Source organism: Breznakia sp. PFB1-19, from assembly GCF_029893935.1.
GTDB lineage: Bacteria > Bacillota_I > Bacilli_A > Erysipelotrichales > Erysipelotrichaceae > Breznakia > Breznakia blatticola.
The window spans coordinates 113314-170984 of the sequence record NZ_JARXXJ010000002.1 but is presented as its reverse complement, the minus strand read 5'-3'; the positions used below and the strand labels follow the sequence as shown (position 1 = coordinate 170984).

Genomic DNA, 57671 nt, shown 5'->3' with positions numbered 1-57671 from the left:
CTTTTGTATTGATAATAAGTGAACCTTCAATCGCTAGCAAAGGTGTACGATACTTCGGTGTTTGCTCCAAAGGTGAAATACTTTCATCTAAATTTACGAACATTTTATTTTCACTTTGTGCTGAATCTATATAATAACTAGACATCGTTACGATATCTGCTTCTACATCAATACCTTCTCCTAGCAGTTTTCCGCCTAGTTCATTTGTTCCATAGGCTTGAAGGATGTATTTGTTTTCAAAGCCATTTTCATCAAGTACTTGCTTGATTACTTCTTGTGCTTCTTCATCTGCATTGGAATAAATAATCACTTTGCTTGATTCTTTTTTTGCACACCCACTTAACGTACAAGCAAGTAGAATGATGACAACGATGATTTTATTTAGCTTCGACATAATACCGTTTCTCGCTTTCTTTTTTTGTTAAATGGTTCATCAGTGTTTTCATGATGATATTTGTAATAAAAATAAGTAATGATAATACAAAGATGTCAGCAAACTTCGCAAAGTGTTGCAACTCCTTAATCTTTGTTGTTATGACTCCTGTTTCTGCACCAACCAAGAAAATAATCGCACTAATGGTTACCATAGAGTTTATAAAATAGTATGAGAACATTTCAAAAACTGTTGAAATTGAACATGGAATCATGACTTTACGTAATGTTCCAAACCAACTATCACCAAGTAATCTTCCTGTTGTTTCAAATGATAAATTCATTTTCATAAAGGCATTTTTAATCATGACATATGGTGTTGAGAAAAAGTGTACAACATTACAAATAATAAGAATGATATATGTGTTTTGGATATTGGTTCCTTTAAATGCAAACATAAAGCCAATCCCAACAACCATCCCTGGCAAAGCATTTGTTAGTGTAGATACAAAATCAATACTTCCACGAATCAGTTTTGGCATTTTTCCACGTGCACTAATAATCGCTGCAACATAGGATACGATTGTTCCACAAACTGCAGTAGCAATTGCCACAATAAATGAGTTTTTCACAACATCAAGTAAATTTGCACTTTGGAATGTTTCAACTACATGAACTAACGAGAAACTTATGTCATATGGCCACTCTTTAACAAATGGCAATATAAAAATAACGGCAAATACAGATATAACCCCTAACATGATGCAAGCTGATACGATTCCACAAAACCAGTTCTTCTTTTTCACTTCAGGTAGCATAACAGCAGATATATTTTCATAGCGAACATTCATTTTTTCGATTTTACGTACAACGAGTACAGCTACAATTGATGGTATCAACATCACTAAAGAAATAACTGCCCCATTATGGAAGTTAGGAATGGATCCTAACATTTGGTTATATAGTGTACTTGCAATAACTTCAAACTGTCCACCTATCGCTGCTGGAATTCCAAAATCCGTAAAACTTAAGAAAAACGTTTGAATAAATGCAATAACAAGTGTATATGCTAATGGTCGAAATACGGTATGGAAAAAGCGTCGCAATGGCGAGTCACCCATTAGTATCGAAACCAAAAACTGTTTCTTATCGATGTAGGTCATAGTATTTTTTATTAACACAAAAGCAATTGGTAAGGTATAAATTAAATATCCAATTAGTAATCCATTAAACCCATACAGATTGAATGGTTGAAAACCAAATAGTTTAGTGAATACACCTTGTTTACCAAATGTATAAATAATTGCAAACCCATAGGTAATCGTTGGCATAAGCATCGGCATTGTTGCTACTAGATTAATTAGTTTCTTAAACCATTTTGGTACACTTGTAAAATGAATGGTATATGCTAAAAAGAATGCAATACCCGTAGATAACAATGCTGTAATACTCGCAATTAAAAAACTATTACTAAGTGAAGTAACAAATCGTTCTTTACTAATGACCTTTACAATATTATCCAAACTTATGACACCATTTGTTTGAATAGCACGCATAAGTACTAGTACCAATGGATAAAATAGAAATATTGCAAATAATGCAAAGATAAAGATATATATAAGTTTTAATTCATGATTACGCTTAAACATGTTGGTCTCCAAATAGTTTAAGAATATTATCACGTTTGATATGTAATTGATGCAAAATAAAGTTCTCTACGAACTTCGTTGCTGGTTTCTCAATAATCTCTTGTGGTGTTCCATATTGTGCAATCTTTCCACCATCCAGTATAAGAACCTTATCCGAGAGCGTCAGCGCTTCTTCTGGATCATGAGTAACAATTATCGTAGTAAGTTTAAACTCTTCTGAGATTTGCTTAATCGTGTCTTTAATCGATTCTTTGATTACTCCATCAAGTGCACTCAACGGTTCATCTAACAATAATACCTTTGGTTTTAATGTTAGCGTTCTTGCTAGTGCCACTCTTTGCTTTTGGCCACCAGACAGTTCACTAATCTCCTTATTTAGATGCTCACGTAAATCAAGTAGATCAATTAAGTCATCTACTTCTTCTTGTGTTGATACACTAGGGTTATTACGCCATCCGTAAACGATATTACGTCCAGCACTTAAATGTGGAAATAAAGCATAATCTTGAAACACAATATTTAAACCACGTTTCTCAATCGGTAGATGTGTAATATCTTTTTCATCTAGTTCAATAGTTCCTGCATCGATTTCTACAAGACCAAGCAAACAATTAAGTAATGTGGTCTTACCACTTCCACTTGATCCTAGTATTGAAACAATTTCGCCATTATTTATTGATAAACTTATATCTTCAAGTACAGTATTGTCACCATACGATTTCTTAATGTTTTTTAATGTTAACATAGAGACTCTCCATTTTTCATATGCTACACATTTTACTAGATATATGAACACATAACAATAGATTTAGTGATATTTATGTACATTTTTGTATAAAAAATCATTTTTTTGAACAAAATAAAAGGAAGTTCCGATTATATTGGAACCTCCACTCTTTGTTCTCGTACTAACGCTACCTTGAATTTTTCTCTCTTGGGTATAGCAGGATAAAATGGAAGAACAAAGAGAGTCTATCCTGCTACATATATTAAGAGACACAATTGTACATGAAACTTCAAAAAAAATAAAAAAATCTCAGGTTTCCCTAAGATTGATGTATTTTGGTTAATATTCCATTTGCAATAGCTTCAGCAATTTGTTGTCTTCCTGTTTCTGTTTGAATAAATACATTATCATCTTCATGATCTAAATATCCAATTTCAACTAGCGTTGTTGGCACTTCAGCAAAAATCACTAAATGCAGTAATTCAGTTGCATCAACAATACCATTGTTATCTGTATAATTTACTTCCTCCAATTTCTCTTCAATGATTTTTGATAATGAAAATGCCTCTGCATCATTTGGATCTGTATACACTTCAAAACCTTTTCGTGTACCATACTCACTTGCATTACAATGAATTGAAACAAATAGATCTGCTTTAGCGACAACGGATAAATCAATTCGACTTTGTAAGTCATCCACATTTGAAGTAGAAAGTTGTACATCGCTCGTACGTGAATAAGCAACGTTCACTCCATTTTCTTTTAGTATCTCTCCAATACGAAGTGCAATGTCTAAATTAATATCTTTTTCATACATACCTGATAATGGTATCATTCCAGAATCTACGTCACCGTGTCCTGCATCAATAAATACGGTTGCTTGTTGTTTTGGTAACACTAGCTGTTTTGATGGAAGCATGCGTACATGTTGAATAGCAGCAGTTGGTCCTTGATCATTTGATGTAACTCCCACAAGTAACATCAATACAGCAATCACGATGATTCCTAATCTTTTCAATGTTTTCATGGTAGAAGTATAACAAAATCATATATAACAGACTACACTTTTTCTAACATCACATAACTTCACAAAAAAAGCTCACAAATCATGTGAACTTTTTGTATACTTCGTTTAAATAACAATGTAGAAATTTGGTCTATAACTTCCTTGACTACCATATGTAACACCCGTTGCAGGCGTTCCAGCATGCACGTAACTTCCATTTCCTAATGAAATTGCTACGTGGTAAGGTGAACTATCTCCACCCCAGAATAATAATGCTCCTGCTGGTGCGTTTTGAACATCATAATAATGTTGACCTAAAGCAGCTTGTGCTCCCGTAGTTCTTGCACCTAACCCAAATGAATATTGGACAAATCCCGAACAATCAAAACCTGCAGGTGAAGTTCCACCATATACATATGGAGAACCAACAAGTGAGATTGCAGTTGCAATTCCACCACCTCTAGCAGCATTAGCCGCAGGTGTTGGAGCTTGTACTACATTTTGCTCGTTAGCTGTCTCTGCACTTTGGTTTGCTTGCCGTTCTTCTTCTAATTCTGCTTCACGTCTTTCTTTGGCAGCTTCTTCATCTTCACTTACAGTTACAACTAATTGTGCTTCTGCTTTGTTTCCATTAGCATCAACTGCTGTATATGTGAATGTATAATCTCCGTCGATGTATAATCCATCTTCGTTTTCTTCGATTTCTCCACTTACTGTGTAGTTTACTACTTCATCATAGTTATCAAATACACCTGTCACATATGCTTGAGGATCAAAATCTCCTGTATCAAGTACATCTACATGTGTTTCTGATAAAGCAATCACTGGTGCTTGTGTATCTACATATTTCACATTTACTAAGTATGAGTTAACTGCAAATACATCATCAGCGATTACAGGTTTGTCGTTGTTTAGTTCTACTTTATTTACACTGTCACTTGCATAAGCTTCTTTTGATTGAATCTTAATTGCTACAGTATCTTCTCTTAATTCTTTTGTTGGGATACGATCCAATTTCACTACGTAGTTACCAATTTCATATCCTTGGCTTCCATCGTTAAGTGTAATTGCTTTTGCATCGTATACATTACTTTCATTTCTTGAAATGATTTCTTTAGCAACATCAATGATTGCACTATCATCACCATAGTTCACTTTGATTGCTTTTTCATTTAATGGAGTAGCAACTTCTACTTTACGAAGAACAGTTGCTGCATCAACTTGTGAGCGTCCTAGTCCAGTAAATGTAAATGTTACTGCAAATACTAAAGCAGCAGTAGTTGTTGTTAAGACAAAGTGTTGAAAGTTGAAGTGTATTTTACCAAAACGGTTTTCAATTGTAGATAAAGCAACACTTGCTTTATTTGCAATTGAAGTACACGTAGTTTTCGTTTGTTTGATAACTACTGGATAGATTTCTGTAAATGCTGCATCTGCTTTATGTAAAGCTTGTTTGCATCTAATCAAAGATGCACCAAGTAATTCATTAGCTACAACGCTTGCTTTTACTTTACAAGTAACTGCCCATGAACTGGCTTCGCGTAAACCGTATTTAAAATTACATACTAAAGTCGCATTAAGCTTCTTTATGTTTTCTACTATTTTATTCATTGAACTCATATTTGAACCCCTCAGAATGTTTCATCATTTTCTAGTTAAAATCAAAATAATTTTACTCACTGATAATACCATTATGAAAGCCCTTACACAACGATATCCCAAACTTTCACACAGTTGAAATCAGACTTTTTTGGGTGTCAAAACATTCATTTTTCAAGCACTGTATGATGGTTTTCATACATTAAAAGTATCGATGTTTTGTATTGTTTTGTCATTTTTTGAAGGTAAATAGTCTCATTTGCATACTTTAAAATTCATTTTTTTTGTAGAAAAAAAGTGACTCATTTTTCAACGAATCACTTCCACAAACAATTTTTTAGTTAATTAATCGTTTTTGCTTCCACCTAGAATTCTTAAAATAAATAAGAAAATATTAATGAAGTCTAAGTATAGTTCTAGTGCCATGTAAATTGATGCACGATTTACCATTTCTGAATCATTTTGATAACGTGCATAAATCGTCTTCATTTTTTGAGCATCCCATGCAGTTAAACCTGCGAATACGATAAGTCCAATAAATGAGTAGACAAATGAGTCTCTACTCCATCCAAATAGCATAGAGATAAAACTATAGATAATCATTGCAAACAATCCAGCCATTGCAATTGATCCAATTTTTGTTAAGTCTTTTTTCGTTGTTAATCCAATCACCATCAAACAAGCAAAGTAAACTGCTGCCATTGCAAATGCTTGTGCAATTGTTGCAACATTATAAATAATTGGTAAAACAGAGAATGTAACCCCTGTAATTGCCGCATACCCCATAAACAGAGCTAATGCAACTGCAGGCCTTACCTTGAATACAAGTGAGCTAAAAGCAATAACAATTGCAAATTGTGCAATTACAATTGCAATCACTCCAAAGCGACTGCTAAAAATTGAATACATCATCTCAGGAGTATTATATAAATAAAATGCTACTCCAAAAGTGACTGCTAATCCTAGAAACATCCAACCGAATGTTTTCGTTAATTGTTTACGTAATGAATTCTCATTGTTAATGGATAATTCAGGTCCATTTTTCCCTTCATAAGTTTCCATGAGTAATTTCCTCCTTTGGTATAACTTATCATATCACACCTATATATAGTTTCAAGTGAGTTCACCATAAATTCATATAGCTATACTCATGTTTTTCATTATAAATAATTGTTATTATTCGCAATTCATTCTATAATTTATATATATGATTCAGGGGGGGACCATTCATGTTACAAAAAGTAAAGGGAACTTTTAAGAAGGTAAGAAATGTGTGTGTTACATTATTTATATTATGTTGTTTTATCATAAGTGGCTGTGGCGTTGATGCAACTGATGATACATCGAAAAAATCATCTGGTGCTACACTCTCATCAACTCTTTCGACTTATGAAGGACGATTGATTCCTTTAAAAAGTAAAAATGCAGAGGCTAAACAAAAAGCCGCTGATGAAGAAGCTAAGAAAAAGGAAGAGGAAGAAAAAAAGAAGAAAGCGGAAGAAGATGCAAAACGAGAAGCGGAAGCAAAAGCGTACTTAGAAGCGCAAACTGCCAAAGAACAAGAACGTTACCGAATTGAACAGGAACGGCAAAAAGCTGCAGAAGAAGCAGAAAAGAAGGGACAGTACAACCCATCATATTATGATTTACCACGTACATTACAGTACTATTCACAACGTGATCCACGTTGGGCAAGTCACGCATTCAATCCTGCTTGGAATATGGCAAACTCAGGTTGTGTTCCTACTTCATTAGCAATGGCATTAACTGCTGCTGGTATACCTGTATCACCAGTAACTGTAGCCGACTATTTATACTACAATACCAATGAGTTCAACAAACAATACATTGGTACAACCGGCGTTGGTATACGTATTGCAGTTGAACATTATGGAGCAACATCCACAAACTTAATGAGCCAACAACAGCTTGTTGAAGCACTTGCCAAAGGACAAACGGTCGTCGCTGCAGTTGGTCCAGGTAACTGGGCACCTGCTGGAGCATCTCATGCTATTGTCTTAAACGGATATAGCAATGGATATACCTATGTGTATGATGTATATAGTGATACACGTAGTGGTGCATTCTTAGTTAGTTCCATTTGGAATCAACGAAGTAGCGATCCAGTTGATGCAAATGATGGTGGTGCATTATTCCATGCAATTACAAAAGCAAAGGTTGTAAAAACAGAAGACACCATTTGGGTAGATGAAGCAGGTAGTATTTTGCGTGCTAAAGAAAATGGAACAAAACTAGATAATGATGGTATTTCAGATATTCCTGGATATTCTGTTGTGTCTGCTATAACCACTACAGATGAAAATGGAAATATGCATACGGTGAATACATATCACAGAATTGTGACAACTACTGTATGGCAAGATGAACAAGGTACAATCCTCAAAGCAAAAATCGAAGGAAATTTACCAGACAACGATGATGTATCTGATATTGGTGGTTACATTTTATTAGAAATCAAAACAATTAAAGATCCAAATGGTGATACACGTATTATCAACATTTATCGAAAAGCAGAAGTAAATGAGTAACCAAAAGGAGTAAGCAATTGCATGTAGCAGTTACTTACTCCCTTTTTCTATTTCATAATATGTTGTTTATAGTATGTAGATTGTTTACGTAGTTCTTTATCCACATATGTAAATCCATACGTTTCAACTAGTGTTTTCTTATCTGAGAATAGATTTGTTCCTAGGTTCAAACGATCCCCTTCGATTGTAACCCCCATACTCGCTAATACAGTTGGAAACATATCTAGTGTTACAAATTCGCGATTGTATGGTTGTAATGGCTGTACCGCGCTATTTAAAAAGCAATTAAAGGTTGTTCGTTCATACGACTTATCATACGTCGAATGAATATACCCTGCTGCCATACTCAAGTGATCTCCACTAATAACAACCGTTGTATCTTCATAGAAATCTTGTTGTTTCAACCAATCTAAGAACTCTGAAAGTTCCTTAATATCACAAGCAATAACATTACTTAATCGCTCACTATATTGTTCTTTACATTGCGCATCAACATACCCATATGGATGGTGTGTATCGACTGTTAACATCGCAAAGTAAAATGGATCCTCACTTTTTGTAAGTTCAAGCAACTCCGATTTAGCAAAATCAAATAGTTTACGATCTTCATAACCCCAAAATTCTTTATAGTCCTTTGCAAGAAATCCGTGTTCTTTTGCATAACGCAAATCAAAGATTTTAAAATCTCCATGATCTTTAAAATACGATTGTCTTCCACCAAAAGCAGCATCACTACCAATAAGATATTCCAGTTGATATCCTTTGGCTTTTAAAATATCACCAAGTGCAGTTAATCCTGGAAAGAATGGTTGTGATTCACTAAATCGTTTACAGTTCAAAGGCACAAGCAATGGTATTCCAGCGCTTTGTCCAACAAGACCTCCTGTTGTCCATCCTGTCCCTGATAATTCTTTAGCACCACCTAAATTCTCCTTATGCGAGAAATGCACGTTTTCTAAAGCATAATCACTAATTGGGTATAGTAAATCATCTTTATAGTTTCCACCCTTCTCAACACTACTATATGTGTTCTCAAGTGATTCTACATAAATGTGAATCAAATTACGTTTTCTCTCAGGGAAAGTCAGTTTTACTTTACTAGCATCGACATAGTTTTCTTCATAGAAATTCGTTTTTCTAAACAAGTTGATAATCCACCCAAAAATACCAACTTCTTGCATCGCAAGTATAAGCAGTACAACAAGTGCTCCATAACTTAAAATAGCTGCAATGTCATAAAATACAAAACAAATCACTCCTGCAGCAACTAGCGCAATTACTAATGCTTTAATAAAGCAAAGTTTTACCCAGTCAATTAAGAACTGTGGATTGGCTCCTTCTAAAGGTACTTTTAAATGAAATACGATTTGTTCGAAACAGGATAATCCAAAGTATTGTATCGCCCACCGTGCACTAATATATGCTAATAAACCGATAAATAGGATGAATAAAATTACATAATAACTCATTTTCGTATTATACCACTACATCAAGAAATGATGCATGTAAAATTGATTCAAATGCATCTTTACTTGTCTCTATTTGTTGTCCAATTTTTCCTGCACTTACAATTATCGTATCAAGTGATAATGCACTTGCATCAATAACTGTTGGGAATAATTTCTTCATTCCAAACGGTGAACAACCTCCACGTACATATCCAGTTAGTGGAAGTAATTCTTTGACATGAATTAATTCGACCGATTTTTCTTTTACTGCTTTTGCGGCTTTCTTTAAATCTAATTCATGTAGTACAGGAATCACAAATACATAGTGTTGTTTACTTTTAGCTACACATACAAGTGTTTTGTATATCATCTCTGCTGGCTTTCCAATTTGCAAAGCACTTTCTCCAGGCTTACCATCTTCACTTGGCACATAACTATATGTATGATATTCAAATTTCTTTTGTTCAAGAATACGCATTGCATTAGTTTTTTGTAGTTTCTTCATATGACACTTCCTTTTTTTCTTTACAACATATTATAATATGTTTTAGTTTCATGCAATGAATAGGTGATAAGCAATGTAAAGCTAATCTTTAATTTGCTTTTATTACGAAACTATAATTCTAATATGCCTTACCCCTAATCACAAACATCAAAATACTTTTGATTTAAATTGTATTAATCAATTAAATAGAAAAGATATAATGCTGTTTAGATAAGCATTCAAAAAAGACACTTCGTAACAATACGAAATGTCAATAATCTACTCAAGTACAATCACATAATTCTATGCGTTTATTATCATCTAATAATCCTTAATATTCTTTGAGTTTTTTAGGTTTAATGCTTTACTTAAATCTGTTGGTGAGAATTTCATTTGAAATCCATCATTATCAGTAACCATTAGTGTTTCAGGATGTTGTTTATATTTGAAATGTAAATAGTATGACCACGTGTCTGATCCATCATGCCAAGTGATTATCATAGTGTCATTTAATGTGCCTGATTCAATTCTCACTCTTTCTCCATCATCTCCATTACCATCGGTAAAAAAGTACACATAGCCCTCGTCAAAGTCTATTATATAATATTTATCATAATAGGATCCAGACTCCCTGTAAGCGAATTTTCCAGAATTTCCATTGCAAGCTTGCTCTTTAGTATTCGTAGAGTAATACAATTTAGAATTATCAGTCGTTTGGTTTGATTCTATATCTTCGCTTAACGAATTACTGGTTTCTTTTGTTTCTACACTAACTCCATTACGACTACAGGATATTTTATATTTAAGACTTTGTGAATTATTCATCTTAAATTTAATTTTCCCATTCAATGATTCATCAGAAGCACTTATAAATTTTAATGTGTGTTCACCTTTAGTAACAAGTAAATTATAAGTTTTCTTATCTCCATGTTTTATTTTTTCAACATATTCATCATCTATGAATATTTCTACGTCATATGTACTAAAGATTAAATTTTCCTTACAATCTACTTCCAACTCTAATTCAAATTTTGTCTCTGTAACTGATATATGTATCAATTTATTACCGACATATTCTACTTCAAGTGTATTTCCGTTACTATTCTTAGCTGAGAAAGTTTTTGAAGTGTTCTCCACTGATTCCGAGTAACCCATACCTTTACAGTTCTCAATATATTGAATATAATCATCTTTCGACATATTACCGACATATAAGCTGTAATTTTTCTCATCATCATTTTCGATTACACCTAATAACGAATTTGTAGTTGGGATCATTTTAGCAAGTTCACTAGTTGACCAAGTGATTTCATGCAAATCCATTGGTTTCTCCAAATTTATATTCATTATTTCATCTTCTAGACTATACTTTAAAAACAATAAATATCCATCAGCATTATATACATGTGTTCCTTCTTCATCTTTTTCTAGCTCAATTGCAAACCCTTTTTCTTCACAGGCAGTAACATAATTATCATAATCTATTGAATTAATTTCGTGCACTTCTAATTTAAGAGATTCTTGAGAATTAGCTATAACACTACCATATATTGATTTTGGTTTTGGAAGTTTTTTTGATAATTCAATTTCACTCCATTCAAACTTCTCTCTTGTATCAACTTCCTCTTCGTTTTTCTCTTCTTTATTACTTGTACTGACATATGAATACTGTTTATTTACTGATTTTTCATAACCAAACATTTGCTTATACGGAATCATCAATACAAAAGAAACAGCGATTACTATTATATACATGTACGTTTTGTCTGACTTTATTTTTCCTTCCTTAATTAAGAAAGATACTACTACCAGTACAATTTGAATAACTGAAATGGCAAAAGAATATTTACTCCCAAATAGATACGCGATAATACCTAACAATGAAAATATAACAATGCTAACTGTCATTACTCTCCCAAACAATGTTAATTGACTCCAAAACAGTATAGCTTCTTTTTTTATAGTATCAATTACTTTATTTTCATTCGTATTTACTTTTACTTCATTTCCACAATTTGAACAAAATTTATCTTTCCTATTTATATTCGTCCCACACTTTTCACACTTCATGTAATATCCCCCTCAAATAATTGTAATTATGTAGCTTCAATACAAAACATATCATCGCAAAAATAATATTTGTACTTAATATTAGTATAAATGTTGAGCAGTATTCACGCAATCGAATTAATAAGACTCGCTTTTTGCTAAACTCACTACTTTTGACCGCGAATGTTTTTTAATTCAACACTATAATTCAATGCTGCCAATCGCTTTTTAACATGTTTTAGAGTCACTTTGCTGAAAAAAGGTATTCTAGGTAAATCATTCAAATCATTTGTAACAATACCAAAAATAATTTTATTGCTTTTCGTACTTGTTAACTTAAATTCATTATCATTAGATATTTCTGCAATTTTGGAATTGGCTAGCTCTAGAAAACTGCGATCTTCACGAATAAGCTCTCCTGATACCAATCCTTGATTGAATAAATGACTCAATGTCGCTGAACCATTATAGCGCTTAACATGTATCAATTCACCATTCTTTGATAAGACGTCACATACTTCAATACTACTGTGTCCTCCTCCGTAATAAATCACTTTTGCATCCATACAAATTAACTCATCGTTCCGTGAGTTAGTAAGTTTTTGATTATAATCATTCTCACTTGTCGATTCGCCATACTCTATAAATTCTTCTTTACTCACATTTGTGCTGTCATAGTCTTCTTCTACTTGCTCAACTAGATCTTTACTGATTTGATACCACTTATTTTTATTTATTGTATATACTTCATTATTGTACTTTACTTCGCCAAATACACAATCACTTAATCTAAATATTTTTTGCTTTTCATTAGTTTCATTATTAATTAAATAAACATATTTATTTTTTAACTGATCATATTCTTCAAGCGGATTCCTAAAACTTTCTACGATATCTTTAACTATAAAATCATCAAACATGTCCATATTTGATATCCAGAACCCTTGATAGTTTTCCCATTGTATAATATCAGGTGGAGCAAACCAAAAAGCGCTATTATCTCTATTAAGTGATTCAATAACTTTTTTGTTTAACTCATCTTTTAATTCTTTGTTCTTTACCTCTTTAATTTGATCTATCCATGGAAATTTGTTTTTATAATCATCTGTACTATACTTTTCAAAAACCTTTTCTAGAAACTCTTTTATATTTCTAATATCCACTTCCGCCGTAATTGAAAGAGCATCACTACCACTTATAATTCCTTCCGAAAAATTTGAATCAGTACCTTTTCCAGCAACACTGGCAACAAGATCTCGATTTACATCAACACCAAAATCATCTACACCAGATTTTTTTGGTAATTGCTCGTTGCTTATTTTAAGATTTCCACCAATATTTATTTTGCTTATTCTCCTCAAACTGTCTGTATCAATTGAATTTAGTGTAACCTTTAATCCAAAACGCTCTTCAACAACATCATCATTAAGTAAAGATTTGCCATAACCCATCACTACAGCAAATGTTCTTTCAATATAATTATGTGAAACTGTAACTAACAGAACTGAACGAGCATTTGATGTCTTAAGTTCATCATTATTAATTTCATTCAAAAGAAATTCACTTAACCATCTTGGTTTATTTTGATATGACTTCTTGTAAAAAACTACTCCTACACCGTTCACTTCGTGTCTTTTAATATTTTCATCATCCTTAATTATATCCTTTTCAGTAAGATCTTTTTCTATTAGATAGACAGAAATTCGATTTTTATTGTGTGTCATATTTCCTCCTTATAAAAACTTTTATATAAATATAATACATCTATTTTTATAATAATTCACTATAGATTCTTTCTATGATTTTCAGTTAATGGTACATATTTGCTATAAAAACAAAATCCTCCTTAAGTTTCATCGCGTTTGTAATTTATACACGCAATTCTCTTAAAGAGGATTATTTTAGTATTGATAAATACCCTTCATTATCCTTCTTGGATGAATTTTAATAATTCTTGAGCAGCTACGTTAATACCATCACGGTCACCACGGTCAAGACCTAAGTGTGTGAAGATTTCTCCAACGTAGATGTTGTTTGCTTTCAATGTATCAAAGACTTCGTCAATGATTGGATCACAAACTTCTTGTTTTTGCATTGGTCCAAATGGGTTTGCAAAGTACGTAGTTGATAAACCAACTTCTTGCGTTGTTCCTTTAGCCATACGTTTACCTTCAACGAAGATTGGTTTTGCTTCATCCATGTCTTCAATTTGACGCATGCCTAAATCTGTATCGTAGTTATTTGCATAACAGAATAAATCGATTTTATGGTTACGTGCAATTACGCTATATGGTGCAGCAGGTGTGATAACACGTGCATTCAATACATCTGGGTTGATGAAGATTGAACGGTCCATATCACGATATGGAGTTCCAGGATCTAAGTCATCAAGACGAATGAAGGCACCAATTTCTGTACCTTGTCCATAAGGAACACCATCTTCGATATGAATCGTTCCCATGTCGTCAAAGACAACTTCGATATCTTTAATTACATCATTACCTAATGCTTTTAAGGCTTCAATCGATTCTGATTTACCAGCTCCACTATCACCCATTAACATAATACCTTTACGTTTTCCATCGTAAAGTGTGATATTTACAAAGGCACCGTGAATTGGTAACCAACCACGTCTCATCATAACAAGGTTGTGTAATGTAAGTACCATTTTCTTCATGTATCCAAAGTATTCTGCTTGTTGCATGTAAGAAACACTACCTACATAAATATCGTTTTCTTCATCATAGAAGAATTTCGTTTCATCTTTACCATCTTGATTTGCAAATTGGACAATTGCATCTGGTTTTTGTTGTGCTTCTTCTGGGTTTGCTAATTCAAATAAGTTAGCCAGTGATACTCCACTACAAGTGAAATCGCGGTGGAAGTAAATATGTACTAATAAATCCCCAACTTTTGCAGGGTAGCAAAACCAAGTACTCTTATCTCCAGTAAAGTATTCTACAGGGTTTCTATCCGTTTCTTCAAACATACCCGTACGTTTGTTTGATCTTGTTGTTAAGATCATTGGTGTACGCAACATTACTGCTTCAATCATAGGGATATCCGCAAATGCTTTATATGTTTCAGGGAACGTTAACTTACGTGCACGATATGTTGACATCGCTGAGTTTGTTCCTGCTTGTAACTGACGGTACACACCACTTTTTCTTCCCTGAAGTTTTTGTTCAAGGAAACGGTATGAACTACGAAGTAATGAATTGAAGTTAGAATCTGAAAGCACGAAGCTTGACGCATTTCTACCAGTGTAACGTTGTCTTGTATAAGAGAAACGTTGGTGAGATTTCCAGTAGTTATATAGCCCTTCGACAAATTCAAGTAATTTCGCTTTATCTGTTAAGTAGTAATCATCAATTTCATCTGGATTCATTACGATAAGTTGACGGAACACGCGTGATAATGCACGTGTAGCTTGATCCATTGTAAATCCATTAGTTACCCAAGCATGTAAGTCTGGATCACGTTTTTCCAAATGTTTTAAGTATTTTTTCGCAAATAAACCTAACGATCTAGAACCAAGTAGTTCAGACATTGATGTAGGGTATGCTAAGTCGAAATTAATAATCGCCACATTGTCATGTAAATATAGTTTTTCTTTCATTAAATTACCTCCACTCCATTAAACATTAGTACCATTGTACACTAAAACAACACTAAAAAAAAGCATTTTTGAAAAAAGTTTCTTTCCTATAATGTAAATTGTTTCATAAATGTAAGTATATTCATTACGTAGTATTCATCGACGATTCGTTCATAAAAAATAAAGACTTGTACTTTTTTACGAATTTATTTTCCTGTATACTAATACTATAAAGAGTATAAAGAGGGCCTTATGCAAGATACGATTTCGAAACTACAGAACACACAAGACCATCAAATTAAAATTTTTCTTATACTTTTCGCACTTATCTTTATTGGTAGTGCTTTTTTATTGGATTCCGTAAGTACTATTATAGATGGAATGTCCACAATCATTATGGAAGGAGATCGCCTAATTACAGACTATGTAGAGATTGCTGGATTTGGTGCGACCTTTTTAAATGCAGGATTGTTGATGCTTTTATCTCTTGGCTTATTGCAACTATCCAAGGCAAAACTTAGTGGTATGGCAATCGCTGCTGTATTTCTCATGGGAGGATTTGGGATGTTTGGTAAAAACATTGTCAATATATGGGGAATCATCACTGGCGTATACATCTTTGCAAAACTTCAAAAGCATCCATTTAGACAGTACATCTATATTGCTTTCTTTGGGACAAGTTTAGCACCACTTACTAGTGAACTCGCCTTATGGCACAACAACACCATTATGGCACTACTTGTGGCATTTCTAGTCACTGTGGCGGTCGGTTTCTTTTTAGCACCTGTCTCTAATGCTTGTTTAGCTGTACACCAAGGATATAATTTATATAATGTTGGTTTTGGTGCTGGACTTGCCGGCACGATTATTTATGCAATCATCTCACAAATCGGTTATGAAAGCACACCAGTATTACATTGGTATGATTCACACCATCTTGGTGTTATCCTTTTATTATATGGTGTGTTCATTTGCTTTATCATTTGTGCGTTTATTTTAGATAAACAAGTACTTAGTAAGTATCGTCAACTGATGAAACGTTCTGGACGACTTGTTAGTGATTTTATTCGTTCGGATAATTGCGGTCCCGTTTTATTCAACATGGGAATTTTAGGCATTACCTACACAAGTTATGTATTACTTGTTGGTGGACATATTAATGGACCCACGATTGGTGGAATCTTGACGATTGTCGGTTTTGGTGGATTTGGTAAACACTTACGAAATACTATTCCTTTAGTCCTAGGTGTAGTCATTGCTGGATATGTAGGAATGGGACACTTAGATGAACCAGTGATCTTACTTGCTGCCTTATTTGCAACTGGACTTGCACCAATTGCTGGACAGTTTGGCTGGATTGCTGGAATTGTGACAGGAATGCTACATTTAGCTTTAGTACAAAGTATCGGAGCATATCACGGAGGAATCAATTTATATAACAATGGATTCTCTGCTGGACTAGTCGCATTATTTGTTTTACCAATCATTGATGTATTTGCTAAACAAAGACGTCGACAACAAGAAGCGAGGTTCTCAAAACGTGTAGAAAATGATACACTAGAGGAAGAGATTATTAGGAGATAACTATGACACATCAACAATTTGAAGTACTTGTTACATTTACACAAAAGAAAGAAAAATACGCACAACGCGATATTGCTAAACAACTAGATGTATCGCTTGGTGTTGTAAACAAAGCTATCCAAGAATTACAAGAACTTGGATACATTGACGTACTAGGAAAATCGAAATATGAGGTTACTGCAGCTGGATACAAGGCATTAGAACCATATAAGGTAAAACGTGCAATCTTTATGGCAGCAGGATTTGGTAGCCGCATGGTTCCTGTTACCTTAAATACACCAAAGCCATTAATCAAAGTGAAAGGCGAACGTATCATTGATACCTTAATTGATGCAGTTCTTGCAGCTGGAATTGAAGATATTACAATTGTTCGTGGATACTTGAAAGAACAATTCGATACCCTACTAACAAAATATCCAATGATTACATTCATTGATAATGATTTCTACAACGAAGCAAACAATATTTCAAGTGCATATATTGCGAAAGATTTACTTGAAAATGCTTATGTACTAGAATCAGATTTAGTCTTATATAACCCAGAGATTATTCGCGCTTACGAATACAACAGCAACTACTTAGGTAAAAAAGTAGATGTCACTGATGACTGGTGTTTCTATTCAAAGAAAGGTGTTATTACAGAACTTGCAGTTGGTGGTAAAAACTGTCACCATATGTATGGAATTTCTTATTGGAGTGCAGAAGATGGTAAGAAACTAGCAACCGATATTGAAACTGTATACCAAAGTCCAGGTGGTAAAGAAAAATACTGGGATGAAGTTGCATTACGTGAATGCATTGATCACTATAGCGTGCATATTAAACCCGTTCATGAAGGTGATATTATTGAAATTGATACCTTTAAAGAACTTTGCGATATTGACCCAGCATATAAAGTCGTATCATGAGACACACCAAACGTATTATAAGTAAGATATCTGAGGAACTTACGACGTATGCGTATGCCATAGGGGCAAACGATATCCAAATTCACATCAAAGAGGAAATTGATGCACACATCATTTCCTTAACTTGTGATTATAAAGACATCTATCAATCGATGGTAGATGATCTTGAAGTTAAACTATTTGGTAACCGTCTAGAAGCAGTAGAAGAAATGTATTGGAATTTAACTGGGACAAGTGATCTTAGTAATGAGTTCGAATTTGACTTGCTAAACTCATTAATCGATGAAGCAAACGTCACACATGCAACCAATCATTTAGAAATTCAACTTATTCGGTACCGACACGACTAGTTCGCTATAACATACTTATCAAATATATGGTAAGATTGTTATAGCTTTTTTATGAGGGGGAGTATCATGAAACACAAAGAGTATGGAAGGATTGATTCCTTTCGTATACTAGCTGCATTATTTGTAATCGCAGCACACTATCCAGTTTTTTTATCGTTTAATACCACACTGGATTATACATACACAAGAATTATTGCTCGAATTGCTGTGCCTTTTTTCTTTGTCAGTTCCGCATTCTTTTTATTCAACAACAATCTAAAGAGTACACAAACCAAAGATAAAGTATTCGCATTTATGAAGCGAAATTTAAAGTATTACATTTTATGTATCATTATATACTTACCATTTAATTTTATTGGTGGTAGTTATAAACATTGGAGTGATATTCATCTACTGCTCCAACAATTCTTATGGAATGGTACATTTTATCACTTGTGGTTCTTTATGGGTTCTTTAGTTGGTGCCTATGTTGCTTGGTTACTACTTAAAACCTTCAATTTGAAGTCATCCATCTTCTTTGCAGGTGTATTATATGTCATTGGTTTGTTTGGAGATTCATATTATGGGTTTATTTTCCAAACACCGATTGTCTCTACATTCTATGATGGGATTTTCTTCGTATTTGAAAGTACGCGAAATGGAATCTTTATGGCTCCGATTTTCTTTGTCTTAGGTGCATATATCGCACGCAAAATACAGCGCAATAAATTGGTATTCCATATGAGTGATCTAATTATCAGTTCAATTGCATTACTTTTAGAAGGTATCATTTTATATCAATTTCATATCGTACGTTCTGATATCCACAATACGATGTATATCTCACTTATTCCATTTACATATTCACTATTTACATTCTTTGTTTCCAAAGAAAAACCAAGAAATATTGTATGGCGAAACACATCACTGTATATGTATATCTTACATCCAATGATTATTATCATTATGCAAAAAATTCCACTAAATTTTTTAGGAAATACGATGGTATTCTACATTATATTATGCGTGCTTAGTTTTGGAATATCCTATGGCTTAGCACAGATTGAGAAATTCAATCAACTCATCAATAAGATTACTGCATAACACAAAAAAACTCGAGCAATATCGCCCGAGTTTTTTTGCGTCTAACATGTGTGTTTTATTTATGTTGTCTATATTTTCGTGTTCCAAAAAGGGCTACACCAGCAAGTGCTAGTACGAGTAAACCATATAGTGCTGTTGTATCTGTAGTGTCACCAGAGTTTACACCAGCTCCATTATTTTTGATTTGTGTGTTGTTTGGTTTATTTTGTTCAGGGGATGTACTAGGAGCTTGTTTTACCAAGTTCTTCATTGCTTGTGTTAATTCACTATATACTGCATCAATTTCTGCTTGTGTAACTTCTCCATTATCAAGTAATGTACGTACTTTAGAAATTGCTTTTTCTAAAGCTGCTACACTTTCAACAGTGTATAGACGTGTGTCCAAATCATCTGTTTTCGAAAGGAGGTTTTCTAAACGTTCTGTATCTGGTTTCAAGCGTGCTTTTAAACGAACGCTCATCAATGCTTTAGTAGCAGCATCAATATCTGCTTGACTTGTTGCATTAGCTAGCGCTTGTTTAGCAGTTGCCACTGCTGTAGCTAAGTTTTTAATAGAATTAGCTACATATTTATCACTATTCACAAGAATAATTTCTGCAGTTGCAATTTCTTTTTGTAAATTGTCTTTTACAAATACTTTTACTTTTTCTAGACCGTTAAGAGCTGCATATAGAGATTCTTGTGTTAGACGTACTTCTTCAGTTGTCGCATCATCATTTGCCACAACTGCTTTTGCATTTGTGATTGCTGTTTGTAGTGTTTTCCAAGATTCTTTTGTGTATACACTTTCATCTAATGTTTCTAAAAGTGTTACCATTTGTGAAATCTCAGTTTTGTCTACAATTGCTTCTAATTTAGCTACAGCATCCACAATGCGTTGGATTGCGTCTGTAAGGATTGTAATGTTTGTTTCACTTGCTTGTAATAATGATTGTCCATCAGTAATTGCTGATTCCACAGCTGTTACAGTACTAGGACGCATATTACCTTTTTCTATTGTTTTTGTTGCGTTTGCAATTGTTGATGTAAGTAATGCACGAACTTCATCAAGATCACTTTCACCAATTGCATCTAATTTTGTTTTCTCATCATTTAATTTCTTTGTTGCGTTTGCTACTTCAACAACAGATACATCCGCATTTCCTTTAGCTACAAGTACTTTTGCTTCTGTAATTGCTGTTTTCATATCTGCAAATTGTGCATCACTGTATTTATCAGCTAATGCTTCGTATTCAGTAATTTTAGCTACAAGTGCATCAAAGTCAGCTGTAGCAGCACGATCAACAAGTCCAGTCATCGCTGTTTCTAAACGTAATGTTACATTTAAAATCGTTGCGTCTTCTGTATCCGTAGTAACTAAAAGTGCTTCATCATAAATTTCCTTAAAGTTTGTCCATGATGTTGTTGTCGTTGCCGCTTCTTTATTTGCATCAATTACACCTTTAGCACGAGCAATAACTTCTTGTAATGCATCATAAGCTTCTGAATTTGCTGGTTTTGGTTGTGTCACACGCATTTCTGCTGCTGCTGAATATAAACCAGCACCATAGTTACTTACCACTTGAAGCTTTACATATTTTGCCTCTACTGGGTCAAAACTTGCAAATTGTGTATTACGGTGACCATACCACTTTCCAGTTGTTTGTAATGTATAGTTTGTTCCATCGACTGAAGTATACACTTCATATGCGTTAATTTTTCCGTTAATTCCACTTTGACGTGGTACGTAACGCATTCCATTCACTTCCATTTTTTCATCAAGTTCAAAAATCACATATTGGTCCTCGCGAACTCCATTGCTGTATTGTGAATGCCACATTGTAGTTAAATCATCATCGATTAATTTACTTACACCTTCAGTTACACTTTGTTCTGAACCAGCAGTAACTTTACATACATCAGTTGGAACATCAGGTGATGATGCGCTTTCTTGTTCATCATCGATGTTGAAGTTCATTTCATACTCATCTAAGAATGTATCATTTTTATAGTCTCTTAAACGAATTTGAATTTGTCCGCCATCGAATACATTTACTTGATATCCAACTTGGTTTACTTTACTTCCAAAACTTGAATAGTAGAATGAAGGAACATCTACTTGTGTTCCATATCCATAGTTCACATGTGAAATTAAATCAATACCATTATGAATATGTCCAGTAAACATCACTGCATTTTTATGTTTTTTCAAAATTGCTTTTACTTCTTCAGATTCTTTAATGATATCTTCATCTGCTTGATCATATGTTCCTTTAATCACTTGGTGAATGATGATAAATTGTGGACGTTCTGGATCATCATTTTCACTAAGTTTGCTATCTAACCATTGTAATTGTTCATTAGATAAGGTTGCTTGATCTTTTAAATCTGTTTCAGTTGATAGAGAGATAAAGTGGTATCCATCAATCCATTTATCATAGTAGACACGTCCATCTGTATCTCCCATAATATTCTTATTGTATTTTAAATAACGCGCTTTTGCTTCTTCCCAACCACCAGTTTGCCAACGTACATCATGATTTCCTAAAGTTACGAAACTTTCTGTACCTTGTGGAGTAAAGTTTTCAATAATGTCATAGAATCCTTTAAATTCTGACTCTTTTCCACCATCAGTAAAGTCACCAGGATATAAAACCGCTGTTGATGTTGGGTTTAAGTATTCAATATCTTCAAGTGCATCAATTAAGTTTGCACTATTTTTAGATGTGCGATCAGTTCCTTGAATGTGAGGATCACTAATTACTTCAAAGCTCATTGCTGGAGTTTTAGTTGTTTGGAAACGTTCGTATGCAATATCTAAGTTTGCTACTAAACGATCGATATCTAAACTTCCACCAGCTTCTTTAATTTTAATAACTGATTCAATTGCTGTTTCAAGTTCCGCAATTTTTGTTGCATCTGTTCCATTTGTTTTTGCTTCAGCAACGATTGCTTGATATTTCTTTATTGTACTTTCCAATTTAATAACATCATATTGTTCATTTATCTCAGCTTGTGTTAATAAACGGTTATACATATAAAGCTCATCAATATATCCATTTGCTAATGCATATCGTTTTCTACCATCTGCTCCTAGTACAACATCAAGAACATCAAGACTTCCTTGAGAATCACTAATGTTAGTACTATTAAATTTTTCTCCATCAACATATACAATCATTTCTCCACTACGATCATGATTAACAGCAATATGATGCCAGTTTTGATCGTTGATCATTATATATTTGACTTCTCTGCGACCTGTAACTGAGATATTGGCACGCACTCCATCACTAAATGTTGCAAGTCCCCATCCTTTGTTGTTTCCACTGTCCCAATCTTTATTTCCTAAAATCATGTCATCATCACTACCAGCACTGTTATACCATAGTGAATAAGCAAAATTATTTTCGCCAAACTTTAAACTGTCAGCTTGACCAAAGTTTACATATTGTGTTGCTTCTAATCCGGCATTTTGGATATGAATGGCTTTACCTTTTACACCATCCACAAACTCTGGGCTTCCAACAACAGTTCCATTATTTGCATATCCACTTAAATCTGTGGCAGCTTCATCATCAAATGTTGTATGTAATACAAGCCCAGGCACTACATCAGGTGCAGTTGCACGAACCGCTTCATATGCATCAGGTAAATCTTTTGATAAATCATTTACTTCTTTTACCGTAAGATTGTCTTGACTTAGTTTATCAACCAATACTTTGTACGCTTGTTTTGCATCATTGTCAAATGCTTGATTATCTTTAATTTGCGCAAATTGACTTACGTGTATTTTACGTAGATATGGTAATACATCATCCATATATTGTTCACCAATCTCATCTACACTCATTACACGTTTAAATATACGAAGTTCATCAATAGATGCTTCAGCTAAAGCAAATTTCTTATTTCCATCTGCTCCTAACACAACATCAAAGACATCAAGACTTCCTTGAGATCCACTAATATCTATACTATTAAATTTTTCACCATCTACATATACAACCATTTGTCCAGTACGATCATGATTCACTGCAATATGATGCCAGTTTTGATCATTAATCATTATATTTCGGACTTCTTTACGACCTGTAACTGAAATATTGGCACGCACTCCATTACTAAATGTTGCAAGTCCCCATCCTTTGTTGTCACCACTGTACCAATCTTTATTTCCAAGGATCATATCATCATCACTACCTGCACTGTTGTACCATAGTGAATAAGAGAAGTTTCCTTCACCAAATTGTAAATCTGTTGGTTTACCAAAGTTCACATATTGTGTTGCTGCTGATCCGGCATTTTTAATGTGAATGGCTTTTCCTTTAATACCACTCACAAAATCAGGACTACCTACTAAGGTACCGTTGTTCCCATTTCCCGATTGGTCATCAACTTGTCCTTCAAAGTCTACATATAAGACTTCATCAGTGACTGCTTTTAATAGCACTGCATCAACGCCTGTGATGCAGGTTGTCATACATATACATGTAACAACAAGCGTCATAAAAATTCGTTTCATTATTTTATACATTTTTTTAGCTCCCTGTATTTTACTATTAAGTAAAAGTCCTTTACCTCTCTTACTTAATACAAATAATCATCATCCCAAACACACGAAATTAGTATCCAACCACTTATTAAAAATAAAGACCGAGTGTAAAACTTATACTCACCCGGTCTTTTGTTTGTGCTTATTTAAACAATAAGTCACAGGAGATTAATTATTTAGATTCTTTAATTTCGTGGTCTTTGTATTTTTTACTTCCGAAGACACCTAGTCCCATAAGTGCTAATGCAAGTAGTCCATATAGACCTGTTACATCTGTTGTATCACCTGAGTTTACACTTCCATCAGGTGCCACACTTGGATTACCGATAACACCATTTCCATTATCGCCAGGTTTTGGCGTATTTACATCATCTCCACCAGGAGTTGTTGTAATTGGAGTTAATGCATCTACTGCTCTTTGTAGTCCAGCTAATGCTGTATCAACATCTTCTTGTGATACTTCAGGATCATTTGCTACGTTTGAAGCATGTGTTAATGCATTTTTTACACCCATTACTGAGCTAGCAGTGTAACCATCAAGGTTCATTGCTTCCACTTTTTCCATTAACGCACGTAAGGCTGCAGTATCAGCTCTTAATCTTGCTTTCATACGTACACTCATTAATGCTTTTGTTGCATCATCTAGTTCTTGTTGTGTTGTTGCACTAGCTAGTGCTGCTTTTGCAACATCAATTGCACTTGGTAAGTTTTTAATTGAACTAGGAACATAACGGTCACTAGCCGCTACGATTGTTTCACTTAGTGCAATTTCATTGATAAGTGCTGTTTTATTCAATACTGCTTCACGTTCAAGGTTTGCAATTGCATCATAGATTGCTTGTGTTGCATCCGTAACTTCTGTAGTTGTTGCATCATCATTAGCTGCTACAATTTCACCAGCAGCAATTGCATCTTGTAATGCTTGATAACTGTCTGCAGTATATCCATCTACTTCAACATCTTTAGCAGTGTCAATAATTGCTTCTAGATCACTCTTATTTACGATTTCCCATAATTGTTCTACAGCTGCATTGATATCTTTCATTGCTTTTTCCATAGCAGCAACATCTTTGCTTTCTGCATCAAGTAATGCTTGACCTGCAGCAATTGCATCTGTAAGTTGTGTGATCTTACCTGGACGGATATTGGTTGCTTCAGCAAGTTGTTCTCCCGCTAATTCAACGACCATCGCTAATGTACTACGCATTGCATAAACATCAGATAATTCACCTAATGCTAATTCTTCATTTACTAACGCTAATAACATAGCAGTAGCTTCTGTTGAACTAATATCTGCATCACCTTTGGCAATCAATGCTTTTGCATCTGCAAGTAATGCTTTCATAGTTGCAAAGTCACTTGCAGTGTATGTACTTTCTAGATCAGCACATTTTGCAACTTTGTCTTTTAAGCTAGCAAGTGCTACGCTTGAAGCACGACGAGTTAAGGCAGTTTTTGCTGCTTCTAAATCAGTAATTGCTGCTTTAATATCTGCTTTTGATGATGTATCTGTAAGTGCATTAGCTACATCATATGCAGCCATTAAGTCACTCCAAGTACTTGATGTGTAGTCATCTTCATTCAAGTTATCTACTTCATCAAGAATTGCTTGTACATCAGCAAGTGTTGCACCTTCTTTACCAAACATTGTTAGTTCAGCAATCGATGCATAGCGATTTGCTTGATCTGCAGAACTTCCTACAGATTCAATAGCAACAAATTTCACATAACGTGCTTCCACTGTATCAAATTTAATTTCCTTTGCTTTTGCACGGTCAATCAATCCATCAGCATCAGCATCAAAGAATCCTTCAACAACTGGATAGAAATCTAAATCATCAATTGTTAAGTTATCTCCTGGTGTTGTACTAACTTCTACACGATAGTGTGTAACTCCACCATTTTTACTGTTTTGGCGTGCTAACATATTAATTTGTTCCAAGTTATATGTATCACCTAAATCTACTACAATATATTGAGGTAATTTGTAACTAGAACTATAGTTAGAATGCCAGAATGTATCAATATCACCATCGAATGCTAAATCACCATGTTCTTTTTCTGCAGAAGTAAAACTTGTTTCATAGAATAATTCTGCATTTGATAAATCAATTACATTTGTGCTTGATTCTTGTTGTGAATTTGAACCTTTAAATTCAATTGCTTTTAATGTATTTGCAATTTGAATTGTAATGTTGTTAATTTCACTTTGACTTGCATCATTTGCTAATAATTCTTTTGCTTGATCAACAAGAACTTTTACAGCATTATATGAGTCTGTTGTATATAGTTGAGGAGCTAAAACTTCAAATTGGTCGATAACTTTTTGTAGTTCAGTTGCATCAACACCTTTTACTACATTTAATGTATGTTGTACATTAAAGCTTCCATCTTCACTCGTTGCCGTTAATGTTACGGTTCCTTCTTTAAGTGCTTCTAATACGAATGCATAGTGATCACCAAGAGGTACTTTATTTACACGAACTGTGTCAACATCACTACTTGTAATTGTATATAGAGGATTTGAAGCATTGTTAGGTGCAACTACAGCAGAAATTTCTGTAAGTGCTCCTACATTCATTTGCGTAACTGCATCATCTGCAAATGCAATTCCTGTAGCTTTTACAGTTGCATCACTTACGATTTCAATTTCGTAAATTGATAACATACGGTTTTCAACAGTTCCTGTTGTTGTTCCTGTTGCACTACCAGTACTTTCCATTGGTGTAATGACAATACGATCAATTTTTGTTGCTTCTGTTGGAATGCTGAATGTAATTGCTGTTGATTCTGGATTTGTGATTGTTCCTAAATCGTAGGCTGTATCTCCATCATAAGCTACTGCTTTAATTTTCTTAATTGACCCATTTCCACTTGCACGGTTATGCACCACGACTTTGGAAACTGGTTCAGCATTATTTAAAGTAAATTCCATATCTGTAGGTAACATAACTTCTGCTTTAATGTCATCATTTCCGTAGTACCATTTAAATTCAGCTAACGTTCCTGATGTATTTCCATCAAACAAAATTGATTTCCAATTTGATTGTTGCCACAAGTCAGAACCAGGAATATCTGAACCAGTTGCATTTGAGAATTTAATTGATTTAATATCACTTTCTTTTAATGCATTTATTGTTTCAGGCACTTGAGGTGTTTGACTATCATCAATTTTAGCATCTACTGTTGCCAAATCTTGTCCAACAAGTTGCGCACGTGACATTACTTTATCCCATGTGAAATCTGCAGTTGCTGTAAAACTAAATGTTGCAACCGTGCCAGATCCATTTAATAAATCTTGTTGCCCAACATTCGTGAATGCAATATAGTTATCCACTGAGTTGTCAGTGTGTGTTCTAACTTTTGAGAAATTACGCATCGCAATACTTGCTACACTAGGTTGTGCAGCTTGTGGCATTCCCATAAGACTTGTATCTACTGGAACTTCAACAAAGAATGAGTTTACATTCTTTAATCCAATTCCGTACACATCAACAGTTACTGTGTCTCCTGCTTTAATATCTGTTTTTGATGGTACTAACATCAGTTTTCCATCAACTCCAGCTTTTGCATTTGTAACTGGTGTTCCTAGCATTCTAGCAACAAATGATAAGTCGTAACCATCAATGATATCATTATCATTCAAGTTTCCTAGTGCAGCAACATAATCCCAATCAGAATCTGTTGTGTTTAATCCGATATAGTTTTCAAAGAATACTAAATCTCCGTCTTCTAAGTCACCAGAGTTGTTTACATCTCCTACTACCCAAGAACCAGTACCTTCTACTTTGTAAGGCATTAATTCTGAAGCTGAGAAAAATCCTCCTGATGATGACAAAATACTAATTTTTAAATAACGCAATTTTTTATTATTTAATGGAATTTCTTTAACATCGTCAACTTCCATGCTTGAACTATATGTCCAAGCTTCATTTGCATTACCATCCCATACTTTTTCATAAGTTACACCATCAATTGAACCATATAAATCCATGCGTTTAACAGTTCCGTTTCCTTTGCTGTCCATACGTGGTTGATATGTGAACTTGTCCATTGTATATGCAGCACCCATATCAATTGTCATTTGTTGGTCTGTAGTAACTGCATTTGTTGAGTGGAAGTATGTTCCTGCATCAAAGTCAAATGCATTTTCCAAGTTACCCCAACCTGAACCATATGTCCAAGTTACGTCTAAGTCACGGATAACATTGCGGTAGCGGTCAACATTCGTGCGAACTGTTGCTTCATCACTCCATTCAGAGTATCTATTATCGATTCTTGAACGAACGCGGAATGTGTAGTCAGTATCGTAATCTAAATTTAATAATTCATATCTTGCTTCAGGAATGTTTACATAAACAGCACCGAAAATTTCAACATCGTATGTTGTTGCACCAGCAACATCATCCCATACGGCTGTAAATGATAAATCTTCAACGTTTTCCCCACGAATGTTAGTTGGTACAGTCAACGTTTGATCTAATACATCTTTTTCTAAGCCTTGGTCATTTGCAAATCCATTAACAACAACTGTGTAGTCGTAATTGTTGATGTTAACTTTTTCTGTTGATTTTACATATAACTTAGGTGCTGTAGTTATATCAGTGTTTTCGTAAGTTGAACCAGCAGATGCAAATTCTTTTATGAACATACTTGGATTTTCATCATAGAAATATACATTTCCAGTAGCAGTTTCATATGCTTCTTTTGAATCAACACTAGTGAATGTTACATCACTACCAGCTACATTTCCAGTTACACTTGTAGGTGCTTTAGATACATTAACAATATATTCATTAGAACGTGCATCTATCATACCTGTGTATGTACCTTTAGTTTTTGCTGTTTTTAAAGTTGCAACATCTCCAGCTACACTACTTGTGATTTTTGTTGTTGTTCCTGCTCCACCTAAAGTGATTCCATCATCTTCGTATACTTCAAATTCAGTATCTCCTGATGGGTAGAATTCAGCACGGCGAATGGAACGGTCAAGTCCATCTGTATTTGTTGCACTCTTAGCAACAGGGTTATTGTTTTCTTCATACATTGGAATAATTGCACCATTTCTTACAAATACTGGTAATTTCCAAATTGGAGCATCAAAGTTATTAATAATGCGTCCACCTTCGTATTGTTCACCTGTAAAGTAATCAATCCATACATCGCTTGTACCAGGTAAATAGATATCATTACGAATATCATTTCCTGATGCATCACTTGCTGTATCTTGATAAATCGGTGCGATTACAAAATTATCACCCCACATGTATTGATATTGTGTTTTATCACTATATGTATAAGCATTTGGATCTTCAAGGAACATTGCACGAATCATTGGCAATCCTTTGTTCACTGTAGCTTCATGTGAAATTGTATTGTTGTAAGGCATCAACATCGCTTTTAATTTCAAGTATGCACGGTTAATTGATGTTCCATCTTCACCCAATGCATATGGTGATTTTTGGTTTGATCCCCAACCATCCATATCTAACATGTATGTTGTAAATGCTTTCCATTGGAAATCACGTGTCCAAACGGTTTTGTTTTTTCCACCGAAGATTCCATCCATATCACTTCCAACATTTGGTTGACCTGATAGGGCAGTTCCAATATAAGTTGGAATATGGAAACGGATATATTCCCATTGTCCTCCGTATTGGTCACCTGTCCAAATACCAGCATATCGTTGTGTTCCAGCCCATCCATCAAGTGAAACAATGTTTGCTTTGGAACCAGAGTTAGATGTAATTGCATCATATGCAACACTTATTCCATTTAGAGCCATAGAGTATCCAGCTCCAACCCAAGCAACGTCAGTTTTTACGGCAACTACGCCAGCATCTACTTCTTTGTAGATATCACGTTCACCTTTTTGTGGGTTGTTTGAATCTTTTGGCCATAAATTCGATTGTGTCCATAGTCCAGTACGAACACCACTTGCTAACGAATTATCTGCAAATTCTCCTAAATTGCTAACATCTTCATCAAGTGTTGTACCTTGACCGTATCCACATCCATATCCATCATTTGGTAAAAACCAACCTAATGGCATATCGTTGTCTTTATGGTCTCTAATAATTTGTTCTGCTGTTGTTTCTGCAGATCCATTTAATGTTTCTTTGACACTACCTGTTTTTTCTTCTTTGTACCATTTGCTACCAAGTTTTATTGCACCACTTGTACCTTCAGATACTTCTGTCCAGTAATCTCGGTTATAACAGTTTAAGTGTCCTAAATATGAAGCATATTCTGGCAATTCCACTGCAGCTCCTGTTAAGTCATAATATCCACTTAACAACTCTTGTGGTGTATCACCAACAAAATAATATGCATCATAGCGCTTTTCATCGTGTTTAGTTGTGATTACATTTTGTCCAGTTGAATCAAAATCATATGATCCTGGCTTCCATGTATTACGCACAACTCCATATCCTTTCGTAGACCAATAGAATGGGTTTGGACTTGCTACTCCTTTGTCTACCCAGTTATTTGTGTTTTTTACTGCAATCACTTGCCCTTTATGCGAGAAGCGACCATTTTGTGTCCCACCACCATAGTAAAATTCATCAGCCGAAGTTTTCAAAGTTTGGTATGTACTTCCTTTTTTATAACGTAAAGGTTGTGCTTCTTCCCAAACAATCTCCCCATTCGTCTTCGTTAGTTTCATTATTGAAGTTTCTTTGTTGATCTCTAATACTAACGCATCCGTTTTGATTTGAATCGTTGTATCGTTTTCAACAAGTGTAGGTTCTACATTATTTTTAGCATAGAACGCATCATCTGAAGCAACAGTAATTGTTGCTTTATGGTCACTTGAATTTGGTGTTGGATATTCACTGAACTCCTCACCATCAGGTGCCATATACAATCTGAATAAATCTTTATCCAAGAATGTAAATCTAATTTTCTCACCAGATTGTAATACTAAATCTACTTTATTTTTGTTTTGATTGACTGTTTTTACACTTCCGATAAACGTGTACCCTTCCGTATCTGTCGCAGTTGCTTGAATTCCTTCCTTAGCAAGTACGTTGATTGGTAAAGATGCAAATCCACCTAACGTGATTGAGGCAGCCAATGAGACTATTTTTATCTTTTTTGTTATATTATTCATTCTTTCCCTCTTCTCATATTATTCATAAGAATATCAAACGATTAACTAATAAATGTGTTTAAAAAAACATCGTTACTGTCCGAAACACACCACTCCTTTCACTTCAAAATTTATAGATAGCCTGTCTCAATTTTCCATCTATTCATTTGAAAGCCCTTACACTACAAGCACATTATTACACCAAATTTTTAGAAAAGATTTAGAATTTTTAACATCTACTTTATCTTTTTTGGTATTATTTAGTTTATAATACATAACTATTACATCGTTTTTTGTCGGAATTCAGTCATAAAAACACTAAAAAAACAACCATAAAACAGTGAAAATTGTTAAAATAACGTTCTCTGCTATATAGTTGTTTATTGATTTTTTCTATCTTTTCTTATTCAAAGTCCAAGTCGCATGAATACCCTTGATTTGTTAAATCTTGCGTAACATTATCAATATTCAATTGATTATCTTGAATCCATGCTTCATATGTTGGATACTTTTTCACCATATCTTCAATATCAAGATTTTCACCATCGATTGTCAGTTGAAAATATTCTGCATCCGTTTCATCACGAACAAGTGCTTCTAAACCTTCAATAGAAGTTAGTTCACTTGCCTTCATTCCAAGATCTTTACGAATATTGACACTAAATGGTTCGTTATCAAGATTGGTGTATGCATCTTCAGCTTTCAAGGAAAGTACTAGATACTTTTCCTTATGGTATTCCATTGTATACGTACTTTTATATTGAATACCATCGATATTCGTACTTAATGTACACACCGCTGTTGTATCAGGTTTTGGTAAACTAGTACAAGCTACGCAACTTAGTGCAAGCAGTATCGTACTACATGCTGTTAGGATTTTTTTCATTTACTTACCCCACTTTCTTTCAATAGTGTTTTATAAGCTTCTAATGTTGGTTCTTCTTCACTTGAATCAAGTGTTGCTACAATTTCACCTTTACTTACCACATAAATTGTTGGTGTCGTTTGAAAACCAGAAAAATGCTCTTTCATCATTTCTAAGTTCTCGGATTCACTTCTTTCTTCTTTGTCGAGTGTTACATCATATAATGTCAATCCAACCTCTGTAGTATATGCATCTGTTTGCGAGAAGAAACTCATACAAGAACCACAGTACGTCTGTGAGAAGATCACTACAAAACTGTCCTCATCTTCTACCATTTGGTTTACTTCATTTAATGTAATACCTACAACTTCTCCTTTGTTTGGCTGTAATTCTATTGCAACATCTTCTGTTTTCTTTGTCGTACATGCAACTAGGCATAGTGCGATTAATAATAAATAGATTTTCTTCATACTCAAAGAATATCACAAAATGCATAAGAAAGAATTGCACTAACTGTTGAATAATTTACATTTTTCAACAATGGAAAACTCGAGCACCAATAATCGACGCTCGAGTTTCTTTATAATGTTACTTGTCTAATTTGTGATCTTTGAATTTCTTTCTTCCAAAGAGTGCAATACCAGCAAGTGCCATTGTTAATAATCCATATAGTGATGTTGTATTTGTTCTGTCTCCAGAATCTACATCACCTGCATCATTTCCTGGAGTGTTTGTGTTTCCTCCTGGTGTTGTTCCACTACCATTGTTTTCACCATCTCCACCTGGATTTGGTGTAATTGCAGCTAAATCATTAACTGCTTTTTGTAGTCCTTGTACAGCTGTATCTACTTCTGTTTGTGTTGCATTTGTATTTTCAAGAACGCTTGTTGCATATGCCAACGCTCTTTGTAATCCTTCAACTGAACTTTCTGTATATCCACTTAGGTTTAGTGCTTTTACTTGTTCAATAAGCGATTTTAACGCACTTGTATCTGCTTTTAATTTTGCTTGTAAACGAACCGTTTGAAGTGCAGTAGTTGCATCATCAAGTTCAGTTTGTTGCGTTGCACTAGCCAATACTGTTTTTGCTTGATCTACTGCTGCTTGTAGTCCAGCAATTGAGTTTGGCATATATGCCTCACTTGTTGCTAGAATTGTTTCACTAAGCGCAATCTCATTTTCAAGTGCACTTGTATCAAGTACCACACGAGCTTCTAAGTTTTCTACTGCATCATATAGTGCTTTGTATGCATCTTCAATACTTACTTGTACTTTTGCTTCATCAGCAAGTACGGTTTCAGCTTGTTCAATTGCTTTCTGTAATACATCATAGCTTTCTTCTGTGTAGTAATCTGCGCTTATTAATTTAGCAAGAGCTAATGTTTCTTCAAGTTTAGCACGGTCAATTACTTCTTCATCACCCATTACCGCAACTTTAATATCACCAATGAGTGTCATCATTGTATCAGTATCTTCACTACTTGAGGCAAGTAACTCTTCTGCTTCAGCAATTAGTTCACTTAGTGATCCTGCACGTTGTACCGTACCTGCTTGTTCATCTTTAGCCACATCAACTACAAGTCCTAACATATCACGAACAACACTTGCATCATTTACGTTAGTTGTACGTGCATCTACTATATCAAATAGTACTTGTAATACCTTTGTTGATGATGTTTCTTGATCGTCTTGCGCTAATAAGGTCTCTGCCTTTTCTAATAATTCAGATAATGAAGATGTTGCATTTACATCATTTTTATTCATGTTTTCTTTACATGATTCAACAAGCGTCTCTAATGTTGTTAAGGCAACTTTAGATGCAACTTTATCTAAACCTTCTTGAGCAATTTTTAATATAGAAAGTGCAGATTGAATTTCTTCGATACTTGCATCACTTTCTACTGTTTTAGCAAGTGCAAGTGCATCAACTAAATTGCTCCATGAACTAGTCGTATATGTACCATCATTACCAGCATCAACAACTGTATTTACTTCACTGATTGCTTGTTCTAAATCCGCATAACATACTGGTGCTGTACCATAGATTGATAATTCTGCAATTGAAGCGTATTTGTTTGCTTGATCTTCAGAACTACCAATAGATTCTAAAGCGATGAATTTCACATAACGCGCTTTTACTTGATCAAACTTGATTTCTTTTGCAATTGCACGATCAATCAATCCATCTTTATCAGTGGCAAAACGACCTTCTACAACTTGATAGAAATCTAAATCATCAATTGTTAGATTATCACCAGTTGTTGTACTTACTTCAACACGGTAATGAGAAATTGCCCCATTTTTGCTGTTTTGACGAGCTAGCATATCAACTTGTTCAAGCGTATATTCTTTACCTAAATCAACAACAATGTATTGAGGAAGTGTATAACCTGAACCATAGTTTGAATGCCAGTATGTGTTTATATCGCCATCAAATGCTAAATCCCCGTGCTCTTTTTCTGCTGAAGAAAAACTTGTTTCATAGAACAGTGTTGCATTACTTAAATCAATTAGGTTTGTACTTGATGGTTGATCCTCATTTGAACCAATAAGTTCAAGAGTTTTCATAGCATTTACGATTTGAATCGTTAATGCGTTAACTTCAGCTTGACTTGGATTGTTAGCTAACAATTCTTTTGCTTGATCAACAAACACTTTTACACTATTGTATGAAGCTGTTGTATACAGTTGTGGTGCAAGTGCATCAAACACTTCAATTTGTTTAAGAATTTCTGATGTGTCAACACCTGGAATCACTTGAACTTCACGAGTTGCTGTAAACGCTCCATCAACACTTGTTGCTGTTAGTGTTACACTTCCTTCTTTGATTGCGCGTAATACATATGCATAGCTGTTTGCTAATGGTATTTTTTCTACACGCACAGTTTCTGGATCACTACTTGTAATTTCATACAATCCATTGGATACAGTTGTTGGTAATACTGTTGCTGAAATATCAGCTGTTGAACCGATATACATTGATGTTAATGCATCTTCGGCAAATTCGATACCAGTTGCTGGAACAGTCGCATCACTAATCATTTCAATTTCATATAGCGATAGCATACGGTTGGTTTCCTCTCCGACATTTACACCTTCTGCGATTCCTGCAGTTTCTAGTGGTGTAATCACAATACGATCAACACTTGTTGCTTTCTCAGGAATTGCGAATGTTAATTTTGAAATGCTTTCTGCATTTTCAATGATTCCCAAGTCATACTCTTTATCACCTTCATATGCTTTCGCTTGAATTTTCTTGATTGTTCCATTGCTTGATTTTCGATTGTACACTGTAATTTGTTTTACTGGTTGTGCTTTATCAAGCGTGAATTCCATATCTAAAGGAACTTTTACATATTCTGCGATACTTGTAGGTCCAGTAAACCATTTGAATTCAGCAAGACTTCCATTTGTATCACCATCAAAGAATAGTTCTTCCCAGTTACTTTGTTGCCACAAGTCATCACCAGGAATATTTGATTTCACATCATTTGAGAATGTGATTGATGCAAAATCTTCAGCATCTAACACATTCACTGAATCTGGTAATTGTGGTGTTTGACTATCATCAACTAGTGCATCAACCTTACTTAAATCTTGCCCTACAAGAATTGCTCTTGCTAAACTTTGATTCCATGTAAAATCTGCATTAGCTGTGAACGTGAATGTAGCTACATTTGTTGAACCATTAATAAGTTCTTGTTGCCCAACATTAGAGAAAACTACATAATTGTCAACTGAATGATCCGAGTGTTCTCTAATTTTCGAGAAGTTTTTCATCGCAAGTGTTGCTACACTAGGTTGACCTGGTTTATCAATTGTAAGTAGACTTTGATCAACTGCAAATTCAACGGAGAATGCATTTACATTTTTCAAGCCAATTCCATATACATCAACACTAACCGTATCACCCTTTTTAATATTTGTACTTGATGGCATTAACATAAGTTTTCCATCAACACCTTGTGCTGGTTTTGTAATTGGTGTACCAACTTGCTTGCTAACAAATGATAAATCTGATGCATCAATAATGTCGTTGCCATCAAAGTTTCCTAAGTTTGATACGTATTCCCAATCTTTATCTACAGTTGTTAATCCAATGTAGTTTTCATAAAATGTTAAATCATTTTCATCAACTGCTCCAGAGTTATTTACATCTCCTACAAGTTGACCATCAGTACCTTCAACTTTGTATGGTTGAAGTTCTGAAGCTGAGAACATTCCACCTTTTGATTCAAGAACACTTAGTTTCAAGAAACGTATCTTTTTATTGTTTAATGGAATTTCTTTAATATCTTCATCGTCCATGCTTGTACTGTATGTCCAAGCATCATTTGCATTACCATCCCATACTTTTTCGTATGTCACACCATCTAATGATGCATATACATCCATGCGTAAGACAGTTCCGTTTCCTTTGTTGTCCATACGTGGCTGGTATGTGAATTTGTCCATGGTGTAGGCTTCACCCATATCTAAAACCATCATTTGTTCAGGTGTAACCGCACTTGTTGAGTGGAACATTGTACCTTGATCAAAATCGAAGGCATTTTTCACATCTCCCCAACTAGCTCCATACTCCCAAGTTACATCAATATCACGAACAACATTGCGGTAACGATCCACGTTTGTACGAATGGTTGCTACTTCACTCCATGGTGAATATCTATTTCCAATTCTTGCACGAACGCGTAAATTGTAGTCTGTATCATATGTTAAGTTTGTTGCTTCATATTTTGCTGAAGGGAAATCTACATATACTCCATCAAAGATTTCAACATCATATCCCGTTGCTCCTTCAACTTCATCCCATGTAGCAGTAAATGAAACATCTGTAATGTCTTCCCCTTGAATATTAGTTGGAGCTGCAATACTTTCATCCAACTCATCTTTTTGAAGTCCTTGATCATTTGCAAATCCATCAACTACAACTGTGTAATCATAGTTGTGAATACTTACTTTCTCAGTTGATTTTACATATAACTTTGGTGCTGTTGTTTCATCAGTATTTTCGTAAGTAGAACCTTCTGAAGCAAACTCTTTCACAAAAATACTTGGGTTTTCATCATAGAAGTATACATTTCCTGTAGCAGAATCATATGCTTCTTTTGAATCAACACTAGTGAAAGTCACATCCTTACCCGCAACATTTCCAGTTACACCTTTAGGTGCTTGTGAAACATTTACGATAAATTCGTTAGAACGTTCATCGATCATTCCTTCATATGTACCTTCAGTTTTATTTGCTTTTAGTGTTGCCACATCACCATCTACTTTACTTGTTAGTAGTGTAGTTGAACCAGCACCACCTAAAGTGATTCCATCATCTTCATATACTTCGAATTCTGTATTTCCGTATGGATAGAATTCTGCGCGACGAATGGAACGATCCAATCCATCTGTGTTTGTATCACTTTTTGCAACTGGGTTGTTATTTTCAGCATACATTGGAATGATTGCACCATTTCTTACGAATAGTGGTAATTTCCAAATTGGAGCATCAAAGTTATTAATAATGCGTCCACCTTCATATTGTTTACCTGTGAAGTAATCAATCCATACATCACTTGTTCCTGGCAGATAAATTTCATTACGAATATCATTTCCATTTTCATCCGCATTTGTATTTTGATAAATTGGTGCAACGACAAAGTTATCACCCCACATATATTGGTATTGTGTTTTATCACTATACGTGTATTTATTTGCCTCTTCTAAGAACATCGCACGAATCATTGGTAAACCTTTGTTTGCTGTTGCTTCGTGAGAAATTGTGTTGTTGTACGGCATTAACATTGCTTTTAATTTTAAGTATGAACGGTTAATTGATGTACCATCTTCACCTAAAGCCCATGGTGATTTTTGGTTTGATCCCCAACCATCCATGTCTAACATGTATGTTGTAAATGCTTTCCATTGGAAATCACGTGTCCAAATCGTTGGATTTTTTCCACCGAAGATTCCATCCATATCACTTCCGACATTTGGTTGTCCTGATAATGCAGTACCTACATAAGTTGGAATGTGGAAACGAATGTATTCCCATTGTCCTCCTGATTGATCACCTGTCCAAATACCTGCATAACGTTGTGTTCCAGCCCAACCATCTAATGAAACGATGTTTGCTTTTGATCCAGATTTGCTTGTAATCGCATCGTATGCAACGCTTACTCCATTTAGAGCCATAGAGTATCCTGCACCTACCCATGCAACATCGGTTTTTACAGCGACAACTCCCGCTTCTACTTCTTTGTAGATATCACGGTCACCCTTCACTGGGTTGTTTTCATCAACTGGCCATAAGTTTGACTGTGTCCATAAACCCGTGTGGATACCACTATCGATTGCATTGTCTGCAAACTCTTTTAAGTTCTCCACGTCTCCATCAAGGCTTGTTGTTTGACCATATCCACAACCATATCCATCATTTGGTAAAAACCAACCAAGTGGCATATCATTATCTTTATGATCTTGTATAATTTGTTCTGCTGTTGTTTCAGCAGATCCATTTAATGTTTCTTTTACACTTCCATCTGTTTCATTTGAACTTTCTTTGTACCATTTGCTACCAAGCTTAACAGCTCCACTTGTTCCTTCTGGAACTTCTTTCCAGTAGTCACGGTTGTAACAGTTTAAGTGTCCTAAATATGAAGCATATTCAGGTAATTCTGCTGGAGATCCAGTTAAATCATAATACCCTTCTAATATTTGTTCAGGTGAATCCCCAACAAAATAATATGCATCATATCGTTGTTCATTGTGTTTTGTTGTAATTGTGGAAGTTCCTTGTGAATCAAAATCATAAGTTCCTGGTTTCCACGTATTACGAACTACACCATATCCTTTCGTAGACCAATAGAATGGGTTTGGACTTGCAACTCCTTTGTCCACCCAGTTATTTGTATTCTTTACTTCAATCACTTCACCCTTATGTGAAAAGCGACCATTTTGTGTCCCACCACCAAAGTAATACTCATCTTCTGAAGTTTTTAATGTTTGGTACGTACTACCGTTTTTATAACGTAACGGTTCAGCTTCTTCCCAAACAATCTCCCCATCAGCCTTCGTTAATTTCATAATTGAATTTTCTTTGTTAATTTCTAATGTTAACGATTCTGTCTTAATTTGAATCGTCGTATCATTTTCGATCACAGTTGGTTCTACTTTATTTTTTTCATAGAACGCATCATCTGAAGCAACTGTAATTGTTGCTTTGTGATCACTTGAGTTTGGTGTCGGATATTCTTTAAAATCCTCACCAACAGGTGCCATATATAATCTAAATAGATCATTGCTTAAAAATGTAAAACGTATTTTCTCACCTTCAACAAGTTCCAAGTCAACCTTATTTTTATCTTTTGACAATGAACTTACACCACTAATAAAAGTATACCCCTCGTTATCCGATGCAACTGCTTGAATAGATTCTTTCGCATTCACATGTACCGGTAAAGAAGTCAATCCACCTAATACCATTGATGCAGTAAGTGAGACCATTCCAAGTTTCTTTACTATATGTTTCATTTTATTCCTCTTTTTATATTTTCACTTCACAATTGTTGCCCCTTTATTCACACTTGTGTCATTACTCATGTTGCGCTATAATCATCCCTCCTAGTTTATGTATAGTAACCTGTCTCAAGTAGATACACTTACAAGTGTAAGTGCTTTCACTACCATGCACATTATATGACTATAAAATATAACCGTATTTAGATTTTTTAACATTCCGTTTGTAGTTTTTAATTAATTATATTATTGAATTATTTAAAAATATTGTTTATTTGTAAGAATCATGAAATAAACTCACCGTAGCTTCACACAAATCATGCGAAAAGACGATCTATCATCTGATAAATCGCCCATTTCTTAATTAGTAACACAATCAATATTTACTTTGAATTTCTATACTTCTTTTTTCCTATAATCGCAATCGTTCCTAGTGTGATTATTAATAACGCAATCATAATGTTTACGTTTGTTGCATCACCAGAATCTACATCTTTTGATGGGTTTGTAACCGTTGTATTGGTATTTCCACCACCATTATCATGTGGCTTATTATCACCATCTGTTGGTTTGTCAGGATCAATAGGTTTTGGATCTGTTGGTTTAACTTCTAAATTATCAATTGCTGTTTGTAATTTAGTAATGACTTCTTGTACCTGAGATGCTGTAGCATTCTTATCATCAAAGATTTTTTGAGCTTCTGCATATGCAAGTTCAAACACATAGTAAGTCTCTAATGTATATTCGCTTGAATTCACATATTTTTTTGCCTCGGTCAATAGTGTATCTAATGCATCTTTATCCACTGGTAAATCAATAACAACCAAATCTCTAATTGCTGTTTTTAAACTATCTGTCATAGTATCAAGTTCACTTTGATTTATACTTACTTGTGCAAGTAAATCTTCTGCTTCTTTGCATAATACAAGTAATTTATTCCAAGATTCTAATGTATAATCTTCACCATTCAGCAATTGAACTTCTCGAATTTGGTCTATCAATGATTGACGATTTAATACACTTAAGTTATCAATTGCATCTTTTAGGATCGTTACCATTTCATCAATTTCATTTTGATTTAAGCTGACTTTATTATAAACAGCATTAGCAAGTTCTACTTTTTCTTGAAGTACTTTCCATGAATCTTTCGAATACGTTGATTCGACTAGTTCATTAATTTCATTCAATGTATTTCCTAATTCTTCACGATTAAGATTTACTTTTTGCGTAATTGCATTTAATAAATTTGTCGTTGCTAATTCTATCTCATCCATTGATGTGCTCGTCTTATTGATTTCTATTGCAATTGCTAATGTATCTTCAATTGCCTTCCATGAGTCTTTTGTATAGTCTTTTTCATTTAAGCTACTTGCTAAAGCAATTGCTTCAATTAACGCATCTTTATTGTACGTTACAATTTCATCCTTAAACACTTGAATTGCTGTTTCTAGTGCTGTAGTTATTTCATCAATTTCTGTAGCAGTTTTTGTTTCATCAAATTCTTTTTCCGCTTTAGAAATTGCATCAACTAGTGTATCCATCGTTTCTTTTGATACATTTCCAACATTTGCCCCTACTGTTGTGTTGTCTTTTAAACTTTGGGCAATTGCAAGTTGTGCTTTGTATTGTCCAATACTATCTAATTTGGCAATTGCTTCGATTTTGATATTTCTTAACGTTTTAGTTGCTTCATCTAGTTGACTTTGCTTTACAACTTTTTCATCATAAACTGCTTTTGCATTTGTATATGCCAATTGAAGTGCTTCATCATTTTTCAGTTCATCTGTTTTTAATAATGCTTTTACTTCTATTAATTCAACAAGTAAAGTTGTGCGATCAATTGTCACATACGATTTTAAGAATGTCGCATATGCATCTTTCAGTGTTTGCATATGTGTATTTACTTCTGCAGTGTTTAATGAACCAGTTAACGCATCTTTAATCGTCGCTATGATTCCATCTAATGCGTCTTTTGCTTGTACTGAATAATTTCCAGAATATTCACCAACTGTAACTTCAGATAAAGCTTTCACAATTGTATTTACATATGTTTCTAATTCTTGATTTGCATCCATTTTGTATAAGTTAAAATCATGCAATTCAACAGTTTCATTTAAAAGGGTTAAACGTACTTTATTTGTAAGAACTGGACTGAAACGAGATACATGTTTTTTACTTACAGCAATATTGTTTGATTCATCATCAAGCATATTCCATGTCTCTGTTTTCGCATTACTTGCATACTCAACTTTGTATTGAAGCGCCGTCGTTGCATCTTTATATAATTCATAAGCATAGATATCAACTGGTTTTTCAAATGTAAATGTCAATTGCTTTTCACCTGCATCATTGAAACTTACAAATGTGTTGTAATCATTATCAACAAGTTTATCTTTATCCAGATCACTTAACGTAATATTTGAATCAATGCTTGCATTTTGCGACATGCTTGTTGGTTTTGTAAATGCTTTGATTTCTGCCAATGCTGGTGAAGCTAAATAGAAATTTCCACCAGGCGCACGTCCTTCAATCACAACATGTATTTTACTTCCCTTAAGGCTTGTTGGAATACTATACATAGCATCTAAATCATCAGTGTTATCAAGTTTATCTAGAATTGTTGTTTTCTTTCCACTTTCATCTTCTACTTCAACTTTGAACTTGAAGCGAATTCCTGCTTTTTCAAAATACACTTTAACTTCATTAATATCTTGTTGTTTTCCTAAATCAACTGTAAATGTAGTTGGGAATACATCCGTTCCAATATTTTCCAAATCTCCAATATCGTCATTTGTAAGACGACTTGTTTCATACGTTTTTTGTGAGTTACTAACAATACCCGTTTTTCCTGCTGCGATATTATCGCTTGTAAATGTAATTTCTTTTTCTTGTAAAATTCTTACTTCTGCCAATGCTGGCCATGCTCCAGGAAAGTCTCCGCCAGACGCCTTACCATTGATTTCAACAATTACTTTTTTTACATTTGCATGAACTCCAATTTTATACATATGATCTAAGTCATCTGTATTCTCACTCATATCTTGTACAACTGTACGATTTCCATTTCCATCTTCAACACTCACTTTGTATTTAAAGCGAAGTCCTCTTTTTTCAAAGAATAATTCAACAATATCTACTCGTTCTTCTTCACTTAAGTCAAATGTTAATGTAATTGGATATGATTCGCCATTATTAACCCATAAGGTATCAAGCTTGTCATCGATTAATTTATCCGGACCTTTGCCACCTTGAGAATTTTTATTTGATGTAGCAGTTGATGTAAGTGCTAAGTTTACATAATCGATTTTTGGTTGCGCTTTTCCATAAACAATAAGTTCTGTTACTTCTGGAATAATTGTCGTATCACTTGTTGAGAATGTAAAACGAACTTGACTTCCAATTCCACGATAATCAATTAAAGTTTGGCTTGTCATCAACTCATCACTTTGACTTGCAACTATCGTCCACTGTCCATCTTTTAATACTTCAACCGTATATGCATACGGGAATCCTCCAGCTAGTTGTGGTAAAGAAATCTCCATTCCATCAATACTTGACTCTGCTTCCAAGTCAACTGTTAGTGTAAATTCACCTTCATTTGTTGTTGCTTTCCATGGAGTATTTTTATTTCCATCCGTAAGATTACTTGTTTGATTTTCTGATGATGTTGCTACTGATGAAGTTACATTTTTACCAAGAGCAATATTCTCTTTCTCTTCAACTTCACCTACAATTGTTTCTAAAACATCCAAACTATAATTCTCACAAGCTTTTAGTGCCAACTCTTGTAAATCTAATGTAGATGATTCTGTTGCATAGTTATTTCCTTCATCACTTTTTTGATTTACCCATTTCCATTCCATCATGAACCAATCGCGATTTACTAAATTTGTGCCATTTTCTAAATTCGCTCGTAAATCATTCACCCACGTTTCCCATCTTGGATAATAGTAATCCTTTGTAAGTCCAGCCCACTGACGGTTTGAATAATCTTTCAATCCACCACTATTTGCATTTTTCTTTCCACCCCAAGTTGTAATTAGGCTTCGCGCATTAAATTCAAACAAGTCTTTTGTCCAATCATCAGCATTACTTAACATACTTCTTGAGTCCTCAATCCAGTTTCCTACCAAGAAATCATCATTTGTTGATAACACTTGATCTTGAAGTTGAATCATTTCTAAGAATTTTTCTGATACTGTATAAAATTTCTTACTGTCTTTTTCGTTATATGCACTCACCATCGCTTTATGGTAATCTTGTGCTGAATTTGCAATAACTTGACGTGTAATATCTGACAAGTCATATAAGAATGCAGGGCTATCTTTGAATTCATCATAATTTCTAGCCATTAAATATACAGCTTTTTCAAGTTCTTTTTTATCATAGTTAATTGTGCTATGACCCCAAGTAGATGCAGATGTAAAGTTCATAGTTGGTCGAGCGTTAATTACAGATTCTGCAGCCCCTTGATAATAACTATTCTTTTGGTTATATCCAGTGTCTAATAAAATATTCCAAACTTCTTCTATATCTGCGTTGGTTCCACCGTAGTTTCGTTCTGCATATTTTTGTACCCAATCACGATAGTCAATAGCATCTTTCGTCCAAGTCATATCCCATAACAATTCATACGCCATTGGAGAGTTTTCCAATGCCTCTGGTGTCATACCAATACCTTTCATATGTGATTTACTTGCATAAGCTTTCGGAATCTCATGTGCTAGTTTTGAAGGGTTTGCATCAAGCCCCATACGCCCCCCAAAGTTATGAAGCATATTCCATACCCATGGTATTTCATTTCTTTCCATAACATCTGATTGCGAATTTATTTCAGAAAATAAGTCTAATACCAATGCATGATCTTTTTCTTTAAGGCCTTGAAGTTTAGCATCTGACATACTTCCCTGCCATTGTTGGATTAGCCAAATTGCATCAGCATCATGCTCCATCATTTTCTTTTGAATAATTTCATAAACTTTTGTGACATTCATATCCCCTATTTTTCCACCTTCATGGAATGGATCGACAGCATAAATGTCACTCACATCACCAAACAAATCTTTTTGCGCTTGATAGAATACATCTGCCATCTCATCAAAATAGTCTTTTCCACTATTTACATATGTTGCTAACATATCTGGGCGTATATATCCACACCAATCACCTTGTGCAATAACTGCAGCATCAGTAAATTTAGATTTGAAATTACTTGGAACCATTCCAGAGAATCCACTCAAGACTGGTGTAATTCCATAAGTCTGCATACGATCATGCATTTGTCTTCCTAACTCGACACGATTTTCAAACCAATTATCAGGCAATGGTCCTCCATATCCTGTCATGTTTTGCATGTAGTACCATGCAAAGTATCCAGGGCCTGAAATGTATTCTTTTATCTCTGTATCTGAATATCCATATTCTTTTAATGTTCGTCTTACAACTTCTTCTTGTCCAACAATATCAAGAACTGTATTGATTCCTGACATTGCTGCCCAATCCAAAAATGCCTCATATTCATCCCAATCCCAGAAAGCCATTGTATAAGAATACGTACAGAAATTTAACGCATAACGATAGTCATATTCTGTTTCTTTCACAATTTTCGATTCAACTTGAGGTAACACAGTTGGCATTTGTAATTGAGAAGCAAATATTGGATTATAATTAACTTTACAATAATTGCGTAAGTAATAATTAAATCCCGAAGCCATTGCAATACCATTATTTCCACGAATGACAATCGTTCCATCTACACCATTTTCTATTTCAAAAATATCATTTCCATCATTATCTGATGTCATTTCAAATGTAAATGATGATTTCCATTCTTCACCAATTACACGTCCAACAAGCTCTGTCATTTCTTGTGTTGTTTTTTGACTTGCATATGTACTGTCAGATGCAACTTTATCATACTCTGCTTTCCACTTTGTATCCTCAAAATTCGATACTTTGATTTCATCGACTTCTTTACTTGCATCACCAATACGATTTCCATAAACTTCTACTTCTGCTAGATTCCCCTCTAGCATAGTAGAATTGTAACTAAGATTAATACGAACAATACTTGCTTTTACTCCATCAAGCACATACGTATCACCTTCCTCTGTTGCCTTACTTGTATCATTTTTAAATGCAACTTTCTGAAAAGTTGATCCTGTTTCAGATACATAAATTTGATAGTTATAGTATGCCCCAATCTTATTAAATATTTTAATTTCACTTAATTCGTATAGACCATCTAATTGCAGGTCAATATTTCTATAATGATCCTCTTGGGAATTTGAAGCAGGTGTTTGATAATATGTTTCTTTATCACCATCTACTGCTAAATCAGCGGTTTTCCCTTCTGAACTTTTTCCCGTTGCAGTAATATTTTCAATCTTACTTTGAGAAGCTTTTAGTGATACTTCTTTAAAACTTACCAAGCTTAGCGCCATAAGTGCAGAAAACATTACACATAATACTGTCCGTAGTTTTGGCATATAATCCTCCTCTTTTTAGTATGCGCTTACATTATATAAGGTAAAGTGTAGCAATTTGCTACAAAAATTAGCAATTTAATACACTATACTTTTTGCTTGTATTCCATCGGTGTTATCCCAGTTACTTTCTTAAAAACCTTTGTAAAATAGTTTTGACTTTTAAACCCTAAAGCATAGGCAATTTCTTTTATTTTCTTGTCTTCAGATAAGAGTTTTTTCGACTTTTCTATACGAAGTTCTGTGACTAAATCTGTAAATGTCTTATGTAGATGCGTACTTAACAATCGACTGAGATAAAATGGTGTGACATCTAAATAACTTGCAACTTGACTTAGGGTAATGGTGTTTGTATACCTCAGTGAAATGTATGCCACAGCTTTTCTAACCAATGTATGTGATGAAATATCATTTCTTGTCATAAAAAATAAATTTTCAACTAACATTTGTAACTGCTTATTCACATTTGAATACAATGTCGTTTCATGAATTGTAATCGGACAATCTAAATCATCTATTGTGATTTTTGCATTGAATTCTTTGTTCACCGTACAAATAAGAATCGTTTGAAAATCCTTTAAAACCTGTACAAGTGCATGTGCATCATAATAAATAATTTGCATGTAAAATGAATCAATCTTTTCCTTAATTGTTGCAGCATCAAGTTTCACAAAATCGTGAACTAACGTTTCACAAAATCTCTTTACATCAAAGACTTCATTAACATCCACTTGCTGGGTACTTGCTTTCAGTGTAATTGCATTTCCCATTTGCTGAATCGCAATAAGAAACGATTGATGATATTCATCAACACTTTTTGCGATAGTTCCAATTCCAACACTTTTATGATTTCTAAAAAATCGATTCAAGTTCACTTCCATTTGCATTCTTTCGTCTTCATCTATTGCTTTTACACTTAGTACGAAAATAATAAGATACCCATAATAATTATCTTTCATGCAATAGTAACCAAGTTCTCTAATCTCTTTTATATATCGTAATGCAACTGATTTTATTCCTTTAACATTTTTCAGTACAATAGCAAATCCATCTTTAGGAATAATGTTCAATAAACGAAATACTCGTTTCAATTCTTCACTGGTTGAGTTTTCAACAATTCCTTGAATACAATCACTTTCTAAAATGGGTTTCATCGCTTCCATTTTTGACACGAGTTGACTAGCTTGCGTATCATTATTTGCTTTATGTCGAATCGTATCTAATACTTGTTGTATGCTATTGCATAATGTATCATCTTGAATTGGTTTAAGTAAGAAGTTTTCTACACCCAATTTGATTGCTTCATGTGCATATTCAAAATAGTTATATGAAGTTAAGACGATGCAACTTGTTTGTGCATTGTCTTCTTTGATTTTCGCTAGTAATTTTAGTCCATTCATACCTGGAATATTAATATCTGATAAAACAATCGTAGGCTTATACTTGTAATAATTTTGAAGCCCTTCAATTCCATTACTTGCATGATAGACCTCTAACGAATGTGAAAATCTCTCTTTAAGTAATCGAACAAGTGCTTGTCTTTCAATTTCTTCATCCTCAATCACTAATATGCGAAACATAGTCATCTTCATCCACCTCTATTTCTATACATACTTCAAAGCCACATTCTTCATAACTTTGAAAATCAACATTTGCGCGAATTCCATATAATCTACGGATTCTCTGAATCACATTATATAAACCAAGTCCGCTTTTACGATCAATCTTCTTGAAATCATTAATCACGAGTTTCTCTAATAATAATGTATCCATTCCAACTCCATTATCACTAACACAAATATATAATTTATCTTGAAAGTAAATTTGAATATGAATTTCACCATCTTTCATCGTATCCTTTAATCCATGAATAACAGAATTTTCCACCAATGGTTGAATCAAAAGTCCAGGTAAAGGTATATTGGGTATCCGCTTATCAACTTCTAAAACAAACCGAATACGATTTTGAAATCTTTTTTCTTGAATATAAATATAATTGCGAATCGATTCAATTTCGGACTTTAAATCACTCATATGATTTGCATTATCCAACGCATAGCGAAGAACCTCACTTGTTTTTGCGACAATATCACTTGTTACATGTGCTTGTTCCTTCTGAGCAGTTTTGAATATAACATTCATTGTATTAAATAAGAAATGCGGGTTTATTTGGTTCTGTAGCATTCGTAATTCACTTTGTGCAAGTAATTCATCTTTTTTAAGATTTTCCTTTTCTTGAGCAAATAATTGCTGCTGAAGATATAACTTATCCTTTTCATTTTGCATATTACTTTTTACTTTACTTGCCATATCCTCTAACGCTATACATAAAGTATCTATTTCTGCATAGTTATTAGAAATTTCAGATAAATCATAATCTCCTTCTTTTACCAATTTCATATTATTTATAATTGTATAGATTGGAGCAGTAATTGAATATACAATGTATCTTGCATATGATAACAGCACAAAAATCACAATCCCCGTCAATAACAAAGACGCAATAACTATCATTTGCTCATTACTTTCTATCTGAATAGTTTGTATAGCAACCTGCTTGTCTACGATATTATAGTAATCTGTAAACGTCTTCGTAATTAAGCGATATTCAGAATCGAATCTATTGTAACTTTCTGCGTATGAAGCATCATTTGTTTCAACAGCTTGAAATAATGTGCTTATAGATTTTTCATGCATCAAAACCATATTCTCCAACAAATGAAATTTCCATTTTGTTTGATCATTTGCTTGATCATATAGTTTTGATGCAAAATGTTTTGCCTGAATAATTGACTGCTCATATTGTTCTAAATTATTTGTGTTTGGAGCATATAAGTAACTTTTTACATTTTGATTTACATCTTCAATCTTTGAATAAAAACCACTTAGATTGCTATACATATGAAGTGTGTTGTCATACATATCTACAACTGTACGATTCATAAATAATACAAGTATTAGTAAAATTATCGATATCGTAACCCACACGATATTCAATTTCATTACAGAGCGCTTAAAACTTCTTTTTCTATTTGCTGACATCACTAAGTTCCTTTTTATAGGTTTGATAATTATCTTGGTTCACTAACATTAACTTAATACTATTGTTTCCTATGCTAGGGAGTTTCCCTGTCTTTTGAAACGCATAAAGTTGGTGAACTGCTTGATACCCATACTCATAAAATGAAGTGACTACACTTCCATCGATAATGCCATTTTGTATTCCTTCTATTGTTTGTGGCATATCATCTACACCATATACAAGAATTTGATCTTTTAAGTGTAAACTTTTTGCGACTTCACCACATGTAATTGCAGACTCTCCTGCAAAGTTAATAGCCACATTTACATCCGTTGACGCAAATACTTCTTGCCATTCTTGCTTTGCTCTAAGTGACTCTGATTTTGATTCACTGATTGACTGAATATGATATCCACCAGGATGCAATTGAAATACTTCCCTAATTTCTTGAATTTGCTTTTGAGCAATATCAAAATCTATCTCAGCAACCTGGATAGCTATTTTCAAGTGAGTTTCTTTTCCTAAGCGTTTTTCAATATCATTTAAAAGTAAATTTGCTTGTTTGTTAAAGTCTTTTCCCAAGAATGACAAACGATTTGAACTCTCCTTATCCGCATCAACAAAGACAAGTGGAACTTCATTCTCATTAGCATACATAATTGCTTCTTCGCTAATAACTCCTTGCGTGATAATACCGTGTGCACCTTGTAACACACCAATTCTCAACGTATCTTCCATTTCTGACAAACTTATTGTGGAAGGACCTGTCCATTCGCAATTTACATTCAACTCTTTACAAGCATCTTCAAAACCTGACTTTGCACTAAGCCAAACTTCATGATTTTTTAATGGTGTTGCAAACAAAAAATAATATTCTTCTGTTTCATTATTGCTTTTACTTGGCGTGCAAGACACTAGTAAAAGAATAATGAAAAAAATGACTTTTCTCATATTACCTCCAACTGGTTTGCACACATACTTATGAATTGTAATCTTTTGAAATTACACTATATTTTGAACAAATTGTCAAGTGTATCTGACTATTAAAACGCTACCGCGTGATCTCTACAATTTTGTACATTTCTAATATTTTAATACAGCCTTACTTAACTAAGTTTGATTAGTCTATCCTGTATATCAAAGACTATACAAAAAATCCCATTCATTTTGACGAATCAGGATAGTACTATTTTCTATGATTGCAGAAGATATTTATGTAAGCATTGCAACGCTTCCTTTATTGAAAGTAATCCATTTACTTTCAAGGACCAAAAAAAATCTTCATACACTATTATAATTACATAATTCGACTTTTTCTAATATTGCATTTGTTTAGCTAGTTAGAGCATCAATTTGTGTGATTCTTTTCATGTAGTTAGAAGATTTAATGAAATACTAAATAGTGTGATAAATAAAAAGCCAGAGTGATTAAAGTAATCAAACTGACTTAACATATTATTAGCTGAATCTATATAAAATAAATTACATACTTTCAGCAATTTTCTCTTTAACAAATGAGACAACTTCATTTGAAGCAATTTCTTCTTTTTCTGTTGTACGTGTTTTGAACTCCACAATACCTTCCCCAGCTTTTTTACCAACTGTGATACGTAAAGGAATTCCAATAAGTTCATTATCTTTGAATTTTACACCTACTCGTTCATCGCGATCATCATATAATACTTCAACACCTTGTGCTTGTAAGTCTTCATATAATGCATCCGCAAGTTTTACTTGTGCTTCATCTTTTAGATTCACGATAATGATTTCAACTTGATAAGGTGCGACACTCATTGGCCAAACAATTCCATTTTCATCATTGAACTGTTCAACGATCGCAGCCATACAACGTTGCACTCCAATACCATAACTTCCCATGACAACTGGGTGCAGTTTTTGTTCTTTATCAAGATAGTTGAAGTTCATACTTTCTGCATATTTCGTACCTAATTTAAATGTATTCCCAACTTCAATACCACGTGCAAAATTCAATTTACCACCACATTTAGGACATACATCTCCTTCATGTACACTTACGATATCTGCTTGTTTATATACATCAAAATCTTTTACGTTTACATTTTTGTAGTGGTGATCGGTTTTGTTTGCACCTGTAATAAAGTTTTTCATATTTGCAACTTCATTATCCATTACAACTTTAATTTCTAGACCGATTGGACCAGCAAATCCAACTTTTGCATGGGTTGCTTGTTCCACCTCATCAAATGTAGCAAGTTCCATTTCATTAGCACCTAGTAATTTAAGTACTTTTGTTTCGTTAAGTTCACGATCCCCTTTCATCAAGAAAGCGTATAGTTCACCATCTACATTGTAGATTAATGTTTTCACAAAACTTGTTACTGGTTGATTAAAGAATGCAGCAACTTCTTCAATAGTCTTCGCATTTGGTGTTTCTACCATTTCATAGGCAAGTTCTGCTTCATTACTTGGACCACCTTGAATTACAACTGGCGTAATTTCTAAGTTACTTGCTAAATCACATGAGTCACAAAGAACTACAGTGTCTTCTCCAATTTCCGTGATGGCTTGGAATTCTTCACTTAAAAGTCCTCCCATCGCTCCTGTATCTGCTTGTACAATTTTATAATTTAAATGCATACGATCAAAAATATTACAGTATGCATCAAACATCTTTTGGTAAGATACATCTAGTCCAGCTAAATCCACATCATATGAATATGCATCTTTCATTGTAAATTCACGTGTACGAATTAATCCATATCTTGGTCTAGTTTCATCACGGAATTTATTTTGAATTTGGTATAGGTTGTATGGAAAATCTTTATAACTTGATCCATCCATCATTCCAGCCATGGCAAATAATTCTTCATGTGTTGGACCTAAGACATAACGTTTATCATTACGGTCACGTAAAGCAAACATGTTTGAACCAAATGCTTCACGACGTCCACTGTTTTCATATACTTCTTCTGGGATAACCGTAGGCATCGTTAATTCTTGTGCCCCAGCTTTATTCATTTCATCACGAATGATGTCTTCAATTTTACGAATTACGCGTTGACCCATGGGCATTGTCATGTAGAACCCTGCACTACTTTTTTTAATCATCCCCGCACGGACAAGTAAATTTCCACTGCGGCTTTCTTCATCTTTACTATCCTCGCGGATCGTATAGAAGAAACTATTTTTTAGTCTCATAACAATTACCTCCTAATATACTTTTTCTCGCTTTGTCATAACTTTTCTTATCATATCATGTTTTTGCAGTTTTATATCTACTTTTGTGTATAAAACTTGCATTGGATTTCGTGCAACATCCACGATTTCTCCATCTTCATCATACAATGTATCAACTTTAAAATTAGTGTTATCTAAACTTGGTCCAAAAGCCTCTGCTTCATCACCAATCTTAAAATTATTACGCACTTCTAATTTTGCCATCTGTGTCTTTTGATCATAGTCAAGAACATATGCAATAAACTCTTGTGACACTCCAGCACCATTAACACCATATAGATGATCTTCCATCTTCGGTAAACCTGCATAGAAACCAGGTCCTGTTAAACGATTTTCTGCTTTGGCTAGTTCGCGAACCACCCAAGCAAAATCAGCATCTGTTAGTTGTCCAGTTTCTTGGTAAGTATCAATAAGTTTGCGATAACTACGTACCACAGTAGCTAAATAATATGGACTTTTCATTCGTCCTTCAATTTTAAAACTTGCAACACCTGCATCAATTAATTCTGGTAAAAAACGCATCGCATTCAAGTCTTTACTACTCATGGAGAATAGATGATCCTCTTTATAAATTGGAACATCTTTATCATAGAGTTTATATTTCCAACGACAGCTTTGTGCACATCCTCCACGATTTGCATCACGTAGTGTCATCGAATTGGACATCGTACATCTACCTGAATACGAAATACACATTCCACCATGAATGAATACTTCCACAGGAAGTTTTGCATGTTGCATCGTTGCTTTTACATCATCTAGTGTGCACTCTCTAGCAAGTACGACACGATTCATTCCTTGTTTTTCATAGAAATCAATAACACCACTATTGGTACTTGAGTGCTGTGTACTTACATGCACTTCCAAATTTGGTGCGACTTGCTTTGCTAGTTTCATGATATGAAAACTAGCTACAATAATGGCATCCACGCCTACCCGTTCTAAATCTTTTAAGTAAGCTTCTAGTCCTTCTAGATCTTCTTCGTGTGGCAACATATTTACCGTTACATGGACATGTGCTCCATGTGCGTGAGCAAACTGTACACCTTCTGCAATATCTTCAATATCAAAATTACTTGCACGTGAACGTAACGAGAACTTCTTACCACCTAGGTAGACAGCATTTGCCCCATAGCGCACGGCAATCTTCAGTCTGGCTAAATCACCAGCTGGTGCTAACAATTCAACCTTTCTCATTTTTTTGCTCCTGTCTTTGTATATAAAAATCCTTTGGTTATATTACGATCTTTTTGATTTCTTTCATACTCTTGATAAAATGCACGACCACTTTCAGGTTGTTCAAGTACATAACGATAGTCTTTAATGATTCGACAAAGTTCTTCTATTGTATAAAACATACTTTCAATTCGAAAATCATGCACACCTGCACCAACAAAATCTTCTATTTCTTCAAAGCTAGCAAGTGTAAATCCAGTGTACATATGTGTACCACTAACATCTTCAAATATTGGCATATGATCATCACGTTTTTCTTCAATCAAATACAAGTCTTTATTTTCATATACTTTATGTTCACTATCAATAAACTTCATATAGTTTGTAAGCAATGTCCGTTTTGAGTGCATCATACTCAGTCTTCCATGTATGATAACTTCAACACGACCTTGTACTTTAGAAGCAATAGATACAATATCCTCTAGTGTGATTTCACTAGCAAGTGTACACATTTGTAAGCCAAGATTTAAATACTCTTGCACATCCAAATGATTGGTTAGTAATGTGTCTGGATTGTAGATTAATAGAACTGTCATATCCAGTTTATTTGCTTGTGTATATACAGCTAAATCTGTAAAGTAAATACCATCAACACCTACTTCTTTAATAAAGGCAAGTTCTTCAAGCAATCGATCCAAATCACGTTCCATAAAGAATGCATTTACATTCACATAGAGCTTCATCCCCAATGCTTTGGTTAGTCTTCTAGCTTCCAGCAATTCATCATGACTTACATATATCGTTGAGGCAAAAGGAAAAGCATCAATCCCAACAAGAATTGATGTCGCTCCCGCTTCATTTAATTTTTCAATATCCGCCAATGTATAAGGCGAAACAATAATATTTTCTTTCATATTTGCTATACTATTATACTACAATCTATCTGTCAATTTTTAGGTTTTACCTTTTAATATAATTTAAATTATATATTTCACTCATTCGCATAAGTGAAGTTACAATAAGAACACATCATACGTTAGATATCTTATTAGTCTTACTGTAATTTTCAAAGAAATTGCACGGAAATCCAAATTCACTCATCATCAATAGTCAATCCTCGCGCTTTAAGGCGTTCAATTTGTTCATCCAAACTGAAAAAAGGCTTTAATTTACATTCTTCCTTATACAAAACAAAAACCCCCTTCAAGCAATCCTTTGCCATCCAGAGGTTTCTGCGCACTAGAAGCCCTTAGACAGACTAGCGCTTTCCTTGTTATGATTATATTAACAATCCTTATCTTTGTCAACGATTTTCAATACTTCCTGATTCTAGCATTTTGCATTATTATCATCAAATGCTTTTCTTACTGCTTTAGCAAGTTGATCTGTACAAGATGTTTGACGAATCCCACATAGATTCCCAAGTAATTTTTCTTCAATTAATTCAACACTTGTTCCATCTAATAATTTTGAAATAGCTTGTAAATTCCCATTACAACCACCTTCAAATTCAATATTACTTACTATATTCCCATCTAAATCAAAACTTATTTTCTGTGAACACGTATTTCGTGTTTTATATTCATAATGCATATTCATCCTCACTTCTTTTTCTCATAAATATAAATTTACTATACTTTGGCAAATTATCAATTGTTTTCTTACAAATTCTTGAATAAGTAAGATTTAGAACTATTCCATCTTCACCTGTAACTCAAATATCCAAAAATGGTGTTTGCTTTATTTAGCAAATACATTAAAATAACTGTGTAAATGGCCCAAAGAGGCAGAAAAAGACTCACAATATGTGAGTTTTTTTCGTTTATAACGCTTAACATACAATAGATAATCTAAACAAATCCCTACTCAATGGTTATATTAATTTTCGATACATTTACTTTTATTAACTAAAGAACTGACCGACTTCTCTTTATTGGTTGATACGATTTTACATCGTCAACGAGATCTTGTAGGCTAACTCATTAAATAAAAAGATGAACCATCTTTCAGGTCCATCTCTTCATTCTATAACTTTTCGCGTTTCACGTATGTTGTATGTAACAATTCGTGTGCTTTACCATGTCCTGGTTTACCAAGGAATTCATCGTAAATTCTTGTAATTGTTGGTGTTTCGTGAGATACACGGTATTTGTCAGAATCATCGATTTTGTATAGAACTTTTGCGCGTTCTGTACGAACATCAATGTTGTTTCTAACTTTGTCGCGTGGAATGATTTGTCCACCACCGTTAACACATCCTCCTGGACATGCCATAACTTCGATCATGTGGAATTCTTCTTTTCCTTCTTCGATTTCTTTCATTAACTTTCTTGCGTTAGCTAATCCAGAAACTACTGCAACTTTAACTTCTAAGTCACCCATTTTGTAAGTGGCTTTTTTAATACCTTTTGTACCACGAACTTCATTGATTTCAACTTTATCAAATGTTGGATCAATGATACGTCCAGCTGTACGAAGTGCAGCTTCCATAACTCCACCACTTGCTCCGAAGATTGTTCCTGCTCCAGAACCACATTCGAATGGATTATCGAAGTCTTCACCATCTAATTTTTCAAATTGGATAGCTGCTTCCTTAATCATGTGTGCAAGTTCACGAGTTGTTAATGCTACATCAACATCTTGGTCATCTTGCCAGTGTTGTTCTCCACGTTTTGCTTCGAATTTCTTAGCTGTACATGGAATTACTGATACTACGAATAGATCTTTTGGATCGATGTTTTCTTGTTCGCAGTAGTAAGATTTCAACAATGCACCAAACATTTGTTGAGGACTCTTACATGTACTTAAGTTAGGTAACATTTCTGGGTAGTTGTGCTCAGCAAATTTTACCCATCCTGGACAACATGAAGTAAACATTGGTAATACACCACCGTTACTTACGCGGTCAACAAGTTCGTTAGCTTCTTCAACGATTGTTAAGTCAGCTGTAACATCCATGTTAAATACTGCATCAAATCCTAAACGACGGCTAGCAGCGATCATTTGGCTTTCAGCGTTTGTTCCAATCGGCATACCGAATGCTTCACCAATTTGTGCACGAACACTTGGTGCTGTAAACATTACAACACGTTTGTTAGGGTCACTAATTGCATCCCAAACTTGTTTTTCGTGGTTTTTCTCAGAAAGTGCACCAACTGGACAAGCAACAATACATTGCCCACATCCAACACAAGGAGAGTTTTCTAAGTTGCGTTCAAACGCACATCCGATATGTGTATTGTGACCACGGTCAATTGCACCAATCGCATTAACTGCTTGCATTTGCACACAAGCACTTACACAACGACGACATAAGATACATTTGTTGTTGTCACGAACGACATATTCACTTGAGTTGTCGATTTCATAACGAACTCCAGTGTTTGGATATTTGTCTTCTTCAACTCCGTATTCTCTAGATAATTCTTGCAATTCACAGTTTGTGCTACGAACACAAGATAAACATTTTTTGTTGTGATCAGAAAGTAATAACTCTAAGTTACCTTTTCTTGCATCACGTACAGTTTTTGTATTTGTAAAAACTTCCATTCCTTCTTCAGCTGGTAATACACAAGAAGCCGTTAAACCTTTACGACCTTTGATTTCTACCACACAAATACGACATGAAGCAATCGCACTTACTTCACGTAAGTAACATAATGAAGGAATTTCTACACCTGCTAATTTAGCAGCGCTCATAACGGTAGTTCCTTTAGGAACAGTTACATCTATACCGTTAACTTTTAAATTAATATCGCTCATATTTACCTCCTTCATTACCCTCTCACTACTGCACTAAACTTACATGCATCCATACATGCACCACACTTGATACATTTGCTTTGGTCGATGACGTGAGGTTTTTTCACTTCACCTGCAATACAACCTACTGGACACTTACGTGCACAAGCTGTACATCCAATACATTTGTCTTCGATGATTGAATATTGTAGTAAGTCTTTACATACACCTGCTGGACATCTTTTATCCACGATGTGTGCTAAATATTCATCTCTAAAGTGTTTTAGTGTAGAAACTACTGGGTTACTTGCTGTTTGCCCTAAAGCACACAGTGAAGACGTTTGCATTTGTTTAGATAATTCTTCAATAGTATCTAAATCGCTAAGTTCTCCATTTCCAGAAGTAATTTTTTCAAGAATTTCGTATAGACGTTTTGTACCGATACGACATGGTGTACATTTTCCACAAGACTCATCAACTGTAAAGTCTAAGTAGAATTTCGCAATATCCACCATACATGTGTCTTCATCAAGCACAATAAGTCCACCTGAACCCATCATCGATCCAAGTTTTACTAAGTTATCAAAGTCAATTGCAACATCCATTTGGCTTGCAGGAATA

General features: G+C 34.2%; 31 protein-coding genes (2 of these 31 only partly in view). 5 read left to right on the top strand and 26 right to left on the bottom strand.

Going from position 1 to position 57671, the window contains the following annotated elements; genetic code table 11:
* From M2098_RS02100 to M2098_RS02075, 6 genes are all read right to left on the bottom strand, one after another.
* Positions 1 to 394, bottom strand: the start of a protein-coding gene (locus tag M2098_RS02100) for an extracellular solute-binding protein (protein ID WP_280681285.1). It extends 596 nt beyond the left edge of the window; 394 of the gene's 990 nt are visible here — the first part of the coding sequence; the start codon lies at positions 392 to 394; its stop codon lies beyond the left edge, outside the window.
* Complete coding sequence (locus M2098_RS02095) at positions 378 to 2021, bottom strand: ABC transporter permease subunit (RefSeq protein WP_280681283.1); 1644 nt, start codon at positions 2019 to 2021, stop codon at positions 378 to 380. The genes M2098_RS02100 and M2098_RS02095 overlap by 17 nt, the downstream gene beginning before the upstream one ends.
* On the bottom strand, positions 2014 to 2766 hold the full coding sequence (locus M2098_RS02090; protein ID WP_280681281.1) for an ABC transporter ATP-binding protein: 753 nt from the start codon (positions 2764 to 2766) through the stop codon (positions 2014 to 2016). Before M2098_RS02090 ends, M2098_RS02095 begins: the two co-directional genes overlap by 8 nt.
* A 301-nt stretch (positions 2767 to 3067) precedes the next feature.
* Entirely contained in the window at positions 3068 to 3775 is a 708-nt protein-coding gene (locus M2098_RS02085) for an N-acetylmuramoyl-L-alanine amidase (RefSeq protein ID WP_280681279.1), read from the bottom strand.
* A 105-nt stretch (positions 3776 to 3880) separates the two neighbouring features.
* Positions 3881 to 5374: a C40 family peptidase gene (locus tag M2098_RS02080; protein ID WP_280681278.1), complete on the bottom strand. Its 1494-nt coding sequence runs from the start codon at positions 5372 to 5374 to the stop codon at positions 3881 to 3883.
* Positions 5375 to 5698: 324 nt separating this feature from the next.
* Positions 5699 to 6415, bottom strand: a complete 717-nt coding sequence (locus tag M2098_RS02075; protein ID WP_280681276.1) for a Bax inhibitor-1/YccA family protein — start codon at positions 6413 to 6415, stop codon at positions 5699 to 5701.
* A gap of 167 nt (positions 6416 to 6582) precedes the next feature.
* On the opposite strand from M2098_RS02075, the gene M2098_RS02070 reads away from it, so the two are divergent.
* Positions 6583 to 7902, top strand: a complete 1320-nt coding sequence (locus tag M2098_RS02070; protein WP_280681274.1) for a C39 family peptidase — start codon at positions 6583 to 6585, stop codon at positions 7900 to 7902.
* Between the two features lie 47 nt (positions 7903 to 7949).
* Here the strand turns inward: M2098_RS02070 and M2098_RS02065 are convergent, their stop codons facing one another.
* The 5 genes from M2098_RS02065 to M2098_RS02045 all read right to left on the bottom strand — a co-directional run bounded on the left by M2098_RS02065 (position 7950) and on the right by M2098_RS02045 (position 15502).
* Positions 7950 to 9371 carry an LTA synthase family protein gene (locus M2098_RS02065; protein ID WP_280681272.1) on the bottom strand — a complete coding sequence of 474 codons (1422 nt, stop codon included), beginning with the start codon at positions 9369 to 9371 and terminating at the stop codon, positions 7950 to 7952.
* A gap of 7 nt (positions 9372 to 9378) precedes the next feature.
* Entirely contained in the window at positions 9379 to 9855 is a 477-nt protein-coding gene (gene ybaK, locus M2098_RS02060; protein WP_134169609.1) for a Cys-tRNA(Pro) deacylase, read from the bottom strand.
* Between the two features lie 300 nt (positions 9856 to 10155).
* Entirely contained in the window at positions 10156 to 11904 is a 1749-nt protein-coding gene (locus M2098_RS02055) for a zinc ribbon domain-containing protein (RefSeq protein ID WP_280681268.1), read from the bottom strand.
* A 146-nt stretch (positions 11905 to 12050) separates the two neighbouring features.
* Positions 12051 to 13607 (bottom strand): DUF6119 family protein, encoded by a 1557-nt coding sequence (locus tag M2098_RS02050; RefSeq protein WP_280681267.1) that lies wholly within the window; start codon positions 13605 to 13607, stop codon positions 12051 to 12053.
* Positions 13608 to 13807: 200 nt separating this feature from the next.
* Positions 13808 to 15502 (bottom strand): hypothetical protein, encoded by a 1695-nt coding sequence (locus M2098_RS02045; protein ID WP_280681266.1) that lies wholly within the window; start codon positions 15500 to 15502, stop codon positions 13808 to 13810.
* Positions 15503 to 15733: 231 nt separating this feature from the next.
* On the opposite strand from M2098_RS02045, the gene M2098_RS02040 reads away from it, so the two are divergent.
* The 4 genes from M2098_RS02040 to M2098_RS02025 all read left to right on the top strand — a co-directional run bounded on the left by M2098_RS02040 (position 15734) and on the right by M2098_RS02025 (position 19406).
* A complete protein-coding gene (locus M2098_RS02040) occupies positions 15734 to 17065 on the top strand; it encodes a DUF1576 domain-containing protein (protein ID WP_280681265.1) in 1332 nt (443 codons plus the stop codon).
* Between the two features lie 2 nt (positions 17066 to 17067).
* The gene (locus M2098_RS02035) at positions 17068 to 17973 is read left to right on the top strand and encodes a phosphocholine cytidylyltransferase family protein (protein ID WP_243833745.1); all 906 of its coding nucleotides are present in this window, start codon (positions 17068 to 17070) and stop codon (positions 17971 to 17973) included.
* Entirely contained in the window at positions 17970 to 18323 is a 354-nt protein-coding gene (locus tag M2098_RS02030) for a hypothetical protein (protein WP_280681264.1), read from the top strand. The genes M2098_RS02035 and M2098_RS02030 overlap by 4 nt, the downstream gene beginning before the upstream one ends.
* Before the next feature lie 66 nt (positions 18324 to 18389).
* Positions 18390 to 19406, top strand: coding sequence for an acyltransferase (locus tag M2098_RS02025; protein WP_280681263.1), 1017 nt, complete (start codon positions 18390 to 18392; stop codon positions 19404 to 19406).
* A gap of 55 nt (positions 19407 to 19461) precedes the next feature.
* Here M2098_RS02025 and M2098_RS02020 read toward each other — a convergent pair whose 3' ends face one another.
* The 15 genes from M2098_RS02020 to nuoF all read right to left on the bottom strand — a co-directional run.
* On the bottom strand, positions 19462 to 23922 hold the full coding sequence (locus M2098_RS02020) for a LamG-like jellyroll fold domain-containing protein (protein ID WP_280681262.1): 4461 nt from the start codon (positions 23920 to 23922) through the stop codon (positions 19462 to 19464).
* Positions 23923 to 24112: 190 nt separating this feature from the next.
* The gene (locus M2098_RS02015) at positions 24113 to 31054 is read right to left on the bottom strand and encodes a discoidin domain-containing protein (protein ID WP_280681261.1); all 6942 of its coding nucleotides are present in this window, start codon (positions 31052 to 31054) and stop codon (positions 24113 to 24115) included.
* A 382-nt stretch (positions 31055 to 31436) separates the two neighbouring features.
* The gene (locus M2098_RS02010; RefSeq protein WP_280681260.1) at positions 31437 to 31919 is read right to left on the bottom strand and encodes a hypothetical protein; all 483 of its coding nucleotides are present in this window, start codon (positions 31917 to 31919) and stop codon (positions 31437 to 31439) included.
* Positions 31916 to 32368: a thioredoxin domain-containing protein gene (locus M2098_RS02005; RefSeq protein ID WP_280681259.1), complete on the bottom strand. Its 453-nt coding sequence runs from the start codon at positions 32366 to 32368 to the stop codon at positions 31916 to 31918. The genes M2098_RS02010 and M2098_RS02005 overlap by 4 nt, the downstream gene beginning before the upstream one ends.
* Before the next feature lie 118 nt (positions 32369 to 32486).
* The gene (locus M2098_RS02000) at positions 32487 to 39422 is read right to left on the bottom strand and encodes a discoidin domain-containing protein (protein WP_280681258.1); all 6936 of its coding nucleotides are present in this window, start codon (positions 39420 to 39422) and stop codon (positions 32487 to 32489) included.
* Positions 39423 to 39790: 368 nt separating this feature from the next.
* A complete protein-coding gene (locus M2098_RS01995) occupies positions 39791 to 45895 on the bottom strand; it encodes an alpha-N-acetylglucosaminidase TIM-barrel domain-containing protein (protein ID WP_280681257.1) in 6105 nt (2034 codons plus the stop codon).
* An 83-nt stretch (positions 45896 to 45978) separates the two neighbouring features.
* Complete coding sequence (locus tag M2098_RS01990) at positions 45979 to 47472, bottom strand: response regulator (protein ID WP_280681256.1); 1494 nt, start codon at positions 47470 to 47472, stop codon at positions 45979 to 45981.
* On the bottom strand, positions 47450 to 48934 hold the full coding sequence (locus tag M2098_RS01985; protein ID WP_280681255.1) for a histidine kinase: 1485 nt from the start codon (positions 48932 to 48934) through the stop codon (positions 47450 to 47452). Before M2098_RS01985 ends, M2098_RS01990 begins: the two co-directional genes overlap by 23 nt.
* A complete protein-coding gene (locus M2098_RS01980) occupies positions 48921 to 49865 on the bottom strand; it encodes a substrate-binding domain-containing protein (RefSeq protein WP_280681253.1) in 945 nt (314 codons plus the stop codon). The genes M2098_RS01985 and M2098_RS01980 overlap by 14 nt, the downstream gene beginning before the upstream one ends.
* A gap of 531 nt (positions 49866 to 50396) precedes the next feature.
* Positions 50397 to 52094: a proline--tRNA ligase gene (locus tag M2098_RS01975; RefSeq protein ID WP_280681251.1), complete on the bottom strand. Its 1698-nt coding sequence runs from the start codon at positions 52092 to 52094 to the stop codon at positions 50397 to 50399.
* Between the two features lie 12 nt (positions 52095 to 52106).
* Entirely contained in the window at positions 52107 to 53330 is a 1224-nt protein-coding gene (locus tag M2098_RS01970) for a U32 family peptidase (protein WP_280681249.1), read from the bottom strand.
* Complete coding sequence (locus M2098_RS01965; RefSeq protein ID WP_280681247.1) at positions 53327 to 54223, bottom strand: peptidase U32 family protein; 897 nt, start codon at positions 54221 to 54223, stop codon at positions 53327 to 53329. Before M2098_RS01965 ends, M2098_RS01970 begins: the two co-directional genes overlap by 4 nt.
* Before the next feature lie 415 nt (positions 54224 to 54638).
* The gene (locus M2098_RS01960) at positions 54639 to 54902 is read right to left on the bottom strand and encodes a TIGR03905 family TSCPD domain-containing protein (protein WP_280681246.1); all 264 of its coding nucleotides are present in this window, start codon (positions 54900 to 54902) and stop codon (positions 54639 to 54641) included.
* A gap of 432 nt (positions 54903 to 55334) precedes the next feature.
* Complete coding sequence (locus M2098_RS01955; protein ID WP_280681244.1) at positions 55335 to 57071, bottom strand: NADH-dependent [FeFe] hydrogenase, group A6; 1737 nt, start codon at positions 57069 to 57071, stop codon at positions 55335 to 55337.
* 14 nt (positions 57072 to 57085) lie between these two features.
* Positions 57086 to 57671: the end of an NADH-quinone oxidoreductase subunit NuoF gene (nuoF, locus tag M2098_RS01950; protein ID WP_280681242.1), read on the bottom strand. It continues 1304 nt past the right edge of the window; the window shows 586 of its 1890 coding nt (coding positions 1305-1890); the start codon falls outside the window, past its right edge; the stop codon is at positions 57086 to 57088.

Excerpts from the sequence above, each read along its gene's own strand:
- M2098_RS02095 (WP_280681283.1), bottom strand. The coding sequence starts at position 2,021 with ATGTTTAAGCGTAATCATGAATTAAAACTTATATATATCTTTATCTTT.
- M2098_RS02090 (WP_280681281.1), bottom strand. The coding sequence starts at position 2,766 with ATGTTAACATTAAAAAACATTAAGAAATCGTATGGTGACAATACTGTA.
- M2098_RS02085 (WP_280681279.1), bottom strand. The coding sequence starts at position 3,775 with ATGAAAACATTGAAAAGATTAGGAATCATCGTGATTGCTGTATTGATG.
- M2098_RS02080 (WP_280681278.1), bottom strand. The coding sequence starts at position 5,374 with ATGAGTTCAATGAATAAAATAGTAGAAAACATAAAGAAGCTTAATGCG.
- M2098_RS02075 (WP_280681276.1), bottom strand. The coding sequence starts at position 6,415 with ATGGAAACTTATGAAGGGAAAAATGGACCTGAATTATCCATTAACAAT.
- M2098_RS02070 (WP_280681274.1), top strand. The coding sequence starts at position 6,583 with ATGTTACAAAAAGTAAAGGGAACTTTTAAGAAGGTAAGAAATGTGTGT.
- M2098_RS02065 (WP_280681272.1), bottom strand. The coding sequence starts at position 9,371 with ATGAGTTATTATGTAATTTTATTCATCCTATTTATCGGTTTATTAGCA.
- ybaK (WP_134169609.1), bottom strand. The coding sequence starts at position 9,855 with ATGAAGAAACTACAAAAAACTAATGCAATGCGTATTCTTGAACAAAAG.
- M2098_RS02055 (WP_280681268.1), bottom strand. The coding sequence starts at position 11,904 with ATGAAGTGTGAAAAGTGTGGGACGAATATAAATAGGAAAGATAAATTT.
- M2098_RS02050 (WP_280681267.1), bottom strand. The coding sequence starts at position 13,607 with ATGACACACAATAAAAATCGAATTTCTGTCTATCTAATAGAAAAAGAT.
- M2098_RS02045 (WP_280681266.1), bottom strand. The coding sequence starts at position 15,502 with ATGAAAGAAAAACTATATTTACATGACAATGTGGCGATTATTAATTTC.
- M2098_RS02040 (WP_280681265.1), top strand. The coding sequence starts at position 15,734 with ATGCAAGATACGATTTCGAAACTACAGAACACACAAGACCATCAAATT.
- M2098_RS02035 (WP_243833745.1), top strand. The coding sequence starts at position 17,068 with ATGACACATCAACAATTTGAAGTACTTGTTACATTTACACAAAAGAAA.
- M2098_RS02030 (WP_280681264.1), top strand. The coding sequence starts at position 17,970 with ATGAGACACACCAAACGTATTATAAGTAAGATATCTGAGGAACTTACG.
- M2098_RS02025 (WP_280681263.1), top strand. The coding sequence starts at position 18,390 with ATGAAACACAAAGAGTATGGAAGGATTGATTCCTTTCGTATACTAGCT.
- M2098_RS02020 (WP_280681262.1), bottom strand. The coding sequence starts at position 23,922 with ATGTATAAAATAATGAAACGAATTTTTATGACGCTTGTTGTTACATGT.
- M2098_RS02015 (WP_280681261.1), bottom strand. The coding sequence starts at position 31,054 with ATGAATAATATAACAAAAAAGATAAAAATAGTCTCATTGGCTGCCTCA.
- M2098_RS02010 (WP_280681260.1), bottom strand. The coding sequence starts at position 31,919 with ATGAAAAAAATCCTAACAGCATGTAGTACGATACTGCTTGCACTAAGT.
- M2098_RS02005 (WP_280681259.1), bottom strand. The coding sequence starts at position 32,368 with ATGAAGAAAATCTATTTATTATTAATCGCACTATGCCTAGTTGCATGT.
- M2098_RS02000 (WP_280681258.1), bottom strand. The coding sequence starts at position 39,422 with ATGAAACATATAGTAAAGAAACTTGGAATGGTCTCACTTACTGCATCA.
- M2098_RS01995 (WP_280681257.1), bottom strand. The coding sequence starts at position 45,895 with ATGCCAAAACTACGGACAGTATTATGTGTAATGTTTTCTGCACTTATG.
- M2098_RS01990 (WP_280681256.1), bottom strand. The coding sequence starts at position 47,472 with ATGTTTCGCATATTAGTGATTGAGGATGAAGAAATTGAAAGACAAGCA.
- M2098_RS01985 (WP_280681255.1), bottom strand. The coding sequence starts at position 48,934 with ATGTCAGCAAATAGAAAAAGAAGTTTTAAGCGCTCTGTAATGAAATTG.
- M2098_RS01980 (WP_280681253.1), bottom strand. The coding sequence starts at position 49,865 with ATGAGAAAAGTCATTTTTTTCATTATTCTTTTACTAGTGTCTTGCACG.
- M2098_RS01975 (WP_280681251.1), bottom strand. The coding sequence starts at position 52,094 with ATGAGACTAAAAAATAGTTTCTTCTATACGATCCGCGAGGATAGTAAA.
- M2098_RS01970 (WP_280681249.1), bottom strand. The coding sequence starts at position 53,330 with ATGAGAAAGGTTGAATTGTTAGCACCAGCTGGTGATTTAGCCAGACTG.
- M2098_RS01965 (WP_280681247.1), bottom strand. The coding sequence starts at position 54,223 with ATGAAAGAAAATATTATTGTTTCGCCTTATACATTGGCGGATATTGAA.
- M2098_RS01960 (WP_280681246.1), bottom strand. The coding sequence starts at position 54,902 with ATGCATTATGAATATAAAACACGAAATACGTGTTCACAGAAAATAAGT.
- M2098_RS01955 (WP_280681244.1), bottom strand. The coding sequence starts at position 57,071 with ATGAGCGATATTAATTTAAAAGTTAACGGTATAGATGTAACTGTTCCT.